The 57671-nt window shown below is 71.9% G+C and carries 49 protein-coding genes (2 of these 49 only partly in view); 16 read left to right on the plus strand and 33 right to left on the minus strand.

Annotation, left to right across the window (positions count from 1 at the left end; translation table 11 throughout):
• A protein-coding gene (locus ABZ842_RS02950; protein WP_361530566.1) for a 2-oxoacid:ferredoxin oxidoreductase subunit beta crosses the window boundary here: on the plus strand, positions 1-443 show its 3' end. 628 nt of this gene lie to the left of the window's left edge; only the last 443 of its 1071 coding nucleotides appear in the window; its start codon lies off the left edge, out of view; the stop codon is at positions 441-443.
• Between the two features lie 87 nt (positions 444-530).
• Here ABZ842_RS02950 and ABZ842_RS02955 read toward each other — a convergent pair whose 3' ends face one another.
• The 3 genes from ABZ842_RS02955 to ABZ842_RS02965 form a co-directional block, all read right to left on the minus strand.
• Positions 531-2846, minus strand: a complete 2316-nt coding sequence (locus ABZ842_RS02955) for a bifunctional serine/threonine-protein kinase/ABC transporter substrate-binding protein (protein ID WP_361530569.1) — start codon at positions 2844-2846, stop codon at positions 531-533.
• A 154-nt stretch (positions 2847-3000) separates the two neighbouring features.
• Positions 3001-5289 carry a bifunctional serine/threonine-protein kinase/ABC transporter substrate-binding protein gene (locus tag ABZ842_RS02960; protein WP_361530572.1) on the minus strand — a complete coding sequence of 763 codons (2289 nt, stop codon included), beginning with the start codon at positions 5287-5289 and terminating at the stop codon, positions 3001-3003.
• Between the two features lie 56 nt (positions 5290-5345).
• A complete protein-coding gene (locus tag ABZ842_RS02965) occupies positions 5346-6185 on the minus strand; it encodes a hypothetical protein (protein WP_361530575.1) in 840 nt (279 codons plus the stop codon).
• A gap of 292 nt (positions 6186-6477) precedes the next feature.
• Between ABZ842_RS02965 and rarD the strand changes: the two genes are divergently transcribed.
• Both rarD and ABZ842_RS02975 read left to right on the plus strand, forming a co-directional pair.
• On the plus strand, positions 6478-7464 hold the full coding sequence (gene rarD, locus ABZ842_RS02970) for an EamA family transporter RarD (protein WP_361530578.1): 987 nt from the start codon (positions 6478-6480) through the stop codon (positions 7462-7464).
• 240 nt (positions 7465-7704) lie between these two features.
• Positions 7705-8577: a hypothetical protein gene (locus tag ABZ842_RS02975; protein ID WP_361530581.1), complete on the plus strand. Its 873-nt coding sequence runs from the start codon at positions 7705-7707 to the stop codon at positions 8575-8577.
• Between the two features lie 117 nt (positions 8578-8694).
• On the opposite strand, the gene ABZ842_RS02980 is transcribed toward ABZ842_RS02975, so the two are convergent.
• Positions 8695-9312 (minus strand): ABATE domain-containing protein, encoded by a 618-nt coding sequence (locus tag ABZ842_RS02980; protein ID WP_361530584.1) that lies wholly within the window; start codon positions 9310-9312, stop codon positions 8695-8697.
• A gap of 21 nt (positions 9313-9333) precedes the next feature.
• Here ABZ842_RS02980 and ABZ842_RS02985 point away from each other — a divergent pair, with 21 nt between their 5' ends.
• Complete coding sequence (locus ABZ842_RS02985; RefSeq protein WP_361530587.1) at positions 9334-9783, plus strand: VOC family protein; 450 nt, start codon at positions 9334-9336, stop codon at positions 9781-9783.
• Positions 9784-10077: 294 nt separating this feature from the next.
• On the plus strand, positions 10078-11463 hold the full coding sequence (locus ABZ842_RS02990) for a M28 family metallopeptidase (RefSeq protein WP_361530590.1): 1386 nt from the start codon (positions 10078-10080) through the stop codon (positions 11461-11463).
• 141 nt (positions 11464-11604) lie between these two features.
• Here the strand turns inward: ABZ842_RS02990 and ABZ842_RS02995 are convergent, their stop codons facing one another.
• The 5 genes from ABZ842_RS02995 to ABZ842_RS03015 form a co-directional block, all read right to left on the minus strand.
• Positions 11605-12528 (minus strand): ABC transporter permease, encoded by a 924-nt coding sequence (locus tag ABZ842_RS02995; protein WP_361530593.1) that lies wholly within the window; start codon positions 12526-12528, stop codon positions 11605-11607.
• Positions 12515-13459: an ABC transporter ATP-binding protein gene (locus ABZ842_RS03000; protein WP_361530596.1), complete on the minus strand. Its 945-nt coding sequence runs from the start codon at positions 13457-13459 to the stop codon at positions 12515-12517. Before ABZ842_RS03000 ends, ABZ842_RS02995 begins: the two co-directional genes overlap by 14 nt.
• A gap of 143 nt (positions 13460-13602) precedes the next feature.
• Positions 13603-14958 carry a DUF2092 domain-containing protein gene (locus ABZ842_RS03005; RefSeq protein WP_361530599.1) on the minus strand — a complete coding sequence of 452 codons (1356 nt, stop codon included), beginning with the start codon at positions 14956-14958 and terminating at the stop codon, positions 13603-13605.
• Between the two features lie 209 nt (positions 14959-15167).
• Entirely contained in the window at positions 15168-16013 is an 846-nt protein-coding gene (locus ABZ842_RS03010; RefSeq protein WP_361530602.1) for a nucleotidyltransferase domain-containing protein, read from the minus strand.
• Positions 16014-16115: 102 nt separating this feature from the next.
• Positions 16116-17126 (minus strand): polyprenyl synthetase family protein, encoded by a 1011-nt coding sequence (locus tag ABZ842_RS03015; RefSeq protein ID WP_361530605.1) that lies wholly within the window; start codon positions 17124-17126, stop codon positions 16116-16118.
• 268 nt (positions 17127-17394) lie between these two features.
• Between ABZ842_RS03015 and ABZ842_RS03020 the strand changes: the two genes are divergently transcribed.
• The 3 genes from ABZ842_RS03020 to ABZ842_RS03030 all read left to right on the plus strand — a co-directional run bounded on the left by ABZ842_RS03020 (position 17395) and on the right by ABZ842_RS03030 (position 21626).
• The gene (locus ABZ842_RS03020) at positions 17395-19584 is read left to right on the plus strand and encodes a CocE/NonD family hydrolase (RefSeq protein ID WP_361530608.1); all 2190 of its coding nucleotides are present in this window, start codon (positions 17395-17397) and stop codon (positions 19582-19584) included.
• 83 nt (positions 19585-19667) lie between these two features.
• The gene (gene fahA / locus ABZ842_RS03025) at positions 19668-20894 is read left to right on the plus strand and encodes a fumarylacetoacetase (RefSeq protein WP_361530611.1); all 1227 of its coding nucleotides are present in this window, start codon (positions 19668-19670) and stop codon (positions 20892-20894) included.
• A gap of 123 nt (positions 20895-21017) precedes the next feature.
• Positions 21018-21626, plus strand: coding sequence for a Uma2 family endonuclease (locus ABZ842_RS03030; protein WP_361530614.1), 609 nt, complete (start codon positions 21018-21020; stop codon positions 21624-21626).
• Positions 21627-21698: 72 nt separating this feature from the next.
• On the opposite strand, the gene nuoN is transcribed toward ABZ842_RS03030, so the two are convergent.
• The 14 genes from nuoN to ABZ842_RS03100 form a co-directional block, all read right to left on the minus strand.
• A complete protein-coding gene (gene nuoN / locus ABZ842_RS03035) occupies positions 21699-23348 on the minus strand; it encodes an NADH-quinone oxidoreductase subunit NuoN (protein WP_361530617.1) in 1650 nt (549 codons plus the stop codon).
• On the minus strand, positions 23345-24913 hold the full coding sequence (locus tag ABZ842_RS03040) for an NADH-quinone oxidoreductase subunit M (protein WP_361530620.1): 1569 nt from the start codon (positions 24911-24913) through the stop codon (positions 23345-23347). Before ABZ842_RS03040 ends, nuoN begins: the two co-directional genes overlap by 4 nt.
• Positions 24914-24918: 5 nt before the next feature.
• On the minus strand, positions 24919-26814 hold the full coding sequence (nuoL, locus tag ABZ842_RS03045) for an NADH-quinone oxidoreductase subunit L (RefSeq protein ID WP_361530623.1): 1896 nt from the start codon (positions 26812-26814) through the stop codon (positions 24919-24921).
• Positions 26815-26825: 11 nt separating this feature from the next.
• A complete protein-coding gene (gene nuoK, locus ABZ842_RS03050; protein ID WP_093661653.1) occupies positions 26826-27125 on the minus strand; it encodes an NADH-quinone oxidoreductase subunit NuoK in 300 nt (99 codons plus the stop codon).
• Positions 27122-28006, minus strand: a complete 885-nt coding sequence (locus ABZ842_RS03055; RefSeq protein ID WP_361530626.1) for an NADH-quinone oxidoreductase subunit J — start codon at positions 28004-28006, stop codon at positions 27122-27124. The genes nuoK and ABZ842_RS03055 overlap by 4 nt, the downstream gene beginning before the upstream one ends.
• Entirely contained in the window at positions 28003-28644 is a 642-nt protein-coding gene (gene nuoI, locus ABZ842_RS03060; protein ID WP_361530629.1) for an NADH-quinone oxidoreductase subunit NuoI, read from the minus strand. Before nuoI ends, ABZ842_RS03055 begins: the two co-directional genes overlap by 4 nt.
• On the minus strand, positions 28637-30064 hold the full coding sequence (nuoH, locus tag ABZ842_RS03065) for an NADH-quinone oxidoreductase subunit NuoH (RefSeq protein ID WP_361530633.1): 1428 nt from the start codon (positions 30062-30064) through the stop codon (positions 28637-28639). The genes nuoI and nuoH overlap by 8 nt, the downstream gene beginning before the upstream one ends.
• Positions 30061-32583 carry an NADH-quinone oxidoreductase subunit G gene (locus ABZ842_RS03070; protein ID WP_361530636.1) on the minus strand — a complete coding sequence of 841 codons (2523 nt, stop codon included), beginning with the start codon at positions 32581-32583 and terminating at the stop codon, positions 30061-30063. The genes nuoH and ABZ842_RS03070 overlap by 4 nt, the downstream gene beginning before the upstream one ends.
• Positions 32580-33971, minus strand: a complete 1392-nt coding sequence (gene nuoF, locus ABZ842_RS03075; protein ID WP_361530639.1) for an NADH-quinone oxidoreductase subunit NuoF — start codon at positions 33969-33971, stop codon at positions 32580-32582. Before nuoF ends, ABZ842_RS03070 begins: the two co-directional genes overlap by 4 nt.
• Entirely contained in the window at positions 33971-34744 is a 774-nt protein-coding gene (nuoE, locus tag ABZ842_RS03080) for an NADH-quinone oxidoreductase subunit NuoE (protein ID WP_361530642.1), read from the minus strand. The genes nuoF and nuoE overlap by 1 nt, the downstream gene beginning before the upstream one ends.
• Complete coding sequence (locus tag ABZ842_RS03085; protein WP_361530645.1) at positions 34741-36063, minus strand: NADH-quinone oxidoreductase subunit D; 1323 nt, start codon at positions 36061-36063, stop codon at positions 34741-34743. The genes nuoE and ABZ842_RS03085 overlap by 4 nt, the downstream gene beginning before the upstream one ends.
• On the minus strand, positions 36060-36788 hold the full coding sequence (locus ABZ842_RS03090; protein WP_361530648.1) for an NADH-quinone oxidoreductase subunit C: 729 nt from the start codon (positions 36786-36788) through the stop codon (positions 36060-36062). The genes ABZ842_RS03085 and ABZ842_RS03090 overlap by 4 nt, the downstream gene beginning before the upstream one ends.
• A 94-nt stretch (positions 36789-36882) precedes the next feature.
• Complete coding sequence (locus tag ABZ842_RS03095; RefSeq protein ID WP_073792965.1) at positions 36883-37437, minus strand: NADH-quinone oxidoreductase subunit B; 555 nt, start codon at positions 37435-37437, stop codon at positions 36883-36885.
• A 39-nt stretch (positions 37438-37476) separates the two neighbouring features.
• On the minus strand, positions 37477-37836 hold the full coding sequence (locus tag ABZ842_RS03100) for an NADH-quinone oxidoreductase subunit A (protein ID WP_073792966.1): 360 nt from the start codon (positions 37834-37836) through the stop codon (positions 37477-37479).
• A gap of 831 nt (positions 37837-38667) precedes the next feature.
• On the opposite strand from ABZ842_RS03100, the gene ABZ842_RS03105 reads away from it, so the two are divergent.
• On the plus strand, positions 38668-39501 hold the full coding sequence (locus tag ABZ842_RS03105; protein WP_361530653.1) for an NlpC/P60 family protein: 834 nt from the start codon (positions 38668-38670) through the stop codon (positions 39499-39501).
• A gap of 168 nt (positions 39502-39669) precedes the next feature.
• Complete coding sequence (locus tag ABZ842_RS03110) at positions 39670-40125, plus strand: hypothetical protein (RefSeq protein WP_361530656.1); 456 nt, start codon at positions 39670-39672, stop codon at positions 40123-40125.
• A 60-nt stretch (positions 40126-40185) separates the two neighbouring features.
• On the opposite strand, the gene ABZ842_RS03115 is transcribed toward ABZ842_RS03110, so the two are convergent.
• Both ABZ842_RS03115 and ABZ842_RS03120 read right to left on the minus strand, forming a co-directional pair.
• Complete coding sequence (locus ABZ842_RS03115) at positions 40186-41001, minus strand: SDR family oxidoreductase (protein WP_361530659.1); 816 nt, start codon at positions 40999-41001, stop codon at positions 40186-40188.
• Positions 41002-41031: 30 nt separating this feature from the next.
• Positions 41032-41910, minus strand: a complete 879-nt coding sequence (locus tag ABZ842_RS03120) for an NAD(P)-binding domain-containing protein (RefSeq protein WP_361530662.1) — start codon at positions 41908-41910, stop codon at positions 41032-41034.
• Positions 41911-42104: 194 nt separating this feature from the next.
• On the opposite strand from ABZ842_RS03120, the gene ABZ842_RS03125 reads away from it, so the two are divergent.
• Together ABZ842_RS03125 and ABZ842_RS03130 are read left to right on the plus strand one after the other, a co-directional pair.
• The gene (locus ABZ842_RS03125) at positions 42105-42434 is read left to right on the plus strand and encodes a helix-turn-helix domain-containing protein (protein ID WP_361530665.1); all 330 of its coding nucleotides are present in this window, start codon (positions 42105-42107) and stop codon (positions 42432-42434) included.
• A gap of 217 nt (positions 42435-42651) precedes the next feature.
• Positions 42652-43155, plus strand: coding sequence for a hypothetical protein (locus ABZ842_RS03130; protein WP_361530668.1), 504 nt, complete (start codon positions 42652-42654; stop codon positions 43153-43155).
• 86 nt (positions 43156-43241) lie between these two features.
• Here ABZ842_RS03130 and ABZ842_RS03135 read toward each other — a convergent pair whose 3' ends face one another.
• Together ABZ842_RS03135 and ABZ842_RS03140 are read right to left on the minus strand one after the other, a co-directional pair.
• Positions 43242-44189 (minus strand): hypothetical protein, encoded by a 948-nt coding sequence (locus ABZ842_RS03135; RefSeq protein WP_361530972.1) that lies wholly within the window; start codon positions 44187-44189, stop codon positions 43242-43244.
• A 108-nt stretch (positions 44190-44297) separates the two neighbouring features.
• Positions 44298-45584: a geranylgeranyl reductase family protein gene (locus ABZ842_RS03140; RefSeq protein ID WP_361530671.1), complete on the minus strand. Its 1287-nt coding sequence runs from the start codon at positions 45582-45584 to the stop codon at positions 44298-44300.
• Between the two features lie 100 nt (positions 45585-45684).
• Between ABZ842_RS03140 and ABZ842_RS03145 the strand changes: the two genes are divergently transcribed.
• Positions 45685-46230, plus strand: a complete 546-nt coding sequence (locus tag ABZ842_RS03145; RefSeq protein ID WP_361530674.1) for a GNAT family N-acetyltransferase — start codon at positions 45685-45687, stop codon at positions 46228-46230.
• Positions 46231-46325: 95 nt separating this feature from the next.
• Here ABZ842_RS03145 and ABZ842_RS03150 read toward each other — a convergent pair whose 3' ends face one another.
• The 4 genes from ABZ842_RS03150 to ABZ842_RS03165 all read right to left on the minus strand — a co-directional run bounded on the left by ABZ842_RS03150 (position 46326) and on the right by ABZ842_RS03165 (position 50350).
• Complete coding sequence (locus tag ABZ842_RS03150; protein WP_361530677.1) at positions 46326-47018, minus strand: demethylmenaquinone methyltransferase; 693 nt, start codon at positions 47016-47018, stop codon at positions 46326-46328.
• A gap of 576 nt (positions 47019-47594) precedes the next feature.
• Complete coding sequence (locus tag ABZ842_RS03155; RefSeq protein WP_361530680.1) at positions 47595-48185, minus strand: hypothetical protein; 591 nt, start codon at positions 48183-48185, stop codon at positions 47595-47597.
• A gap of 10 nt (positions 48186-48195) precedes the next feature.
• The gene (gene mqnC, locus ABZ842_RS03160; RefSeq protein WP_361530683.1) at positions 48196-49395 is read right to left on the minus strand and encodes a cyclic dehypoxanthinyl futalosine synthase; all 1200 of its coding nucleotides are present in this window, start codon (positions 49393-49395) and stop codon (positions 48196-48198) included.
• A 139-nt stretch (positions 49396-49534) separates the two neighbouring features.
• Positions 49535-50350, minus strand: coding sequence for a menaquinone biosynthesis protein (locus tag ABZ842_RS03165; protein WP_361530975.1), 816 nt, complete (start codon positions 50348-50350; stop codon positions 49535-49537).
• Between the two features lie 490 nt (positions 50351-50840).
• Here ABZ842_RS03165 and ABZ842_RS03170 point away from each other — a divergent pair, with 490 nt between their 5' ends.
• Positions 50841-51044 (plus strand): cold-shock protein, encoded by a 204-nt coding sequence (locus tag ABZ842_RS03170; protein ID WP_008738468.1) that lies wholly within the window; start codon positions 50841-50843, stop codon positions 51042-51044.
• Positions 51045-51309: 265 nt separating this feature from the next.
• On the opposite strand, the gene ABZ842_RS03175 is transcribed toward ABZ842_RS03170, so the two are convergent.
• Both ABZ842_RS03175 and ABZ842_RS03180 read right to left on the minus strand, forming a co-directional pair.
• On the minus strand, positions 51310-52635 hold the full coding sequence (locus ABZ842_RS03175) for a M1 family metallopeptidase (RefSeq protein WP_361530686.1): 1326 nt from the start codon (positions 52633-52635) through the stop codon (positions 51310-51312).
• A 46-nt stretch (positions 52636-52681) separates the two neighbouring features.
• Positions 52682-56926: a Pls/PosA family non-ribosomal peptide synthetase gene (locus ABZ842_RS03180; RefSeq protein WP_361530689.1), complete on the minus strand. Its 4245-nt coding sequence runs from the start codon at positions 56924-56926 to the stop codon at positions 52682-52684.
• A gap of 219 nt (positions 56927-57145) precedes the next feature.
• Between ABZ842_RS03180 and ABZ842_RS03185 the strand changes: the two genes are divergently transcribed.
• On the plus strand, positions 57146-57385 hold the full coding sequence (locus tag ABZ842_RS03185) for a hypothetical protein (protein ID WP_361530692.1): 240 nt from the start codon (positions 57146-57148) through the stop codon (positions 57383-57385).
• A 57-nt stretch (positions 57386-57442) separates the two neighbouring features.
• Positions 57443-57671 carry the beginning of a MaoC/PaaZ C-terminal domain-containing protein gene (locus ABZ842_RS03190; RefSeq protein ID WP_361530695.1) on the plus strand. It continues 683 nt past the right edge of the window, so the window shows 229 of its 912 coding nt (coding positions 1-229); it begins with the start codon at positions 57443-57445; the stop codon falls past the right edge of the window.

Raw genomic sequence — 57671 nt, forward strand, 5'->3', positions numbered from 1 at the left:
CCGCGCTGGTGGAGATCTACCAGAACTGCAACATCTTCAACGACGGCGCCTTCGAAGCCCTCAAGGACAAGGAGCAGGCGCAGGAGGCCGTGATCCGGCTGGAGCACGGCGAGCCGATCCGTTTCGGCACCGACGGCGCCAAGGGAGTCGTTCGCGACCCGGCCACCGGAGACCTCGAAGTCGTCACGGTCACCCCGGAGAACGAGTCGCGGATCCTGGTCCACGACGCGCACAGCGCCTCCCCGACCACCGCGTTCGCGCTCTCCCGGCTCGCCGACCCGGACACCCTGCACCACACCCCGATCGGTGTGCTGCGCTCCGTCGAGCGTCCCGTGTACGACACGCTGATGGCGGACCAGCTCGACCAGGCCGTGGAGCGCAACGGCAAGGGCGACCTCGGCGCGCTGCTCGCGGGCAACGACACCTGGACCGTCGTCGGCTGAGGCCGAGGCCGGCCCCCGGGTCGATCGACTCGGCCGCCCCTCGCTCCGTCCGGAGCGGGGGGCGGCTCCCGTCCGGAGCGGGGGGTCTCACATCTGCTTCGTCACCTTCTTGTACGGGCCGAGGAAGCGGAGCTTGCCCCGCTCGATGCGGTAGGTGAAGAAGCCGTTCGCCGGTTCGAGCTTGTTGCCGCCCGAGGGGAAGGCGATGGTCTTGGCCACCCCCTCGTACCGCACACTGCCGAGCCGTCGTTCCAGCGCGCCCCGGTCGGCCGCGCGGGCGCCCAGTTGGCGAAGGCCCTCGGCGACGAAGTGGAGCGCGTCGTACGCCTCGACGGCGTGCGGGCCGATCTCCTGCGTGCGCCAGCGCTCCCGGAAGGCCGTGCGGAACTCCGCCGCCCGGGCGCTCGACATCTGGGTGGTGTCGACGTAGCCGGTGCCGATGACCCAACCGTCGGCGGCGGGGCCGGCCTCGGTGCGGAAGGCGGGGCCGGCGATCGGCTCGGTGGCGCCCCGCAGCCCGGTGTATCCGGCGGCGCGCAGCGCGAGGGCGCAACGGGCGGCGCGGGCCGGTGAGTCGCCCGCGTAGACGACTCCGTCGGGCCGGGTGGCCAGGGCGGCGCGCACGGCGGCGGTGAAGTCGTCGCCGTCGGCGTCGACCGGGAAGGAGGTCACCCGGGCCTTGTTCGGCGGTGCGTCGATCAGCTTCTTGACGATGTTCCAGGCGTAGGTGCCCGCCTTCCGGTCCTCGAAGACCGCGACCCGCCGCACGCCGTGGATCTCCAGGTACCGCTTGGCCGGAAAGATCAACTGGTTGTTGTCGGGCCGCAGTTCGAAGTAGGTCCGGCCGACGTCCACGTCGAACAGGGTGGAGCCGACGGTGACGCTCAGCAGCGGCAGCTCGGCCGAGTCGTACGCGTCGCCGACGGCGCGCACGATCTCGGTGGTCGCGGCGCCGAGCACGGCGACGACGGTCCGGTCCCCGATGAGGCGGATGGCGGCGGCGCGCGCCGCGGCGGCGTCCCCCCGGTCGTCCAGGACGGTGAGGTCCAGGTCGAAGGGGCGGTCCCGGCGGGAGTTGAACGTTTCGACGGCGAGCCGGGCGCCGCGTTCCTGAGCGCGGCCGAGGGCCTTCCGCGGGCCGCTGAGGTCGGTGGCGACGCCGATGCGGTGCCGCGGCGGGGAGCCTTGGGGGCCGTCTCCGGCGCGGTCGTCGTCCCCGTGGTCGTCCGGGCGGTTCGCCAGCCAGGCGGCGGCACCGGCGGTGGCCGCGGTGGCCGCCGCGGCGGCGGACCCCAGGGCCAGCAGCCGCCGGCGCGAAGGGCCCCGCTGCGGCCGGGGCGCCCGGTCCGGTGCGATCCGGGTGTCCAACGCGGCCCGGGCGACGGCGTCGACGGCAGGGGCGCCGACCTCGGTCGGCGTCGGGACGGGCAGGTCCAGCACCCGGGCGGAGCGCTGCGCGATCAGCGCCGGCAGCCCGTCGGGGAGCCAGTCGGGAAGCGGATCGGGAAGCGGATCGGAGAGCCCGTTGGGAGGCGGGTCGGCAAGCGGTTCGGGGGGCGGATCGGACGCGCGCTCGGCTGAGTTTCCGGCGGGTGGGTCCAGTGCCGTGCGCACCTCGGGGGCCGTCGGCCGGGCGGACGGGTCCTTCGCGAGGCAGGAGCGCACCAGCGCCAGCAGTCCGCCCCGTTCCGGTACGCCGTCGAGGTCCGCGTCCTCGTGGACGGTGCGATAGACGATCGCGGCGACGGCGCCCGTGCCGAAGGGGCGGCGGCCGGTGACCGCGTACGCCAGGACGCAGCCCAGCGCGAAGACGTCGCTCGGCGGGCCGACCTCGCCCGCCCCCTCCAACCGTGCCTGTTCGGGGGCGAGGAAGCCGGGCGAGCCGACCATGACGCCGCTCTCGGTCAGCGCGGTGGCGCCGGTCGGACGAGCGATGCCGAAGTCGATGAGGCGGGGTCCGTCGAGGGCCAGCAGTACGTTGCCCGGTTTGACGTCCCGGTGCACCAGGCCGCCGCGGTGGGCGGCGGCGAGCACCGCGGCGAGGCGTGCGCCGAGGAAGCGGACCGTGCGCTCGGGCAGCGGGCCGCGCTCGGCGACGGCCTCCCCGAGTGAGGGCCCGGGCACGAACTCGGTGGCGAGCCAGGGTTCGTCGGCCGACGCATCAGCGTCCAGGAGGCGTACGACCCAGGGGCCGGTGACCCGCCGGGCCACCGCGACCTCGCGCCGGAACCGGGCCCGGAAGCCGGGGTCGGCGGCGTGCTCGGCCCTGATCACCTTCAGCGCGGCGAGTTCGCCGGCGCCGGAGCGGGCGAGGTAGACGACGCCCATGCCGCCGGCCCCGAGGCGGCCGAGCAGCCGGTACCCGGCGATGGACGACGGGTCGACGGGCTTCAACGGGTCCACGACCACCGCCGTCCGCCGACCGCCGCGGGTACGGATGCCGCCGTGGGGACGAGTGCCGTCCCGGGTACGGATGCCGCGGGTGCGGATGCCTCCTCGGGCAGCCGAACCGCCTCGTGCCGGGGCCCGCGGGCCGTCCCCGGCGCGGCGCGCCCGCTCATCGCGGCTTCGGCGTCGCGACGCTGCTGGGCGCGGGGCCCAGATAGTCGCGGCGGCCGTTCTTGACCTGGAACAGATGCGTGCCGAGCAGGGCGAAGTCCCCGTTCTTCGCCTCGAACGCGTAGCTGCCCATGACGCCGACGTGCTGTGCCTTGCGCAGCGCCACGGCCAGTTCCGCCCGGCGCGGAGCGCGGCTGCCGCCGGTGCGCACCTCGTTCTCCAACGTCTTGATCATCAGGTTGACGCAGTCGAAGGACTCCCCCGCGTACGGGCCGGGCGGTGCGCCGTACCGCTTGGCGTAGGCCGTGTGGAAGGGCTCGGCCGTCGGCCGGGTGGCGGGGTCGGTCGTGGAGGCGCCGATCACCCAGCCCTCGGCGTCGGCACCGGCCAGCCGCAGGAACTCCGAGCCCAGCGCCGTCGACGTGGCGAGCTTCGCTCCCTCGAAGCCGGCGGCCCGCAGCGCGCGGGCCGCGCGCGCGGCTCCGACGGCCGAGCCGCAGTGGGCGTACGCGTCGACCCCGGCCGCCATCAGCCGTGCGACGACCGGACGGTAGTCCTCGACGGACTTGGGGACGACCCGCGGCACGACGCGCCCGCCCGCATCGCCCATCGCACCGCGCAGGGACGTGACGTACTCCCAGGAGTACTGGTCGTCGAAGCGGTCCTGCACGGCGGCGAGCACCTTGGCGCGGACCTGCTGGCCGACGTACAGCCCCAGTTGGAAGCCCATGAACCCGTGGTCGGGCGCGGCCCGCAGGAAGACGCGGTTCTTCTCGTTGATCGGGGAGACGATGCCGACGGAGTTCGCCATCAGGGCGAGCGACGCCTCTTCGTACACGGGCAGGGCCTCCACCGTCGTGTAGTCGCCGGTGGAGCCGAGTACGGCGAACACGGACGGCTCGTCGGCCAGCCGGCGGGCCGCCGCCGTGGCCCTGGTCGGGTCCCCGGCGTCGTCGGCGGTCCTGACGGCCAGGGCGAAGGGCTTGTCCTTGCTGGCGTTGAACTGCTCCACTGCCAGCCGGGCCCCGCGTTCTTGCTCGACGCCGATCTCCTTCCGCGGGCCCGACAGGTCGGCCTGCACGCCGATCGTCCACTTCGGGCCCTTTGGGCCGGCGGACGCGGATCCGGCCGGCCGCCGCGCTCCGTCGTCCCGCAGCGCCGCCCACAGCCCGACGCCCCCGGCCGCCAACGCGAGGGCCCCGCCCGCGCCCGCGTACAGGAACGTCCGTCTGCGCCCGACCGGGCCGGCCGGGCCGGTCGGTTCCGCCGGTTCCGCCGGTTCCGCCGGATCTGCAGCGGCGTCCGCCTGCGTCGGGTCGATGCCGGGCAGCGCGAGCATCGCGGCCGAACGCTCCGCGATGGTGCGCACGACCTCGGGCGGCAGCCACTCCGCGTCGATGGACAGAGGTTCAGGCAGGGGTACGGGCGCTGCTGCGGACGCGTCACCGTGGCCGGTCAGCCGCTCGGCGACCTCCGCCGCAGCCGGCCGCCGCCCCGGCTCCTTCTCCAGACACGCCGTGAGCAGCCCCAACAACCCGCCGCCGTCCCTGCCGTCACCGCCGTCTCCGATGCCGGCGAGGTCCGGGGCGTCGTGGACGGTCCGGTAGAGCAGTGCGTCGACCGCGCCGTGCCCGAACGGCGGCCGTCCGGTGAGCGCGTACGCCAGCAGGCAGCCCAACGCGAAGACGTCGCTCGCCGGACCGATCGCGGCGCCGCGCGCCTCCGCCTGCTCGGGCGCGAGGAAGCCGGGCGTGCCGACCACCACGGACGTGCCGGTGATCGCCGTGCCGTCCTCCGCGCCGTCCGCCGCCCGCGCGATCCCGAAGTCGATCAGGCGCGGCCCGTCCACCGCCAGCAGGACGTTCGCCGGCTTGACGTCCCGGTGCACCAGGCCGGCCGCGTGGACCGCGGCCAGCGCCCGCGCGATCGCCGCGCCCAGGGTCCGTACGCTGCGCTCCGGCAGCGGACCGTGCCGCGCCACCGCGTCGGCGAGCGAGGGCCCCGGTACGAAGGCGGTGGCCAGCCACGGCTTCGGCGCCTCCGGATCCGCCTGGGTGACGGCCGCGGCCCAGGGGCTGGCCACCCGGCGCGCCGCGGCGACCTCGCGCCGGAACCGGGCCCGGAAGTCGGGCCGGTCGGCGAGGTCCGCGAGCGTCACCTTGACCGCGGCCAGCTCGCCCGCGTCCGTACGCCCCAGGTAGACGACGCCCATGCCGCCCGTGCCCAGCCGGCCCAGCAGGCGGTACCCGCCGACGGTCGACGGGTCCGACGGCAGCAGCCGGGCCACGGCCCCACCCCCCGCCCCCTCTCCCTCTCGCGCCCCTTGTGCGTCTTCCCGCGGGCTCATCGGTCGACCTCCGCGCCCAACTGGGTCTCGACCCGTCCGAGCATCGCGATGAACGCCTCCAAGCGCGCCTTGTCGATGTCGTCGTCCGTGTGCCCCTTGGCGCCCTTGGACGTGACGGTGATGGTGACCGGGCCGTAGCGGGCCTGGTACCAGTTGTAGGTGTAGGCGCGGTCGAACTCGGCGTTGACGTAGTCACCGGTCTCGAAGACGGAGTCGTCGGCCAGGTCGTTGCCCGGGCCGTACGGCCTGCCCTGCGACCAGAGGCGCTGGACACGCTCGCCCTCGCGCAGGGTCTGTTTCGGGCAGCGCAGGGTCTCCTCCAGGGTCTCGGCCATGTCCCAGTCGGCGCCGTTCGCGTCGCGGTGGACGTTCACCGTGGCGGCAACGCGCACCGGCCCCTTGCCCGGGCCGGCGGGCAGCTCGCTGTGGGCGGTGAGGCTGTAGAGGACGCCGGCCGGGCGGGGCGCGCGCCGCCACGCGCACTGGTCGTCCAGTACGAGCCAGTGGCCCGGCGGGGTCAGATACGGGGTGCGCTTCACATAGCCGGGGCCCCAGGCGTCCGGCCCGGCGACCACCTTCTCCGCCAGGGCGCGGGCCTGCGCTTCGGTGCGCGGCACCCGGGCCGGGTCCGGAGTGATGGCCCGGTCCCCCGGGCGCTTCGACGGCTGCCCGGCGGAGGCAGACGCCGCACCCGTGGAGGCCGCGGCGGCGGAGCCCGTACCCTCACCGCCCCCATCGGCTCCACCGGATCCGTCGCCTCCGGAGCACCCCACCAGCAGCAGCGCCCCGACCGCTGCGCCGCAGCCGGCCCGCCGCGCCTTCCTTCCGTACGCCATTGCAGCCTGCCCCCTGCGTCGGCACGGTCCCCGCCCCGTCACGGTCATGTCCCCGCGCCGCCGATGGTACGACCCGCCACCGACAACGCACCGTCCTCACTGGGGAGTTGGACGCTCACTCCGGATCGCACGGTTCCGTCCGCCGCACTCCCGACCCCGCCGCCCCTGCCACCTCAGCCGCCCCGACCGCCCCACACCATGGTCATGACCGTATTCCGGTACGGACATGACAGCACGGTCCGGGGGCGCGTACCTTCGTCACGGCGAGGCGCACAGCACGGGAGGTCCAGCAGTGACATCGAACGGCGACCAGCGGACCGGACTGCTGTACGGGATCGGGGCCTACGGGATGTGGGGCCTGGTCCCGCTCTTCTGGCCGCTGCTGAAGCCGGCGGGGGCGACCGAGATCCTGGCGCACCGGATGACCTGGTCACTGGTGGTCGTCGCCCTCGCGCTGCTGGTGCTGAAGCGCTGGGCGTGGCTGCGCGAGCTGCTGCGCGACCCCCGCAAGCTGGGGCTGCTCGCGCTCGCGGCCGTGGTGATCTCCGTCAACTGGGGCGTGTACATCTGGTCCGTGAACACCGGCCGGGTCGTCGAGGCATCCCTCGGCTACTTCATCAACCCGCTGGTCACCATAGCCATCGGCGTGCTGCTGCTGAAGGAGCGGCTGCGCCCGGCGCAGTGGGCGGCGGTGGGGGTCGGCGCCGCGGCGGTGCTGGTGCTGGCGATCGGGTACGGGCAGCCGCCGTGGATCTCGCTGGTGCTGGCGTTCTCCTTCGCGACGTACGGGCTGGCGAAGAAGAAGGCGAACATCGGCGGGCTGGAGTCCCTGGCCGCGGAGACCGCGATCCTCTTCGTGCCCGCGCTGGCCTTCCTGGTGTGGCTGACGGCGCAGGGGGACGCCACGTTCGGGACGGAGGGCGCCGGGCACATGGCGCTGCTCGCGGCGACCGGCCTGGTCACCGCGGTGCCGCTGGTGTGCTTCGGGGCAGCGGCGATACGCGTGCCGCTGTCGACGCTGGGGCTGTTGCAGTACTTGGCGCCGGTCTTCCAGTTCCTCCTGGGGATCCTGTACTTCCACGAGGCCATGCCGGCGGAGCGGTGGGCCGGGTTCGGGCTGGTGTGGCTGGCGCTGGCGGTGCTGACGTGGGACGCGTTGCGCTCGGCACGACGTACGAGCAGGGAGGCGGAGGCACTGCGCGCGGCTGCGGTGGTGGTGACGGCGCGGGGCGAGGTGCAGCAGGCACCCGCGCCGGCGCCCGCCAAGCCCACGGCGTGAGCGCGAAACCCTCGGCACGAGCGCCAAGCCCTCGACGTGACCGCGAAGCCCTCGACGTGACCGCGAAGCCCTCGACGTAAGCGCCTCGACGTGACCGCGAAGCCCACCGCAGCAGCGTAATCCGCCACCCGATCGGCCCCCGCCCTCACCCGGGCGCGGGCCCCGCGCACCCACCGGTGTTACGACCGAGGTCCGGGTCCCGGGACCGCCGGGGCCGTCAGCGGACGGAGTGAGTGCGCCATGCCCCTGCCCCAGCACCTGGAGCCCCTCGGCCCGCCGGGGGCCGAGCCCCTCGCCCTCTCCGTCGACTTCGGCGCGGGCTTCTCACAGGCGTGGAACTCGGTCGCCGCGTTCATACCGAAGCTCATCGGCTTCCTCGTCGTCCTGCTCATAGGTTGGTTCATCGCCAAGCTGATAGCCAAGGTGGTCGACAAGTTGCTGCGCAAGGCGGGTTCGGAGAAGCTGGCCGAACGCAGCGGGGCCGCCCACGCCCTGCGGAACTCCTCGTACGACACCACCGGCATCATCACCAAGGTCATCTACTTCGGCCTGCTGCTGATCGTGCTGCAACTGGCCTTCGGGGTCTTCGGCCCCAACCCCATCAGCGTGATGATCCACGCCGTGGTCGCCTGGCTGCCGAAGCTGATCGTCGCCCTGGTCATCGTCGTGGTGGCGATGGCCATCGCGCGGGCCGTCCGCGACATCGTCCAGGACTCCCTCAGCGGCACCTCGTACGGCAAGGTCCTGGCCACCGTCGCCTGGGCGTTCATCGTGGCGCTCGGCGCGATCGCCGCGCTGGGGCAGGCGGGCATCGCGACCGCCATCACCGGTCCGCTGCTCCTCGCCGTCCTCGGTACGGTCGCGGGCGTCCTGATCGTCGGCGTCGGCGGCGGTCTCATCGGGCCGATGCGCTCGCGGTGGGAGCGCTGGCTGTCGAAGGCCGAGGAGGAGTCGTCGGGGGCGCGGGACCGGATCAGCGCGTACCAGCGCGGCCGGGCGGGCGCGGCGTCCGGCCAACCCACGCCCGGCACGCGGACGACGGGCGATCAGGGAGGTACGGGCGGTGGTCGCAGCGGGCGCCCGAACGACGAGGGCCCCTTCGACCCCATGTAGCCGGCGGGCGGAACTGCGCCAACAACCCGCCACCGGCCAGTGGAGACCAACGCTCCCTCAGGGAAACGGCGGCTACGTCCAAAGGCGCAGGAACGCGCGGGACTATGCGGACACGACCTAGCTCGGCTCTTCCGGGGTGGTCGTGGGGGCGTTGCGGGCGCGGTGGGCCCGCACCTTGTGGCGGTTGCCGCAGCGTTCCATGGAGCACCAGCGTCGGCGGCCCGGCCGCGAGGTGTCGACGAAGAGCAAATAGCAGTTGTCGGTGGCGCATTCGCGGATCCGGTGCGCGTACGGCCCGGTGAACAGCTCCACCGCGTCACGGGCCACCGCCGACAGCAGTTGCGTCCCGGTGGCTCCGGGCACCCAGCCCCGTACGCCCTCCGCGACGAAGCGCGGCACGGGCGGCGGCTCGGCCGCGGCCCGGTTCACCACGGCGAGGTCGTCCGCGGGCAGCTCCCGGCCGTGCGCCCGCGCGGCGGCCACCCGGTGCAGCGCGTCCCGCAGCGCTCGCGCCGCCTGCACCTCGTGCGGTGCGACCACCGGCGCCAGCCCGTCCGGCAACCGGCTCCACTCGGCCCAACGCACCAGGTCAGCGGGCTCGTAAAGGATCTCCCAGCGGGCCAGCCACCCCGGGCCGCCGGTGATGAGCAGATCGAGGCTGAGTGCTCCGGGGTCGAAGTGGAACGGGCGCCCGTTCGGCGGGTGGAGGACGAATTCCCTTGCGAGCTCGCTCATGTAACCACTATAAACGGTTTCATGGCACTGCACTGGAAAGTCACCATCGACTCCGAAGACCCGCACGCCCAAGCCGACTTCTGGGCCGCCGCGCTCGGTTACGAGGTGGAGGACCACAGCTCCCTGATCGGCTGGCTGCGCGAGGCCGGCCATCTGCCGGAGGGCTCGACGCTCCTGCGGTCGGGCCGCGACGTCTGGCGCGAATTCGCCGCCGTCCGGCATCCGGACGACCCGTACGACGAAGCGAAGGGCGTCGGGCTCGGCCGTCGACTGCTGTTCCAGCGCGTTCCCGAGGCCAAGTCCACCAAGAACCGCCTCCACCTCGACGTCCACGTGGGCACGGAGCGGATGGCGGACGAGGTCTCCCGACTCCAGGGGCTCGGGGCGACGGTGCTGTACCGACGGGAGCAGCACGGCGGGGCGTGGACGACCATGGCGGACCCGGAGGGGAACGAGTTCTGCGTGGAGTGACCGCCACGCCGCCGCTTCGCACGGCACCACCCCGCCACGCCGCACCGCCCACGGCACCCCGCACCGCGTCCCGCCGCGCAATCCGTTCGGAGTTGTCCGTTCCGGGTACGTGGAATGTCCGCTGGGCGAACACAACTGACCGGTTTCCGCCCTTGACGGTCCTGTCAACTCTCGCTGAACTCTGAGCACGTACCACGCGTCACGCACCATCAGCTCCAGCGCCCTGGAACTCGCGGCTCCAGGGCGTCTCGCACGTTCCGTCCTGTCCCCGTACGGAATCCACGGAGCCCCCACATGAAGCTCTCCGTCCCCCTGCCACGCGGCCCTCGGATTTCCCACCGACCCAGACGCCTGCTCGTGACCGCGGCCACGGCCCTGGCCGGGCTGCTCGCCGCGGCGTCCCCCGCGGCCACGGCGGCAGCGGCGCCGGCCGCCCCCGCGTCGGCGCCCGCGGCCTCGACCGCCACGGCCGCCGTCGCCGCCGCACCGGACATACCGCTCGCCAACGTCAAGGCGCACCTGAGCCAGTTCCAGTCGATAGCCCAGGCGAACGGCGGCAACCGCGCCCACGGCCGGCCCGGTTACCGCGCCTCGCTCGACTACGTGAAGGCCAAGCTGGACGCCGCCGGGTACACCACCTCCATCCAGCAGTTCACCTCGGGCGGCACCACCGGCTACAACCTGATAGCCGACTGGCCGGGCGGCGACCCGAACCAGGTCCTGATGGCCGGCGCCCACCTCGACTCCGTCACCTCCGGCGCCGGCATCAACGACAACGGCTCGGGCTCGGCCGCCGTCCTGGAGACCGCCCTCGCCGTCTCCCGCGCCCAGCTCAACCCCACCAAGCACCTGCGCTTCGGCTGGTGGGGCGCGGAGGAGCTGGGCCTGGTCGGATCGCGGTACTACGTCAACAACCTCCCGGCCGCCGAGCGCTCGAAGATCTCCTCGTACCTCAACTTCGACATGATCGGCTCGCCGAACCCCGGCTACTTCGTCTACGACGACGACGTGGAGTTGGAGAAGGTCTTCAAGGACCACTTCGCCGGGCTCGGCGTCGCGACCGAGATCGAGACCGAGGGCGACGGCCGCTCGGACCACGCCTCCTTCAAGAACGTCGGCATACGCGTCGGCGGCCTGTTCACCGGGGCCGGCCGGACGAAGACGGCGGCGCAGGCCCAGAAGTGGGGCGGCACGGCGGGCCAGGCGTTCGACCGCTGCTACCACTCGTCGTGCGACACCACCTCGAACATCAACGACACCGCGCTGGACCGCAACAGCGACGCCATCGCCCACGCCGTGTGGACGCTCGGCACCGGGGTGGGCGTCCCGCCCGGCGACAGCTACGAGAACGCCGCGGACGTCGCCATCCCGGACAACGGCGCGGCCGTGACCTCCACCGTCACCGTCTCCGGACGCACCGGGAACGCCCCGCCCACCCTCTCCGTCGGCGTGGACATCCGACACACCTGGCGCGGTGACCTCGTGGTGGACCTGCTGGCCCCCGACGGCACCGCCTACCGGCTGAAGAACTCCAGCGGCAACGACTCGGCTGACAACGTCATCGCCACCTACACCGTCAACGCCTCCAGCGAGCCCGCCAACGGCGACTGGAAGCTACGCGTCCAGGACGTCGGCCCGCAGGACACCGGCCACATCAACAGCTGGAAGCTCACCTTCTGACCCCCACGCCCACCACCACCCCCGGCAGGCTTTCCCCGGAGCCGCCACCCCCCACAGGCTGCATGCGTGTGCACCCACCGCACACGCATGCAGCCATGTCCGGCCCCGCACCATCGGCCCGGGGGACCCTCGTGGGGCGCGTCAGGCAGTGACGTCCTTCGTGGTGAACCGCGCCCACGCCGCCGAGCCGAACACCGCCACATACAGCGCCTGGAGTCCGAGGTTCTTCTGCACCTCGTCCCAGAAGACCGGCTCCCGCAGCAGGTCCGAGAACGACAGCCAGTAGTGCGGGAAGAGATAGGGGTGGATCTCGTCCAACTGCGGGATGGTGTCCAGGATCTGCACCGTGATCAGTAGTCCGACCGTGGCCGCCATCGCCGCGATGCCGCTGCCCGCCAGCGTCGAGACGAACAGCCCGACCGCCGCGAACCCCGCCAACGACGCCGCCACGACGACGGCGACCAGCCCGGCCCGCACCAGCCCGTCGGTGAAGGAGATCGTCGTCCCGGAGATGGTGGTGACGTCCCCGAGGGGGAACAGCAGAGCCCCGACGGCGAGCGCCGACGCCGCCACGGCCAAGGTCGCCACCAGGCAGAAGGCCAGGGCCGTGACGTACTTCGCGAGCAGCAGCCGGGTCCGCCCCGCGGGGGCCACCAGCAGATACCGCAGGGTGCCGGCGGACGCCTCGCCCGCGATCGCATCACCCGCGACGACGCCGACCGCCATCGGCAAGAAGACCGGCAGCGTGGCGGCGAGCGCGGCGAAGACCAGGAACAGGCCGTTGTTCGTGACCTGGGAGATGAAGGCGGGGCCTCCTTCGCCGCCGCCGGGAGGGCCGCCGCCATCGCCGCCGGTCTCGATCTTCACGGCGATGCCGATGAGCACGGGCACCGCCGCGAGCACCCCGAGCAGCGCGAGCGTCCGCCAGCGGCGCAGGGTGGTGACCAACTCGGAGCGGAACAGCCCGAGGGTACGCAACGGGCGGCCCCGTTCCTTCACCACCGGCCCGGGCCCGGATCCCGGCTCCGCCGCCGCGGCCCCGTCCTGCACGTCAGCCCGCGACATCGAAGCCCTCCCCCGTCAGCTCCACGAACGCGTCCTCCAAGGACGCCCGCTCCACCCCGAAGCCGCGCACCCGCACGCCGGCTTCCACCAGCGCCGCGCTCAAATCGGCCAGCTCCGCCTCGGGGCCGGGCGGATCGCCGCTGACGCGGTCGGCTTCGGCTTCGACCGCCACACCCGTCACCCCACGCTCCTTGAGGACGCGGGCGGCGTCGTCAGCGTCCGGGGTGAGGACGGTCAGCCGGCCGCGGGCGCGGGCCGCCAACTCGGCGACGGGCCCCTGCACCAGCAGCCGCCCCTGCGCCATGACGGCCGCATGCGTGCAGACCTGCTCGATCTCGTCCAGCAGATGGGAGGAGAGGAAGACGGTGGTGCCGTCGGCGGCGAGCTCCCGGACCAGGGCGCGGATCTCCCGCATGCCCTGGGGGTCCAGGCCGTTCGTCGGCTCGTCGAGGACGAGGAGCCGACGCGGACTCAGCAGCGCCGCGGCCAGCCCCAGCCGCTGCTTCATCCCCAGGGAGTACGCCCGGGCCTTCTTCCCCGCGGCCTGGGTCAGCCCCACCCGGTCCAGGGCGGCGGCGACGCGGGCGCTGCGGGTGCGCGGGTCGGCGGTCGGGTCGGCGGAGTCGTAGCGCAGGAGATTGTCCCGCCCGTTCAGGAACCCGTAGAGCGCCGGCCCCTCGATCAAGGCGCCCACCTGCGGCAGCACGGTGCGGGCGGCCTTCGGCATCGCACCGCCGAGCACCGTCGCGCTGCCGGCCGTCGGGTCGATGAGGCCCATCAGCATCCGGATGGTCGTCGTCTTGCCGGAGCCGTTGGGGCCGAGGAAGCCGAAGACGCTGCCCGCCGGCACGGTGAGGTCGAGCCGGTCGACGGCCAGTTGACCGCCTCGGTAACGCTTGGTGAGCCCGCGCGTCTCGATCACCGATGTCATTCCGCTCCCCGTCCTCTCGGGCGCGCGGTCGCCCCACCGCGGCGCCGTCCGCCCCACCGTACGGCCTGCGGGGCGGGACGAACGGCAACCGCTGCCTCTGCCTGTCGGGCCCGCGGCGGTGACCGCGGGCCGCCGGGCCGCGGCTACTTGTCGGCGTTCGCCGCCTTCACCAGCGCTTCCTTGGTGACGGCGCCCACGTACACCGTGCCGTCGTCCGTCATCAGGGCGTTCACCAAGCGGGTCTTGAAGACCGTGCCCGAGCCGAACTCCCCGCTGACGGGGTCGCCGAAGGAGTTCAGGAAGCCCTCGGCCGCGGGCGGCAGCTCGCCCTTCTTCGGCGGGGCGAAGCCCTCACCGGTGGGGGACGCGATCTTCCCGATCGTGGTCCACCCCTCGCCGATCACCTGCGGACCGGCGAAGTCCTCAAGACCCTTCAGGTCTTCCAGTTCCTTCAGGTCCTCGCCGTCCTTCAGGCTGCCCTTCAGCTCCTCCTCGATCTCCTTGGGCAGCTTCGGCAGCTCGCCCTCCAGCTCCGGCGCTCCGAAATCCTCGGACGACTGCTTCGCGAGCTCGTCCGCCTCCGTCACCTTCGCGCCCTTGGGCGGGGCGAAGTCGAAGGTGGACGCGGCGGGCCGGTCGAAGTCGACCTTGGTGAAGCCGACGTCGATCGCTGCCTTGCCGCCGCTGGACGGCACGAGCGTGAACTTCAGCGGCGTCCCCGTCTTGGAGTCCACGGCGACCTTGATCGAGCCGATCGTCGAGCCGCTCTGCTTGGGCTTGATGACGAGCTGGTACGCGGAGCGGCCGGCGACCTTGGCGGTGCCGTCGACCGTCACCGACGTCGTCTTGTCGGCCGCCTCCAGCGCCTTGGCGGCGAGCTCCTTCGGCGTGGTCGGCAGGTCCTCGGGGCCGGTGAAGCCCTTCTCCTCGCCCTTCTTGCCGCCCTTGCCCGGGCCTTCACCCTTGTGGTGGACGACCTCATTGGACTTGCTGTCGTACGCCCACACCTCGGCGCCGTTGCGGATCAGGCTGTACTCCGCGGAGTCCTCCAGGATGGAGAGCTTCTGGCGCTCGGGGCCGTCGACGGCGACCCGGAGGGTGTGCGAGCCGGACGCCAGCTCCATCAGCTTGGCGTCGGGAGAGGCCGACGAACCGCCTTCGCCCTCGCCGCCTTCCCCGCCCGGACCAGCCTCGCCAATGCCGGAGAGGAAGGAGTCCGCCAGGCCGCCGAAGTCCGGAAGGCCCAGGTCCGTGCTGACCTTGATCGTGCCGGAGAGCTGCTGGGTCTCGGACGAGGCCATCTTCTCGATCAGCTCCTGGGCGCTGATCTTCGGCAGGTCGGGGTCGCCGGAGGCCGCGAGCGCGGGGACCAGGCCGATGGTCGCCGCCGCCACCCCCGCCACCGCGACCGGGAGGGCGTAGCGAGCCGCCTTTCGCCGACGCACCCGGTTGCCGGCCCCCGTCTCTTCGGTGGTCTGTGCGCTGTCGTTCGGTGCCATGGTGTGCCCTATCCTCCGTGATCGGTCACGAGCGGTCGTGCGGACTGGAGCAGTGGTTCGGTTGATTCGACTGGTTCGAGCAGTGGTTCAATCTGACCAAATCGATGCCGCTCGGGCGTCAGTCCCCGGGAGCAAGTTGGCGTACTGCTCAGGGATGAGTGATCCATCGACCACCTCCCCCAACCGATAGGGAACGGCCCTAGGGGTTATCAACCTTCGTCGTACGCATCGACGATCCACTGCGCCTGCGGGCGTAGGAACGCCAGCGTCAGTTGTGCCCTACGGTCCAACCACTCCGGCGACGAGGACGGCGGCGACGACGACAGCGCCGTTGCCGCAGGCTCGGCCTCCGACCCGGGCCCAGGCCCGGCCCCGCCCCCGTACCGCCGTTTCCTGATGTCCGCCACGACCTCGGCGGGCGCGCCGAGCCTGGCCAGCACGCCGAAAGCCTCGGCCTTGGTGATCAGCGTGCCGTCCCGCAGCGTCACCAGGGCGCGCGCCAGCGCCAGCATCCCGTAGTCGACCCATTCGTCCGCCCGGAACAGGTCCTCCTTGTCCAGAACGGGCAGCACGTACTCGCGCGTATTCCGAACGATGTACTCCTTGAGTTGACCGTCGGTCACCTCCGGGAGGAGCCCTGCGACCGGCCGCCCGTACAGCACACGCCCGAAACGGTGCAGTTCGACCCGGGTCACCGGGGACACGGGGCGCCGGAAGAGCTCCCGCATGGCCCACGTGAGGTGGTCCCGCTCCGGCTCGTCCAACTCCTGGAGCGCGACGTAGCTGCAATGCAGCTTCTCCGCGACCGCAGCGATCGGAGACGCCCGCTCCAGCCCCTCGTGGAGCGAGGCCAGTTCCTTCTCCTCGGCATCCGTACAGGGCCGCTCCACGACCGCGATCAGATCGAGGTCGCTGCGGCCCGGCCGGTAGTCCGTCCCGGCGGCGATGGAGCCGTGGACCCAGACCGAGACCAGCGGCACCAGCGGGCGGACCCCGTCGATGAAACGTTCAAGCAGCTCGTTGGTGGCGGCATCATCCGTCGTCGCGAGAACCATGGAGACAGTCTGACCATCAGTTCCCGTTCGCGGCAGACCGCATCGGCCCCTCCGGCAGGGACCACCAGCCCTACGACACGAACCGCCGCCCCCCTGACGCGCTCAGCCCGCGCGGTGCACCACCGCGTCGCACAACTCCTCCAGCGCCGCCCGCGCGTAGCACTCCGGCAGCGGGGCGAGCATCGCCCGCGCCTCCTCCGCGTACCGCACCGTGTCCCGGCGGGCCTGCTCCAACGCGGGGTGGGCGCGCAGCCGTCGAAGCGCCTCGGCGTGCCGGGCGTCGTCGGCGAGGTCGCCGTCGAGGAGTGCGACCAGCTCCAGGTCCTCCGGCAGGCCCTGCGCCGCGGCGCGGGCGCGCAGGTGCAGCACCGGCAGCGTCGGGATGCCCTCGCGCAGGTCCGTGCCCGGCGTCTTGCCGGACTCGTGGGAGTCACTGGCGATGTCGAGGACGTCGTCGGCGAGCTGGAAGGCGACCCCGAGCCGCTCCCCGTACTGGGTGAGGATGTCCGTGACGCCCTCGTCGGCGCCGGACATCATCGCGCCGAAGCGGCCGGAGACCGCGATTAGCGAGCCGGTCTTGCCGCCGATGACGTCCAGGTAGTGCGCCACGGGGTCGCGACCGTCCCGCGGCCCGGCGGTCTCCAGGATCTGCCCGGTCACCAGCCGCTCGAACGCCTCGGCCTGGATGCGGACCGCCTCCGGGCCCAGGTCGGCCAGTATGTGCGAGGCGCGGGCGAAGAGGAAGTCGCCGGTCAGGACGGCGACGGAGTTGCCCCAGCGGGCGTTGGCGCTGGACACCCCGCGGCGCACGTCCGCCTCGTCCATCACGTCGTCGTGGTACAGGGTGGCGAGGTGGGTAAGCTCGACGACGACGGCGGAGGGCACCACGCCCGGTGCGTGCGGGTCGCCGAACTGCGCCGCCAGCATCACCAGCAGCGGCCGGAAGCGCTTGCCACCGGCGCGCACGAGGTGCTGGGCGGCCTCCGTGATGAAGGGCACCTCGCTCTTGGTGGCTTCGAGCAGACCCGCCTCGACGGCGGACAGTCCGTTCTGGACATCGGCCTCAAGAGCCTGGTCCCGCACGCTCAGCCCGAACGGCCCGACGACGGTCACGAGGGAGTCTCCTGTCTGCTGATAATCACACGGATTGTCGATCTGTCGCTGCATTCACTCAAGTCAGCGTATCCGGTCGTCTTTCGATCACCGTGAGCGCCTTCCCGCCTCCGCCGGTATGTTCGTGATCAGCACATACGCCCAGGGGTGAGCCTTTTCACCGGGATCCGGATCACGCCCCGATCACGGCCGCAGCCAGGGCCGCGGACGGGCCGGGAACGGACCCGTTCGACGGGCCCGCCCCGCACCCCGTGCACCGAGGCACGCCATGAGCCACGCCCGTCCTCCCGCACCATCCGTACCCTCTGCAACACCCCCAACGCCACCCCCTCTCCCGCCCCCGGGGGCCCCGGTCCGCCACGACGACGTACGGATCCCCCTGCACGACGGCACCCTCCTCCACGCGCGCGTCTGGCGCCCGCCCGCCGACGACCCTGCCCCCGTCCTGCTGGAGTACGCACCGGACCGGCTCACCGACGCCACCGCGGCCCGGGACTCCCAGCGCCACCCCTGGTACGCGGCGCACGGGTACGCCTCGGTACGCGTCGACGCCCGCGGCCACGGCAACAGCACCGGCTCCCCGGCCCCCGCCGCCGACCCGACCGCCACCGCCGCCGACGCCGCCGAGGTCGTCGACTGGCTGGCCGCCCAGCCCTGGAGCACCGGCCGGATCGGCGCCTTCGGGCTGGGCGCGGGGGCCGACGTCGCCCTGCGCCTCGCCGCGCTCGCGCCGGGCCCCCTGGCGGCCGTGGTCGCGGTAGGCGCCACCGACGCCCCGTACGACAACGGCGGCGCCTACCTCGGCGGCTCGGTCGCGGCCGACTCCCTGCACTCCGGCGCGACCGCGCTGCTGGCCGAGGCGTGCCGACCGCCCGACCCCGCGTACGCGGGCGGCGCCTGGCGCGAGCTGTGGGCGGCCCGGCTGGAGACCGTGACGCCGCCCCTGCACGCCCTCCTGTCACACCAGCTCCGCGACGACTTCTGGGACGACCGCGCCGTGGGAGGCGGCGCCGGACTCGCCTCCGTACGGGTGCCCGTCCTCGCCGTCGGCGGATGGCGCGACCCGTACCGCGACACCGTCCTGCGACTGCTGGCGGCGCTGCCGGCGAACCGGGTGCGCGGCCTGGTCGGGCCGTGGTCCCACCAGTACCCGGACCGTGGACGCCCCGGTCCGGCCATCGGCTTCCTGCACGAGACGCTGCGGTGGTGGGAGCCGCACCTACGGGGCGTGGACGGCCCGTCCGCCGAAGAACCCCTACTGAGGGTCTGGCTCGCGACGCCCGGAGCGCCCGGAGCGCACAACGACCCCGACGGCCCGGGGCACTGGATCGCCGAGGACGCCTGGCCGTCCCCCCGCGTACGGACCGTTCCGTACCCCCTCACCGGCCCTCCCCGGCTCGTCGCCACGCCCCAGCACACCGGTGTGGACGCGGGGCGCTGGCTGTCGACGACCGGTCGTACGTCCGACCGCGCCCCCGATCAGCGCAGCGAGGACGCGCGCTCCGCGTGCTTCGAATTCCCCGTCGAGGGTGACGCAGAAGAGGAGGGAGAGGACGTCGCGGGGAGCGGTGCGGGCGGCGGCGTCGCCGTCCTTGGCAACCCGCGCGTGACGCTGCGGCTGCGGATGGACGTGCCGCACGGCCAAGTCGTCGTACGGCTGTGCGACGTCGCACCCGACGGCTCGTCCGCGCTCGTCACCCGCGGCGTGCTGAACCTGGCGGCGCGGCACGGCCGGGAGCGTGCGCACGCCTGGACGCCGGGCGAAACGGAGGACGTGGCCCTCGAACTCCACTCCATCGGGTACGTCTTCCCGCCCGGACACCGCATCCGGTTGGCGGTTTCGTCGGCGTACTGGCCGTGGGTGTGGCCGCAGACGGGCTCGACCGGGTTCGTCCTCGTCCCGGGGGGCTCCCGGCTGGACCTGCCGGTCCGGTCCGGCGCGAACCGGCCCGCCGACCGGCCGCCCCGGGCCGAACCGGAACGGTCCGAGCCGCTCGGCATCAGCTCGGCCGCTCCGCTCGCCGCACCCGGCGAGGAGCCGGTGGAACGCCGCGTGATCAGGGACGTCGACACCGGGGAGTGGCGGGTGGAGACCGACCCTCGACCCCGGGACGCCCAGCGCGAACGCCGTTATCCGGACGGGCTCGAACTCTTCGAGGACGCCGTCGAGATCCGGACGATCCAGGAGGACGACCCGCTCAGCGCCCGCGCCGAGACGAAGTGGACGGTCCGCTTCCATCGCCCGGAGGACCCCCGCGACTCCGTCTCCGACGCGGACGGCGCACCACAGCAGCCCGGAACCGGCACTGGCACCTGGACGGCCACGGTCGAAGTCCGCTCCTCCCTGGCCTGCGACGCGGCGGACTTCGTCGCCGAGGACGAAGTGATCTGCCGGGCCGGCCGGGAGGCGGTGTTCCACCGCACCTGGAAGAAACGATTCCCTCGGATCGCCGGGTGATCGCGCCCTGCCGGACCCGTGCGCCCCCCACGTAACGTGGACCCCACAGCGTGGATCCACCGCGGAAAGCGAGGCAGGCACCGATGTCCGAGCAGAGCCCGCTCGACCTGGCCGAGGGCGACCCCTTCGGGCCGCACAACCTCCCGTACGGCGTCTTCACCACCGCCGCCGAACCCGACCGGCGCAGGCTCGGCGTCCGCATCGGCCGTTACGTCCTCGACGCGGGGGCGGCGGCGCGCGCCCTCGGCTCCCCCTACACCGCACTCCTGGACCAGCCGTCGCTCAACCGCCTGCTCGCCGCCGGCCGCACCAGCTGGCACGACGTGCGCCGCGCGCTCACCGCGTGGGTCACCGTCCCCGCGCACCGCGCCGACGTCGAGCCCCTGCTGCACCCGCTCGACGCCGTCACCATGCACCTGCCGTACGACGTCGCCGACTACGTCGACTTCTACGCGAGCGAGCACCACGCCGCCAACGTCGGCCAGATGTTCCGCCCCGGCGGCGAAGCCCTGACCCCGAACTGGAAGCACCTCCCGATCGGTTACCACGGCCGCTCCGGGACCATCGTCGTCTCGGGCACGGACGTCGTGCGCCCGCAGGGGCAGCGCAAGGCCCCCGCGGACCCGGCGCCCGTCTTCGGCCCCTCCGTCAAGCTCGACATCGAAGCGGAGGTCGGCTTCCTCGTCGGCGCGCCGTCGACGCCCGGCCACCCGGTCCCCCTCGCGGACTTCCGCGACCACGTCTTCGGGCTCTTCCTCCTCAACGACTGGTCCGCGCGCGACATCCAGGCGTGGGAGTACGTGCCGCTCGGCCCCTTCCTCGGCAAGTCGTTCGCCACCTCCGTCTCGGCCTGGGTGACCCCGCTGGAGGCCCTGGACGCGGCGCGCACCGACCCGCCCGCGCGGGACGTCCCCGTACTGCCGTACCTGGACGACTCGACGGACGAGGAGAAGGGCGGCTTCGACCTGCGGATCACCGTCGCCATCAACGGCCACGTCGTCGCCGAGCCCCCCTTCGCGACCATGTACTGGACGGCGGCGCAGCAACTCGCCCACATGACGGTGAACGGCGCCTCCCTCCGCACGGGCGACGTCTTCGCCTCCGGCACGGTCAGCGGCCCCGAGGTCCACCAGCGCGGCTCCCTGCTGGAGCTGACCTGGAACGGCCGGGACCCCCTCGAACTCCCCGAGGGCAAGCGGACGTTCCTGGAGGACGGCGACGTGGTGACGATGACGGCCTGGTCCCCGGGCCCGGACGGCGTACGCGTCGGCCTCGGCGAGGTCACCGGCCGCATCGTCCCGACGCCCTGACGCCCTGACGGGAGCGGGCCGCGTCAACACCGCGCGCCCGTTCACCCGTTCCAACGACCCTTCTCCGTTCCCGCGCCCGACAACCTGACCGCACCGACGAGACTCCGTCGCATGGGAGCACAGATGAGCGTCGAACCCGAGCCCCCTCGGCCCGGGTCGACGTGGCCGGTTCCGCCTGCGGGCGGCTGGATCGCTGACGATCTGGACACGCTTCCGGACCTGCCTCCGCACACGGAGCTGATCGACGGGAGCCTCGTCTTCGCGAGTCCGCAGACTCTGTTCCATGCACGGGCGGTCAGCCTCTTCGGGCGCCAGCTGCACCTGCTCGCCCCCGAGGAATACGAAGTCTCCGTGAGGTTCACCATCGACGTCGACCAGCACAACCGGCCGGAGCCCGATGTCGTGGTGGTGCGGGCGGACGTGGTCGAGGACGCGGACCAGACCCGGTTTCCCGCCTCCTCCGTACTCCTCGCCGTCGAGGTCGTCTCGCCGGAATCCGTGGGACGGGACCGCGAGACCAAACCCCTCAAGTACGCGCGGGCCGGGATCACCCACTACTGGCGGGTGGAGAACGACAGGGGACGGGCCGTCGTGTACGTCTTCGAACGGGAGCCCGCCACGGGCCAGTACGTGGCCACCGGCATCTTCCACGACCGGATGAAGGTCTCGGTCCCCTTCCCGGTGGACCTGGACCTCGCCGAGATCGCCCCCAAGCGGTCGCGCAACACCTGACGCCGTACGTGTGAGGGCCCGGCCCCCTCCCCGAGTCGGGAGCGGGCCGGGCCCTCGTGCGTGCAGCGACGATCAGCGCACGAACACGCCCGCCTGGCTCGCCAGGTCCAGGAAGTACTGCGGGGCGACGCCCAGCACCAGGGTGACCACCACGCCCAGGCCGATCGCCGTCATCGTCATCGCCGACGGGACCGCGACCGTCGGGCCGTCCGCCTTCGGCTCGCTGAAGAACATCAGCACGATGACCCGGATGTAGAAGAACGCGGCGATCGCGGAGGAGATCACGCCGATCACCACCAGCGCGCCCGCGCCGCCCTCCGCCGCCGCCTTGAAGACGGCGAACTTCCCGGAGAAGCCGGACGTCAGCGGGATGCCGGCGAAGGCCAGCAGGAAGACCGCGAAGACCGCGGCCACCAGCGGCGAACGTCGGCCGAGCCCCGCCCACTTGGACAGGTGCGTCGCCTCGCCGCCCGCGTCGCGTACCAGGGTGACCACCGCGAACGCGCCGATCGTGACGAACGAGTACGCCCCCAGGTAGAAGAGGACGGAGGAGATGCCCTCCGGCGTCACCGCGATCACACCGGCCAGGATGAACCCGGCGTGCGCGATCGAGGAGTACGCCAGCAGGCGCTTGATGTCCGTCTGGGTGATCGCGATGATCGCGCCCGCCAGCATCGTGACGATCGCGACGCCCCACATCACCGGCCGCCAGTCCCACCGCAGCCCGGGCAGCACCACGTACAGCAGCCGCAGCAGCGCGCCGAAGGCCGCCACCTTGGTCGCCGCCGCCATGAAGCCGGTGACGGGGGTGGGCGCGCCCTGGTAGACGTCCGGGGTCCACATGTGGAACGGGACCGCGCCGACCTTGAAGAGCAGGCCCATCAGGACCATCGCCGAGCCGACGAGCAGCAGGGCGTCATTGCCCATGGTGTCGGCGAGCGCCGGGTCCACGGTGCGGACGGTGCCGTCGACGACGTCGGCGATCCGGGCGTACGAGACGGAGCCCGCGTACCCGTACAGCAGGGCGATGCCGAACAGCAGGAACGCCGACGAGAAGGCGCCCAGCAGGAAGTACTTCACCGCGGCCTCCTGCGACATCAGCCGCTTGCGGCGGGCCAGCGCGCACAGCAGGTACAGCGGGAGGGAGAACACCTCCAGCGCGATGAAGAGCGTCAACAGGTCGTTCGCCGCGGGGAAGACCAGCATGCCGGCGATCGCGAACAGCGCCAGCGGATACACCTCGGTGGTGGTGAAACCGGCCTTGACCGCGGCCTTCTCGCTGTCGCTGCCGGGCACCGCCGCGGCCTGCGCCACGAAGGAGTCCACGCTCTGGCCGTGCGCCTCCGGATCGAGCTTGCGCTCGGCGAAGGTGAAGACCGCGACCAACGACACCAACAGGATGGTGCCCTGGAGGAAGAGCGTCGGCCCGTCGATGGCGATCGCGCCCATCGCGGCGATGTTCACCTTGGACGTGCCGTACCCCGCCTCGGCGAGGCCGATGATCGCGGCGAACGCGGCGATCAGTGCGAACGAGGTGAGCACGATCTGCGCGTGGTAGCGCATCCTGCGCGGCAGGAACGCCTCCAGGAGCAGACCGACGACCGCCGCGCCCACCACGATCAGGACCGGCGCCAACTGGCCGTACTCGATGTCGGGCGCATTGATCTTGCCGACCGGATCGGCCGCCGTCGTCCACAGGTTGTGGACAGCTGTCGGGCTCACTTGGCCTCCACCTCCGGCCGGGGGTCCTGCTTCTGTACGTCGGACAGCGTGTGTTCCACCGCCGGGTTGACGATCTCCGTCACCGGCTTCGGGTACACGCCGAGGAAGAGCAGCAGCGCGATCAGCGGCGCCACCACCGCCAGCTCGCGCGGCCTGAGGTCCGGCATCTTGCGCACTTCTTCCTTGACCGGGCCCGTCATCGTCCGCTGGTAGAGGACCAGGGTGTAGAGCGCGGCCAGCACGATGCCGGACGTGGCGATGATGCCGGCGACCGGATAGCGCGAGAAGGTGCCCACCAGGACCAGGAACTCGCTGACGAACGGCGCGAGCCCGGGCAGCGACAGCGTCGCCAGACCGCCGACGAGGAAGGTGCCCGCGAGGACGGGCGCCACCTTCTGCACTCCGCCGTAGTCCGCGATGAGCCGCGAGCCGCGCCGGGAGATCAGGAACCCGGCCACCAGCATCAGCGCCGCGGTCGAGATCCCGTGGTTGACCATGTAGAGCGTCGCGCCCGACTGCCCCTGCGACGTCATCGCGAAGATGCCGAGGACGATGAAGCCGAAGTGCGAGATGGAGGCGTACGCGATCAGCCGCTTGATGTCGCGCTGGCCGACCGCGAGCAGCGCCCCGTACACGATGCTGATCAGCGCCAGCACCACGATCACCGGGGTCGCCCACTCGGAGGCGTTGGGGAAGAGCTGGAGGCAGAACCGGAGCATCGCGAAGGTGCCGACCTTGTCGACCACCGCGGTGATCAGGACGGCGACCGGAGCGGTGGCCTCCCCCATCGCGTTCGGCAGCCAGGTGTGCAGCGGCCACAGCGGCGCCTTGATCGCGAAGGCGAAGAAGAAGCCGAGGAAGAGCAGCCGTTCGGTGTTGGTCGCCATGTCCAGCGAGCCGCTGGCCCGCGCGTCGGCGATCTCGGAGAGCGAGAAGCTGCCGGCGACCACGTACAGCCCGATGACCGCGGCGAGCATGATGAGCCCGCCGACCAGGTTGTAGAGGAGGAACTTCACGGCCGCGTACGAGCGCTGCGCCGCCGCGTTGGCGTCCGTGCCCTGGTGGGCCCGGTCCCCGAAGCCGCCGATGAGGAAGTACATCGGGATGAGCATGGCTTCGAAGAGGATGTAGAAGAGGAAGACGTCGGTGGCCTCGAAGGAGAGCACCACCATCGCCTCGACCATCAGGATCAGGGCGAAGAAGCCCTGGGTGGGGCGCCAGCGGGAGCTGCCGGTCTCCTGGGCGTCGGCGTCGTTCCAGCCGGCCAGGATGACGAACGGGACCAGCAGCGCGGTCAGCGCGACCATCACGGCCCCGATGCCGTCCACACCCAGTTCGTAGCGCACGCCGAATTCGGCGATCCAGGAGTGGGACTCGGTGAGTTGGTAGCGCGCGCCGTCCGGGTCGAACCGGACCAGGACGACCACCGCCAGCACCAGCGTGACCAGCGAGAACAGCAGGGCCAGCCATTTGGCCGCCGTCCTGCGCGCGGCGGGCACCGCAGCGGTGACGATCGCCCCGACTGCCGGGACCACCGCCGTCGCCGTAAGGAGCGGGAAGGACATCGCAGTTACACCGCCCTCATCAGCAGGGTCGCGGCGATCAGCACCGCCGTACCTCCGAACATCGAGACGGCGTACGAGCGGACGTAGCCGTTCTGCAGCTTGCGCATCCGGCCGGAGAGTCCGCCGACGGACGCTGCCGTGCCGTTGACGACGCCGTCCACCAGCTTGTGGTCGACGTAGACCAGGGAGCGGGTCAGGTGCTCGCCGCCGCGGACCAGGACCACGTGGTTGAAGTCGTCCTGGAGCAGGTCGCGGCGGGCGGCCCGGGTGAGCGCCGAACCGCGCGGGGCGGTGACCGGCACCGGCCGGCGGCCGTACATCCCGTACGCGATGCCGACGCCGATCAGCAGCACCACGACCGTGGAGGTGGTCACCGCGCCGGCGCTGATCGGCGGATTGCCGTGGGACTCGCCGGTGACGGGCGCCAGCCAGTGCAGGAAGCGGTCGCCGATGGCGAAGAAGCCGCCCGCGAAGACCGAGCCGAAGGCCAGGATGACCATGGGGATCGTCATGGACTTCGGGGACTCGTGCGGATGCGGCAACTCGCCCTTGTCGTCCGGCTGCCAGCGCTTCTCGCCGAAGAAGGTCAGCAGCATCACGCGCGTCATGTAGAACGCGGTGATCGCGGCGCCCAGCAGGGTCACCCCGCCGAGGATCCAGCCCTCGGTGCCGCCCTTGGCGAATGCGGCCTCGATGATCAGGTCCTTGGAGAAGAAGCCGGACAGGCCCGGGAAGCCGATGATGGCGAGGTAGCCGAGGCCGAAGGTGACGAAGGTGACCGGCATGTACTTCCGCAGGCCGCCGTACTTGCGCATGTCGACCTCGTCGTTCATCCCGTGCATCACGGAACCCGCGCCGAGGAACAGCCCGGCCTTGAAGAAGCCGTGCGTCACCAGGTGCATGATGGCGAAGACGTAGCCGATCGGGCCGAGGCCGGCCGCCAGGATCATGTACCCGATCTGGGACATCGTGGATCCGGCGAGCGCCTTCTTGATGTCGTCCTTCGCGCAACCGACGATCGCACCGAAGAGCAGCGTGACCGCGCCGACGATGACGACGACGAGTTGGGCGTCCGGCGCCGCGTTGAAGATCGCGCCGGAGCGGACGATCAGATAGACGCCGGCGGTCACCATCGTGGCCGCGTGGATCAGGGCCGAGACCGGGGTCGGGCCCTCCATGGCGTCCCCCAGCCAGGACTGCAGCGGCACCTGTGCCGACTTGCCGCAGGCCGCGAGGAGCAGCATCAGGCCAATGGCGGTCAGCTTGCCCTCGCTGGCCTCCCCAGTGGAGGAGAGGACCGGGCCGAAGGCGAACGTCCCGAACGTGGTGAACATCAGCATGATCGCGATCGACAGGCCGATGTCGCCGACGCGGTTGACCAGGAACGCCTTCTTCGCGGCCGTCGCCGCGCTGGGCTTGTGCTGCCAGAAGCCGATGAGCAGGTACGACGCGAGGCCGACGCCCTCCCAGCCGAAGTACAGCAGCAGGTAGTTGTCGGCGATGACGAGCAGCAGCATCGCCGCGAGGAAGAGGTTCAGATAGCCGAAGAAGCGCCGACGGCGCTCGTCGTGCTCCATGTACCCGATCGAGTACACGTGGATCAGGGTGCCCACGCCGGTGATCAGCAGCACGAACGTCATCGAGAGCTGGTCGAGCTGGAAGGCGATGTCCGCCTGGAAGCCCTCCACGGGGATCCAGCTGAACAGCTTCTGGTGCATGGCGCGGTCGTCGGCGGACTTGCCGAGCATGTCCACGAAGAGGACCGCGCCGATGACGAACGACGCGGCGGCGAGCGCGGTGCCGAGCCAGTGGCCCGTGCGATCGAGGCGCCGCCCGCCGCACAGCAGCACCGCCGCTCCGAGCAGGGGCGCCGCGATGAGCAGCGCAATCAGGTTTTCCACGGGTCAGCCCCTCACAGCTTCATCAGGCTGGCGTCGTCGACCGAGGCCGAATGGCGCGAACGGAACAGCGACACGATGATCGCCAGGCCGACGACGACTTCGGCGGCGGCGACGACCATCGTGAAGAAGGCGATGATCTGGCCGTCGAGGTTGCCGTGCATCCGGGAGAAGGCGACCAGGGCGAGGTTGCAGGCGTTGAGCATCAGCTCGATGCACATGAACACCACGATGGCGTTCCGCCGGATCAGGACCCCTGCCGCGCCGATGGTGAACAACAGGGCGGCGAGGTAGAGGTAGTTGACCGGATTCACCGTGTGGCCTCCTCTTCGTCCCGGTCGCGGTCGCCGTCACGGCCGGTCGCGTCCGCGCCCTCGTCCCGCCCCAACCGCTCCTCGGAGCGCTGCTCCAGGGCCTTGAGGTCCTCCAGGGCCTCGCTGGACACGTCGCGGATCTGACCGCGCTCGCGCAGGGTGCGGCTGACGGACAGCTCCGCCGGGGTGCCGTCGGGCAACAGGGCGGGAACGTCGACGGCGTTGTGCCGGGCGTAGACGCCGGGGGCGGGCAGCGGCGGGAGCTGCTTGCCCTCGCGCACCCGCTCCTCCGCCAGCTCGCGCTGGGTCTTGGCGCGCTCGGTGCGCTCCCGGTGCGTGAGCACCATCGCGCCGACGGCCGCCGTGATCAGCAGGGCGCCGGTGATCTCGAAGGCGAAGACGTACTTGGTGAAGATCAGGGCGGCCAGGCCCTCGACGTTGCCCCCGTGGGCGGAGTTGGCGGCGCCGAGGCCGTTGAACGTCTCCAAGGAGGCGTTCCCGATGCCGGCGATCAGCAGGACGCCGAAGCCGAGCCCGCAGGCCGCGGCCCACCAGCGCTGCCCCTTCAACGTCTCCTTGAGCGAGTCGGCCGCGGTGACGCCGACCAGCATGACGACGAAGAGGAACAGCATCATGATCGCGCCGGTGTAGACGACGATCTGGACGATGCCGAGGAAGTACGCGCCGTTGGCGAGGTAGAAGACCGCCAGGATGATCATGGTCCCGGCGAGGCAGAGCGCGCTGTGGACGGCGCGCTTCATCAGGATCGTGCACAGCGCGCCGATCACCGCGACCGTGCCGAGCACCCAGAACTGGAACGCCTCGCCCGTGGACGTGGTGCTGGCGGCCAGGGTCTGCCAGGTGGCGGCGGTGCCGCTCATGCGTCCACCTCCTCGCCCTTCTCCCCCTTGGACGTGGCGACCTGCTGGACCGTGCCGGGCGCGGCTTCGGTGACCAGCCCCCGGTAGTAGTCCTGTTCGTCCATGCCGGGGAAGATCGCGTGCGGGCTGTCGACCATGCCCTCGTCGAGGCCGGCGAGGAGCTGCTCCTTGGTGAAGATCAGGTTCGCCCGGGAGGTGTCGGCCAGCTCGAACTCGTTCGTCATCGTCAGCGCGCGGGTGGGGCACGCCTCGATGCACAGGCCGCAGAAGATGCAGCGGGCGTAATTGATCTGGTACACCCTGCCGTAGCGCTCGCCCGGGGAGTACCGCTCCTCTTCGGTGTTGTCGGCGCCCTCGACGTAGATCGCGTCGGCCGGACAGGCCCAGGCGCACAGCTCGCAGCCGACGCACTTCTCCAGGCCGTCCGGATGGCGGTTCAGCTGGTGGCGGCCGTGGAAGCGCGGCGCCGTGACCTTCTGCTGCTCCGGATACTGCTCGGTCAGCCGCTTCTTGAACATGGCCTTGAAGGTCACGCCGAAGCCGGCGACCGGATTCAGGAACTTCTCCCCCGACGTCGGGGAACCCTGCTCGGCCCGGGGATCTTGGGACCCCTGCGGCCCCTCTGCTCGCTCAGACACCGTCAGCCTCCTTTCCGTCACGAGAACGCCGGTCTTCGGGACCGTCACTCACAGTATTGACTCCGCCACTGACAATGAGCTCCCGATCGTGGCGCGGACGCCTGCGCGGTACGGGCGGCAGGGTCTGCCCGGGCAGCGGCGGCACCGGGTACCCGCCCGCCATCGGGTCGAACGCCGGCGGCGGTTCCTGCGCGGCCTCGGCCTCCGCACGCTTGTCCCGACTGCCGCGGAACAGGTCGGCGACGAAGGTGAGCAACAGGACGGCGATGATCGCGCCGGCCACGTAGAGCAGGATCTGTTGGAAGTCGTAGCCCTCGTTCCGCAGCGCGCGGACGGTGGCGACCAGCATCAGCCAGACCACCGACACCGGGATGAGGACCTTCCAACCGAGCTTCATCAACTGGTCGTAGCGGACGCGCGGCAGCGTGCCGCGCAGCCAGATGAAGAAGAACAGCAGCAGTTGGACCTTGAGGACGAACCAGAGCATCGGCCACCAGCCCTGGTTCGCGCCCTCCCAGAAGGTGGAGATCGGGTACGGAGCGCGCCAGCCGCCGAGGAAGAGGGTGACCGAGACCGCGGAGACGGTGACCATGTTGACGTACTCCGCCAGCATGAACATCGCGAACTTGATCGAGCTGTACTCGGTGTTGAAGCCGCCGACCAGGTCGCCCTCGGACTCCGGCATGTCGAAGGGGGCGCGGTTGACCTCGCCGACCATCGTGACGACGTAGATGATGAACGACACCGGTAGCAGGATCACGAACCACCGGTCCGCCTGCGCATCCACGATCGCGGACGTCGACATCGACCCCGAGTAGAGGAAGACGGAGGCGAAGGCCGCGCCCATCGCGATCTCGTACGAGATCATCTGCGCGCACGAGCGGAGCCCGCCGAGCAGCGGGTAGGTCGAGCCGGACGACCAGCCCGCGAGCACGATGCCGTAGATCCCGACGGAGGCGATCGCGAGCACGTACAGCATCGCGATCGGCAGGTCGGTCAGTTGCATCGTGGTGCGCTGGCCGAAGATGGAGACCTGGTTGTCCGCGGGGCCGAAGGGGATCACCGCGATCGCCATGAACGCCGGGATCGCCGCGACGATCGGCGCGAGGACGTAGATCACCTTGTCCGCGCGCTTGACGATCACGTCCTCCTTCAGCATCAGCTTGATGCCGTCGGCGAGCGACTGGAGCAGCCCCCAGGGACCGTGCCGGTTGGGCCCGATGCGCAGCTGCATCCAGGCCACGACCTTGCGCTCCCACACGATGGAGAACAACACCGTCACCATCAGGAACGCGAAGCAGAACACCGCCTTGATGACGACGAGCCACCAGGGGTCGCGTCCGAACATCGACAGGTCCTCGGCGGCGAGGACGTTCAGCGGGGCCTGCGCGACCCCGGTGGCCAAGGTCTGGCCGGTCATGAGCGCACCTCCGGCGCTTCCGTCGCCGCCCCGGACCGCGCGGGAGCGATGCGAACCAGTCGTCCGGGCAGCGCCCCCGTGTCCGAAGCGACGCCGCCGCCGGTGGAGTTCAGCGGCAGCCACACCACCCGGTCGGGCATCTCGGTCACCGCCAGGGGCAGCGTCACCGAACCGGTCGGCCCCGTGACGGTCAGTTCGTCGCCGTCCTTGACGCCGGTCTCGGCGGCGGTGGCGGCGGAGAGCCGGGCGACGGCGGCGTGGCGGGTGCCCGCCAGCGCGGCGTCGCCCTCCTGGAGCCGGCCCTGGTCCAGCAGCAGTCGGTGGCCTGCGAGTACGGCCTCGCCCTCGCCCGCGCGGGGCAGCGGCTGCCCGGACTCCATCGGCTCGGTCGCCCGCGGCCCGCGCCACCCGCCGAGCCGGTCCAGCTCGGCGCGGGCGGCCCGTACGTCCGGCAGGCCGAGCGGTACGTCCATCTCGTCGGCGAGCATGTGCAGCACGCGTCCGTCGGTCGGCGGCAGCGGGCGGGTCATCTGGTCCGGCTTGAGCGCCGCCTCGAACATCCGGGCCCGGCCCTCCCAGTTGAGGAAGGTGCCGGACTTCTCGGCGACGGCGGCGACCGGAAGGACCACGTCCGCCCGCTCGGTGACCTCGCCGGGTCGCAGCTCCAGGCTGACCACGAAGCCGACGGCGTCCAGCGCCGCGCGTGCCCGCGCCGGGTCGGGCAGGTCCGCCAGCTCCACGCCGGCCACCAGCAGTGCGCCGAGTTCGCCGTTCGCGGCGGCCTCCACGATCTGCCCGGTGTCCCGGCCGTAGCGGTGCGGCAGTTCGCGTACGCGCCAGACGTCGGCGGTCTCCTCGCGGGCCCGCGGGTCGGTCGCCGGCCGGCCGCCGGGCAGCAGGGACGGGACGGCGCCCGCCTCCACCGCGCCGCGCTCGCCGGCCCGCCGCGGGATCCACACGAGCTGCGCGCCGGTGGCGGTGGCGGTGCGCACGGCCGCGGTCAGTCCGCCGGGTACGCCCGCGAGGCGTTCGCCGACGACGATGACCGCGCCGTCCTTGCGCAGGTCCTCGGCGGCCCGCGCGCCGTCGGCGCCCTCGGTGCCTTCGGATAGGCCGACGCTGCCGCTGAGCGCGTCCAGCCACTCGGTCTCGGTGCCGGGCGCGGCCGGCAGCAGGGTGCCGCCGGCCTTCGTCAGGCCGCGGGTGGCGTGGGTGGCGAGCGCGTAGGTGCGCTGGCCGTGCTTGCGGTTGGCCTTGCGCAGCCGCAGGAAGACGCCGGGGGCCTCCTCCTCGGACTCGAACCCGACGAGCAGCACGGCCGGCGCCTTCTCCAGCTGGCTGTACGTCAGCCCGCTGCGGTCCAGGTCACGGCCGCGCCCCGCGACGCGCGCGGCGAGGAAGTCGGCCTCTTCGGCGGAGTGCACCCGGGCCCGGAAGTCGACGTCGTTGGTGTCGAGGGCGACCCGGGCGAACTTGGCGTAGGCGTACGCGTCCTCGACGGTGAGCCGGCCGCCGGCGAGGACCGCGGCGCGACCGCGGGCGGCGAAGAGCCCGGCCGCGGCGGCAGCCAGCGCCTCGGGCCAGCTCGCGGGCTGGAGCACGCCGTCCGCGTCACGCACCAGCGGGGTGGTCAGCCGGTCGGGGCGCTGGGCGTAGCGGAACGCGAACCGCCCCTTGTCGCACACCCACTCCTCGTTGACCTCGGGGTCGTCGGCGGCGAGCCGACGCATCACCTTGCCGCGGCGGTGGTCGGTGCGGGTGGCGCAACCGCCGGCGCAGTGCTCGCACACGCTCGGCGACGACACCAGGTCGAAGGGGCGGGAGCGGAAGCGGTAAGCGGCCGAGGTGAGCGCGCCGACCGGGCAGATCTGGATGGTGTTCCCGGAGAAGTACGACTCGAAGGGGTCGCCCTCGCCGGTGCCGACCTGCTGGAGGGCGCCGCGTTCGATGAGTTCGATCATCGGGTCGCCGGCGACCTGGTTGGAGAAGCGGGTGCAGCGGGCGCACAGGACGCACCGCTCGCGGTCGAGCAGCACCTGCGAGGAGATCGCCACGGGCTTCTCGTACGTCCGCTTCTTGCCGTCGAAGCGTGAGTCGGGGTCGCCGTGGGAGACGGCCTGGTTCTGCAGCGGGCACTCGCCGCCCTTGTCGCAGACCGGGCAGTCCAGCGGATGGTTGATCAGCAGCAGCTCCATCACGCCCTTCTGCGCCTTCTCGGCGACGGGCGAGGTGAGCTGCGTCTTGACGACCATCCCGTCGGTGCAGGTGATGGTGCAGGACGCCATCGGCTTGCGCTGGCCCTCGACCTCGACGATGCACTGGCGACAGGCGCCGGCGGGGTCGAGGAGGGGGTGGTCGCAGAACCGGGGGATCTCGATGCCGAGCAGTTCGGCGGCGCGGATGACGAGCGTGCCCTTGGGGACGCTGATCTCCGCTCCGTCGATCGTCAGCGACACCAGGTCCTCGGGCGGGACCGGGGCCTGACCGCCCCCGGAGGGAGCGCTGGTGGTCACTGTCATGCGGTCACCTCCGTGGTGGTGTTCCGGTCGGCCCAGAGGGTGGACTTGCGGGGGTCGAACGGGCAGCCGTGGCCGGTCAGGTGCTGCTCGTACTCCTCCCGGAAGTACTGGAGCGAGGAGAAGATGGGGGCAGCCGCGCCGTCGCCGAGGGCGCAGAACGACTTGCCGTTGATGTTGTCCGCGATGTCGTTGAGCTTGTCGAGGTCGGAGGGGACGCCCCGGCCTTCCTCGATGTCGCGGAGCAGTTGGACGAGCCAGTAGGTGCCCTCGCGGCAGGGGGTGCACTTGCCGCAGGACTCGTGCGCGTAGAACTCGGTCCAGCGGGTGACGGCCCGTACGACGCAGGTCGTCTCGTCGAAGCACTGGAGCGCCTTGGTACCGAGCATGGAGCCGGCGGCGCCGACGCCCTCGTAGTCCAGGGGGACGTCGAGGTGGGCGTCGGTGAGCATCGGGGTGGACGAGCCGCCGGGGGTCCAGAACTTCAGCCGGTGGCCGGGGCGCATGCCGCCGCTCATGTCGAGCAGTTGCCGCAGCGTGATGCCGAGCGGGGCTTCGTACTGGCCGGGGTTGGCGACGTGGCCGGAGAGCGAGTACAGCGTGAAGCCCGCGGACTTCTCGCTGCCCATCGAACGGAACCAGTCCTTGCCGCGGTTCAGGATCGCGGGAACCGATGCGATCGATTCGACGTTGTTCACCACAGTGGGGCACGCGTACAGACCGGCGACCGCGGGGAAGGGGGGTCGCAGCCGGGGCTGGCCGCGCCGCCCTTCCAAGGAGTCCAGCAGCGCGGTCTCTTCACCGCAGATGTACGCGCCGGCGCCCGCGTGCACCGTGATGTCGAGGTCGAGTCCGCTGCCGAGGACGTCCTTGCCGAGGTATCCCGCCGCGTACGCCTCCCGTACCGCCTCGTGGAGACGGCGCAGGACGGGCACGACCTCGCCCCGGAGATAGATGAAGGCGTGGTTCGAACGGATCGCGTAGCAAGCGATGATCATCCCCTCGATGAGGGAATGCGGGTTCGCGAAGAGGAGCGGGATGTCCTTGCAGGTCCCCGGCTCCGATTCGTCGGCGTTGACAACGAGATAGTGGGGCTTTCCGTCTCCCTGCGGGATGAACTGCCACTTCATTCCGGTGGGGAAGCCGGCGCCGCCCCGGCCGCGCAGGCCGGAGTCCTTGACGTAGGCGATGAGGTCGTCGGGCGACATCGCCAGCGCCTTGCGCAGTCCTTCGTAGCCGTCGTGGCGGCGGTAGGTCTCCAGGGTCCAGGAGTCGGGGGCGTCCCAGAAGGAGGAGAGGACGGGGGCGAGCAGCTTCTCGGGGTTCACCTCTCCCCCGGGGCCGCCGGCTCCGGATCCGGTCGCGTCGCCGTGTTGGGTGGACAAGGTCATCACTCCCCCTCCTCGGTGGCCGGTCGGGACGCGCGCGGGGAGACCACCTTCGGGGGCAGGGACTCGCCCTTGGCGAGCCGCAGCCCGACCAGGGACGCGGGACCGGCGCCGCCGGTCGCCTCGACCGCGCCGGGGCGTTCGTCGGGGAAGCCGGCGAGGATCCGCGCGGTCTCCTTGAAGGTGCACAGGGGCGCGCCGCGGGTGGGGGTGACCTCGCGTCCGGCGCGCAGGTCGTCAACGAGCCGCTTGGCGGACTCGGGCGTCTGGTTGTCGAAGAACTCCCAGTTCACCATCATCACGGGGGCGAAGTCGCAGGCCGCGTTGCACTCGATGTGCTCCAGCGTGATGGCGCCGTCGTCGGTGGTCTCGTCGTTGCCGACGTCGAGGTGCTCCTTGAGGGCCTCGAAGATGGCGTCGCCGCCCATGACCGCGCAGAGCGTGTTGGTGCAGACCCCGACCTGGTAGTCGCCGGAGGGCTTGCGCCGGTACATGGTGTAGAAGGTGGCGACGGCGGTGACCTCCGCGGTGGTGAGGTCGAGCACGTCCGCGCAGAACTGCATCCCGGTGCGGGTGACGTGGCCCTCTTCGGACTGCACCAGGTGGAGCAGGGGCAACAGCGCGGAGCGGGACTCGGGGTAGCGCGCGATGACCTCCTTGGCGTCCCGCTCCAGCCGGGCGCGGACCTCGGCCGGGTAGTCGGGCGCGGGGAGCTGGGGCATCCCGAGCTGCACTCCCGGGTTGGACGCTCCCGGGTTCGACGACTGGGCCGTCATCGGTCGACGCCTCCCATCACGGGGTCGATGGACGCGACGGCGACGATGACGTCAGCGACCTGGCCGCCCTCGCACATCGCCGCCATGGCCTGAAGGTTGGTGAAGGACGGGTCCCGGAAGTGGACCCGGTAGGGGCGGGTGCCGCCGTCGGAGACGACGTGTGCGCCGAGTTCGCCCTTGGGGGACTCCACGGCCGCGTAGGTCTGTCCGGCCGGTACGCGGAAGCCCTCGGTCACCAGCTTGAAGTGGTGGATCAGGGCCTCCATGGAGGTGCCCATGATCTTCTTGATGTGGTCGAGGGAGTTGCCGAGTCCGTCCGGGCCAAGCGCGAGCTGCGCGGGCCAGGCGATCTTCTTGTCGGCGACCATGACCGGGCCGGGTTCGAGGCGGTCGATGCACTGCTCGACGATCCGCAGCGACTGGCGCATCTCCTCCAGCCGGATCAGGAAGCGGCCGTAGGAGTCGCAGGTGTCCGCGGTCGGCACGTCGAACTCGTAGTTCTCGTAACCGCAGTACGGGTCGGTCTTGCGCAGGTCGTGCGGGAGGCCGGCGGAGCGCAGGATCGGGCCGGTGGCGCCGAGGGCCATGCAGCCGGCGAGGTCGAGGTAGCCGACGTCCTGCATGCGGGCCTTGAAGATGGGGTTGCCGGTGGCGAGCGCGTCGTACTGCGGCAGGTTCTTCTTCATGGTCTTCACGAACTCGCGCAGTCGGTCCACGGTGCCCGGCGGCAGGTCCTGGGCGAGGCCGCCGGGGCGGACGTAGGCGTGGTTCATCCGCAGACCGGTGATCAGCTCGAACAGGTCGAGGACGAGTTCGCGGTCCCGGAAGCCGTAGATCATGATCGTGGTGGCGCCGAGTTCCATGCCTCCGGTGGCGATGCACACCAGGTGGGAGGAGATCCGGTTCAGCTCCATCAGGAGCACCCGGATGACGTTGGCCCGGTCCGGGATCTGGTCCTCGATGCCGAGGAGCTTCTCCACGCCCAGGCAGTACGCCGTCTCGTTGAAGAACGGCGTCAGGTAGTCCATGCGCGTGACGAAGGTGGTGCCCTGCGTCCAGGTGCGGAATTCGAGGTTCTTCTCGATGCCGGTGTGGAGGTAGCCGATGCCGCAGCGGGCTTCGGTGACGGTTTCGCCGTCGATCTCCAGGATCAGCCGGAGCACTCCGTGGGTGGAGGGGTGTTGGGGCCCCATGTTGACCACGATGCGCTCGTCGTCCGCCTTGGCCGCGGTCTGGACGACCTCGTCCCAGTCGCCGCCGGTGACGGTGTAGACGGGACCTTCGGTGGTCTCGCGTGCCGATGCTGAGGGTGTGCTCACGAGTACGACCTCCGCTGGTCGGGAGCCGGGATCTGCGCGCCCTTGTACTCGACGGCGATGCCGCCGAGGGGGTAGTCCTTGCGCTGCGGGTACCCCTGCCAGTCGTCCGGCATCATGATCCGGGCGAGCGCCGGGTGGTCGTCGAAGACCAGTCCGAAGAAGTCGTAGGTCTCGCGCTCGTGCCAGTCGTTCGTCGGGTAGACGGCGACCAGGGACGGGATGTGCGGGTCGGCGTCGGGGGCGGTGACCTCCAGCCGGATCAGCCGGCCGTGGGTGAGCGAGCGCAGGTGGTAGACGGCGTGCAGCTCGCGGCCCTTGTCCTCGGGGTAGTGCACCCCGCTGACTCCGGTGCACAGTTCGAAGCGGAGGGCCGGGTCGTCCCGCAGGGTGCGGGCGACCTGCGGTAGGTGCTCGCGGGCGATGTGGAAGGTCAGCTCGCCGCGGTCGACGACGGTCTTCTCGATCGCGTTCTCCGGCAGGAGGCCCTCTTCTTCGAGGGCGCCTTCGAGTTCGTCGGCGACCTCGTCGAAGTAGCCGCCGTAGGGGCGGGTGGCGGCGCCGGGGAGCCGTACGGAGCGTACGAGTCCGCCGTAGCCGGAGGTGTCGCCGCCGTTGTTGGCGCCGAACATGCCGCGCTGTACGCGGATCTCCTCGCCGTGCTCACCGCGCTGACCGGGAAGGTTCTGCTCGCTGAGCTCCTTCTCCGGGTTGGGTTCGTCTGTCACCGTGCTGCCCCTTTGTGAGCGTGTGCACCTGCGCTGGCCGCTGCGGGCCGGGGGTGGCCGTGCGCGCCCCCGGCGGGGCCGCGGGGTCGGTCGGTCATCGCAGCAGCCCCTTCATCTCGATCGTCGGAAGCGCCTTCAGCGCCGCTTCCTCCGCCTCGCGGGCCGCTTCCTCCGCGTTCACGCCGAGCTTGGAGCTCTGGATCTTCTGGTGCAGCTTGAGGATCGCGTCCAGCAGCATCTCGGGGCGCGGCGGACAGCCGGGCAGGTAGATGTCGACCGGGACGACGTGGTCGACGCCCTGCACGATGGCGTAGTTGTTGAACATGCCGCCCGACGAGGCGCACACGCCCATGGAGATGACCCACTTGGGGTTGGGCATCTGGTCGTACACCTGCCGCAGCACGGGCGCCATCTTCTGGCTGACCCGGCCCGCGACGATCATCAGATCGGCCTGGCGCGGCGAGCCGCGGAAGACCTCCATGCCGAAGCGGGCGAGGTCGTAGCGGCCGGCTCCGGTGGTCATCATCTCGATGGCGCAGCAGGCCAGTCCGAACGTCGCAGGGAAGACGGATGCCTTGCGCACCCAGCCCGCGGCCTGCTCGACCGTGGTCAGCAGGAAACCGCTCGGAAGCTTCTCTTCGAGTCCCATGGGTGCTCCTCAGCCCAGACGGGATTTGTCAGACACGGCCTAGTCCCATTCCAGGCCGCCGCGCCGCCACACGTACGCGTAGGCGACGAAGACGGTGAGCACGAAGAGCAGCATCTCCACGAGCCCGAAAAGACCCAGGGCGTCGAAGCTGACCGCCCAGGGGTAGAGGAAGACGATCTCGATGTCGAAGATGATGAAGAGCATCGCCGTCAGGTAGTACTTGATGGGGAATCGACCACCACCGGCCGGAGTCGGCGTCGGTTCGATGCCGCACTCATACGCTTCGAGCTTCGCCCTGTTGTAGCGCTTTGGGCCGATCAGCGTGGCCATGACCACGGAGAAGATCGCAAACCCTGCCCCGAGGGCGCCGAGTACAAGGATGGGCGCGTAGGCATTCACCCTCCTCGCTCCTTCCAGTCGTCGCTGACCGTGGACCGCACCGGGCCTTTCGGCTCGCCGCCTCGAAGATCGCTTACATGTGAGGCAGTTCACAAGCCCGATGGCCCGCATCCTATGCCCGCCGGTCTGTGATCTGCGACACGGGGTCGACCATCGCCTTTGTGATCTCCACCACCCGCAGGACGATCATGGGCTCAAAACAGGAGTGATCTTCGTACGCGAAGCGCTCACGGCGTCACATCGCGTAACATCCCAGGGAGTTATCCCTGGTCGGAGGCGTGATCCACTATCAGGGGCCGGTCCATTCGGGCAAATTGGCGATCGACCGCTTCGGGTGATAAAAGGCGCCTCCCCGACATCGCCTCACTCACGCGGAGGTTCGGGCGGACGGGAGTGGACGAGGAGGGAGCCGGGGGCGCGCGAAGAGCGGACGGCGAGACTCCGGCGCGCGCCGCCACCCCTCACCGCGACGGGAGGATCACTCCCGGTACCCGTGGGGTCGATGCGTGCACGCGTTCACGAACTCCCGTCGGCAAGGCGCACCAAAGGAACAGGACTTCGTGACATCCCCGTGACCCTGTGACCTGCGCCACATGACACCGAGGGCCGGGAAAGCGGGGCTTGGCCAACGGGGCGTCGAGGTGCTAGGTGAAGGGCAATTCGGACCTTTTATTGAAACCACATGCTCACGAGCATGATCATGAATGTCCGCATTGCCCGTTACGGCGTCAATAAAGCTCGAACAGAAGCGGATTGACTAATTCCGGTCGCAACTGTGGCGCACCCCACGTTTCTTGATGGCATCTATGTACGGCTGATAACGGTGTACTCATGTCCCACACCGCTCACATACCCAGCCACCGGAAGCCCCGCCAGCGCAGCGCCTCTGCCATCGCGCTGCGCGCCGGAGTTGCCGGTGGCGTCCTCAGCACCATCGCCGTGGCCGGTGCGGCGGCGCCGGCGAGCGCCGACCCCGTGACCGAGACCGTCGAGATGCCCGCGTTCGACGTGGCGTCCTCCATCTCCCACGTCGTCCAGCAGTCCGCGGCGAACTCGCAGCAGACGGCGCTGGAGCAGGAATTGCAGCTCGCCGAGGACACGGCGGCGAGCAAGGCTTCCGAGACGGCGAAGAAGACCAAGGCCGAGGCCGTCCGCAAGGCGGAGGCCGAGAAGGCCGAGGCGAAGAAGCGCGCCGCCGAGCAGGAGCGCGCCTCCCGCACCGCCGAACGCACCTCGCTCTCCAACGCCACCACCGCCTCCGCTTCCGCCTCCACCGGCAGCAGCAGCAACTCGTCCTCCACGGCCGCCTCCGGCTCCGTCGGGAAGGTCATCTCCTTCCTGAAGGCCCAGGTCGGCGACGCCTACGTGTTGGGCGCCACCGGCCCCAACTCCTGGGACTGCTCCAGCCTGGTGCAGGCCGCGTTCCGCCAGATCAACATCGACCTGCCGCGGGTCTCCCAGGACCAGTCCACCGCCGGCCGCCAGGTGGGCACCAGCAACCTCAAGGTCGGCGACATCCTCTACTGGGGTGCCGCGGGCAGCGCGTACCACACCGGCGTGTACATCGGCGACGGCAAGTACCTCGACGCCGCCAACCCCCGTAAGGGCGTGGTCATCCAGGACCTGTCGGGCTACCCGGCGACCGGCGCGGTCCGGGTGCTCTGACCCGTACCGCCCACCCACACGCGCACCACAGGGCCGCGGCTCCCCCGCTCGGGGGCGGAGCCGCGGCCCTGTCGCGTCTCCGTCCGGGCCGGTGATCACTAAAGGAACGAGCAGTTCCGCAAAAGCTGGGTTAGTGTCCGGCTCGTGATCACCATACGAAGAGCTGTGATGACCATTGCCGCGACCGGCACCGTGCTCGCCGGCACGGTGTTGCCCGCCGCCGCCCAGCCCGCCACCGTGGGGACCCCGTCGGCGCCCCAGGTGAAGGTGCTCTCGGCCACCGCCGACCCGAACACCTTCCACGTCGCCTACCGTTGCGCCCCCGGCTCCGGCGTGGCCGCGATCGAGCTGCACGCCTCGCAGTCCGGCGCGGGCCACCAGCACTACGTGCGCACCACCATCCACAAGTGGGACGCCCCCCACCCCGACCCCGGCAGCCCGGCGCCCGCCGTCCCGCTGTGCGACGGCACCTGGCAGATCGCCAACGAGGTGGTCACCGGCTTCCTTCCGGACACCACCCCCTTCCACGCCGGTGACGTCACCACCGTGCAGTGGACGGCGTACAACGAGTCGATGAACGTCGTCCTGGGCGAGGGCCAACAGTCCGGCGTCGTCTTCGAGTAGCCCGACCCGCTCCGTACGCGCCGCTGCTCCCCCACCCGAAGGCAGGGGAGCAGTCGGCACTCAGTGCACGGACAACCCGCCGTCCACGAAGATCGCCTGACCGGTGACGTACGCGGACGCCGCCGACGCCAGGAAGACGGCCGCGCCGGCGAAGTCGTCCACCAGGCCGTTGCGCCCGGTCATCGTGCGGGCCGCGAGGGCGGCGACCTTCGCCGGGTCGCTGGAGAGCCGGGCGTTGAGCGGCGTCATCACGAAGCCGGGCACCAGCGTGTTGACGGTGACGCCGTGGCGGGACCACGCCTCCGCCTGCGAGCGGGCGAGCGATTCGAGCCCGCCCTTGGAGACGCCGTACGCACCGCTGTCGACGAAGGCGCGGTGCGCCTGCTGGGACGTGACGTGCACGATGCGGCCGTGGCCGCGGGCCGCCATGGCCGGACCGAAGCGCTGACCGAGGAGGTGCGGGGCGGTCAGGTTCACCGCCATCGTGGTGTCCCACTCCGCCTCGGTGAGTTCGCCCAGCGGCGGGCGGATGTTGACGCCGGCGGCGTTCACCAGGACGTCCGGCTCGCCGAAGGCGGCCACCGCCTCCTCGGCTGCGGTGCGCACCGCGGCGCGGTCGGCGAGGTCGGCGCTGACCCAGGCGGCGCGACAGCCGGCCGCGGTCAGCTCGTCGACGGTGGCGACGAGTTCGGCCTCGCGGCGGGCGAGGACGACGACGGAGGCGCCCGCGCGGGCGAGCGCGCCGGCGATGGCCCGGCCGATGCCGGAGCTGCCCCCGGTCACCAGGGCCGTACGCCCCTCCAGGGAGAACAGTTCGGCGAGGTACGGCTGGGGCGCGGGCCGCGGCGCGGCGTTCGTCGGGGGCGTCTGCGTCATCGGATCACCCTATCGACGTGCCGCTCCGCTTCACTTTCCGCGCAGGATCTCGATCAGGGCGGAGACGCTCTGATCCGCGCGGCCCTCCGCGACCGCGCGCCGGATCAGGTCGTGCAGCGGCTCCAGCCAGGTCGTGTCCAGGCCGGCCAGTTCGGCCGCTCGGCTCTCGCTGGCCAGTCCGTCGTGGAAGACGTTGACGGACGAGAAGGGGCGCGAGTAGTCGCCGGAGTCGATCTCCTCGGCGTACGCGGGGAGGACCGAGGCGATCATCTGCATCCACTTGACGCTCATCGGCACCATCGAGCTGGCCGGCAGTCCGCGGGCGGTGACCAGTGCGGCGCCGTGGAGGAAGCCGACGAACGCGGGCAGCAGCGTGGCGCCGACGGCCGACTCGTAGAAGACGGCGAGGTCGGGTTCGGTGCCGAGGTGGACGGTGTCGCCGCCGAGGACCCGCAGGACCGGCTCGTACGCGTCGAAGACGGACCGGTCGCCGGCGAAGAGGAGTTGGGTGTCGGGCAGGCCGACGGCCTGGGGGACGTTCTTGACCACTCCGCCGAGGAAGTCCGCGCCGTTCGCCGCCGCCCACTCGGCGGTCTCCAGCGCGCCCTGTGACGAGCCGCTGTTGAGGGTGACCAGGGTGCGGTCGCGCAGCGCGGCGGCGGCCGGGGCGAGTGCGCCGAGGGTGGCGTCGTACGTGGAGAAGCAGGTGACCACCAACGGGCCGGCGGCGACCGCGGCTTCGACGGACGGTGCGTGGACCGCCCCGCGGGCGGCCAGCGCCGCCGCCTTCGCGGGGGTGCGGTTCCAGACCGTGGTGGGGTGGCCGGCGGCGAGGAAGGCAGCGGCGAGTGCGCTGCCCATGGAGCCGAGCCCCAGGACGGTCACGGGGGTGGCAGCGGGCGTGGACATGCGGATCACTCCTGTTCGAAGGCGCGCCGAATAGCGCAAAGCCGTGAAGACATGGCGGAAGTAAGGAAGCGGCCGGAAGGAGAAGCGCGATCGGCGCGCCTTCCGCCATGCTGGAACGCCACCGAAAAATGATCAAGTACCTACAATTCTGTTGGGTACTCACACTTTTGTCAGGGCGGAGCTGGGCGAGAACAATGAAGCAGCGGAAATTCACGTGCGGACTGGACGCGGCCGTCACCGTCATGGGCGGCAAGTGGAAAGGGCTGATCCTCTTCTACCTGGCCGACGGGCCCCTGCGCTTCGGCCAACTGCGGCGCGCGGTCGAGGGGATCAGCGAGCGGATGCTGATCCTGCAGCTGAAGGAGATGGAGCACAGCGGGCTGATCCACCGCGAGGAATTCCCCCAGGTGCCGCCGAAGGTGGAGTACTCCCTCACCGAGTTCGGGCGTTCCCTCAATGACGCGCTCGCACCCCTCGGCGCCTGGGGAGAGGAGCACATGGAGCGCATCACGGAAATTCCGTGAGCCGGTACGCACGGCACGTTCCCGCCACCCCGTCGGCGCCCCGCGGGCATTCCGCGCGCTCCCCACTTCGGGTGGTTCGGAGGGTACGTCCGGTGTGTCGTCCAAGGCGCGGGTAGACCAGCGGTCCGAGCACCGGACGCCCGGCCCGAGCACCGGGGGCCGCCGGCGGTCGGGACGAGGGACCGTGAGCGCAGCCGACAGCCGAGAGGTGACCGCCGTGTCCGACCAACCCAGCTTTCTGAAGATCAACGAGGATCTGGCCGCGGCCTGGTGTCACACCCCGTGGTCGGCCACCGACATGAGCTTCGACGGCGTCGCCTACCACGGGGTGTTCGACGTGGACCTGACGGCGGACGTCAGCGAGAGCGCGCCGTACAGACCCGTGCTGCACGGCTCGATCCTGGCGCAGATCGTGTCGTACCACACGCTGGCCTCGATGCTGTACGCGTACACCAACGACCACATCCCGGCCTTCGCCACGCTCCCGCGCGTGGGGCTGCCCGAGGCCCGCAAGCGGATCCTCGTCACCTCGCTGAAGCTGTCGCTGCACCGCCAGGTCGCCGAGACGCGGGTGCCGGTGCGGCTGACGATCGACCGCGTCACGGACAAGTGGGACAGCCACCGGATGGCGTTCGCCGCGGTGTCCGTGGACGTCGCGGGCGGCCGGCACACCGCCGAGTTGGAGGGCTGCATCAACTTCCGCGACCGCATCGAGCCGTGACGGCGAGCGGCGAGCAGGCCGTGGCCAGGGCGTACGGACTCCCCCGCCCGCGCGGCCCACCACCTGCCCCGCCGTCCCCGGGACGGTCAGTCCAGCGCCGCCTCCAGCGCCTTCCGCAGCTGCTCGTACCCCGGCGCCAGCCGCGCCAGACCGGCCCTGAGGCCGTCGTCGTCGCCGGTGACCAGCGGTTCCTGGAGGGAGCCGAGGGTTCGGGCCTGGCCCGTCGCCACCCGGGCCGCGTCCGTGAGGCCGAGGTGCGCGAGGCAGTCGGCGGCGTCGGAGAGGCGACGGGTGCCGACCCGGATCACGAAGTCCGCCATCAGCTGACGCAGCTCCGGGTCGAGCCCCCGCGCGACCATCTCGGCGAAGCCCTCGACCGCGGCGGCGCCGCCGAGGGTGCCGGCCGGCATGGGCAGGTCGTCCCGCCCGGCCAGCCACGCCACCGCGCCCGGCAGCGAAGCGCGCAGCGCCTCCTCGGCCGTGACCTCCCGCTCCGAGACGAAGTCCGAGCGCATCACGAACTCCTCGTCGATGTACGTGACCTTCTCTCCCCGCCACGCCTCGACGAACGCGGCGCCGGACGTCGTCGCGTACGGGTGTCCCTGCGGGTCGTGCAGCAGCACCTTCGCCGACCCGTCGGCGGGTCCGTCGACGGAGAGCACCACCACGTAGTGGTCGCCGAAGCCGGGGTCCGGGGTGCCCGGGCGGTACAGCAGCAGCCCCATGTCCAACGGCCCCACCAGCACCGGGCCGCGGGCCGCGGCCTCCCGCAGCCGGGCCAGCGCCTCCTCCGGGCTACCGCCGGAGGTGCGCAGGCAGGACAGCCCGAGGTGGTCGACCGCCTGGTTCAGACCGAGCTCCGGGTCCCAGCCGTAGGGGTCGAACATCGGCAGCGTGCCGCCGATCAGTTGGACCCCGAAGGGGGAGCCGGTCAGGGTCTCCAGGACGGTGGGCGAGGGCATCCGCTCCACGCCCACGGTCATGGCGAGGGAGTGGTTGTAGCAGTACGGTCCGGAGCCGGCGTACGACCTGATCATGCGAGGGGCCTCCTTGTGCTTCCCCGTGCCCACGAGCGGCACGGGCTCGGGCCCCACTGCACGCCTTCACACGGTGACAAGGTCAAGCCGCGGCCTGCGCTCCGGTCACGCCTTGGGCGCCACCTTCGACAGGCCGTTGATGATGCGGTCCATCGCGTCACCGCCCGTCGGGTCGGTGAGGTTGGCCAGCATCTTCAGCGTGAAGCGCATCAGCATCGGGTGGGTGAGCCCGCGCTGGGTGGCGATCTTCATGACCTTCGGGTTGCCGATCAGCTTCACGAAGGCGCGGCCCAGCGAGTAGTACCCGCCGTAGGTGTCCTTGAGGACCTTCGGGTAGCGCTGAAGGGCGAGTTCGCGCTGTGCGGCGGTGGCGCGGGCGCTGGCCTGCACGATGACGTCGGCCGCGAGCTGGCCGGACTCCATGGCGTACGCGATGCCCTCGCCGTTGAAGGGGTTGACCAGGCCGCCGGCGTCGCCGACGAGCAGCAGCCCGCGGGTGTAGTGCGGCTGGCGGTTGAAGGCCATGGGCAGGGCGGCGCCGCGGATCTGGCCCTGCATGTTCTCCTCGACGAAGCCCCACTCCTCGGGCATCGAGGCGCACCACGTCTTCAGCACCTCGCGCCAGTCCAACTCCTTGAAGGAGGCGGAGGTGTTGAGGACGCCGAGGCCGACGTTGGAGGTGCCGTCGCCCATGCCGAAGACCCAGCCGTAGCCGGGCAGCAGCCGGTCCGGGCCGGGGCCGCGCCGGTCCCACAGCTCCAACCACGACTCCAGGTAGTCGTCGTCGTGGCGCGGGGAGGTGAAGTACGTGCGGACGGCGACGCCCATGGGGCGGTCCTCGCGCCGGTGCAGCCCCATCGCCAGCGAGAGCCGGGTGGAGTTGCCGTCGGCGGCGACGACGAGCGGGGCGTGGAAGGTGACCGGGGTCTTCTCCTCGCCGAGCTTGGCGCTGACGCCGGTGATGCGGCGGGTGCGGTCGTCGACGATCGGGGCGGTGACGTTGCACCGCTCGTACAGCCGGGCGCCGGCCTTCTGCGCCTGCCGGGCGAGTTGCTCGTCGAAGTCGTCGCGCTTGCGCACCAGTCCGTAGTTCGGGTACGAGGCGAGTTCCGGCCAGTCGAGCTGGAGGCGCATGCCGCCGCCGATGATCCGCAGGCCCTTGTTGCGCAGCCAGCCGGCTTCTTCGGAGATGTCGATGCCCATGGCGACGAGTTGCTTCGTGGCGCGCGGCGTGAGGCCGTCGCCGCAGACCTTCTCGCGCGGGAACGCCGTCTTCTCCAGCAGCAGGACGTCGAGTCCGGCCTTGGCGAGGTGGTACGCGGTCGTGGAGCCCGCCGGGCCCGCGCCGACGACGATCACATCCGCGGTGTGTTCCGTTGGTGGCTCGGTCACGGCTGAATCTCCCGAAAACTCGGAATTGGGCGTGCTGAACGGCACGGGACATGGGCAGTCTATGTGGACCTACCGATCAACCGACTGAAGGGCTCCCCTCATGAGCAGGCCCCTCCCCGCCGCACGACTGCGCGTGCCCACCGACGAGGACGCCGTGGTGTGGCACCGGATCTTCGACGACCCCGAGGTCATGAGGTTCCACGGCGGGCGGAGCGCGGCGCTCTTCGAGTACGAGGAGCTGACGGCGCGGCAGCGGCGGCACGACGCCGAGTTGGGCTTCTGCCTGTGGACGGTCCTGGACGAAGAGGGCGCTGCGGTCGGCTTCACGGGCGCCCAGCCGTGGCCGCGCGAGGACTTCGGCCCGTACGGGGAGATAGAGATCGGGTGGCGGCTGACCAGGAGCGCGTGGGGGCGGGGGCTGGCGACGGCGGCGGCGCTGACGACCCTGGAGCGGGTGCGGGCGGCGGGCGTGGAGCGCGTGGTGGCGATGGTCGACGGGCGCAACGAGCGGTCGATCGCGGTGACGCGGCGGCTGGGGATGCAGAAGGCGGAGGAGTACGAGGTGCCGGGCAGCGACCCGGTGCGGCGCGGGTACTGCTTCCGGCTGGAGCTGGCGCAGGGGGCGGAGGCCGGGGCGGCGGCGTGAGCCCGGGCCCGGGCCCGTTCACCGCGTGATCGGTCCCGGGGCCCCGCAGTCCCGGGCTTGGTGCGCTACGGCTTCGTGCGCTAAGGCTTGGTGCGCTACGGCTTGGTGCCGCGGTGCAGCGCCACGATGCCGCCGGTGAGGTTGCGCCAGGCCACCTTGGACCAGCCGGCCTTCTGGAGCATGGCCGCCAGCTCCGCCTGCTCCGGCCAGGACTCGATGGACTCGGCGAGGTATTCGTACGCCTCCGGGTTCGAGCACACCTGGCGCGCCAGCGGCGGCAGCGCGCGCATCAGGTACTCCTCGTACACCGTGCGGAACGGAGCCGACGTGGGGTGCGAGAACTCGCAGATCAGCACCCGGCCGCCGGGCTTGGTGACCCGGTTCAGCTCGCGCAGGGCGCGGTCGGTGTCCTGGACGTTGCGCAGCCCGAAGGAGATCGTCACCGCGTCGAACACGCCGTCGCGGAAGGGCAGCGCGGTGGCGTCGCCGGCGGTGAGCGGCAGCCACGGGTGGCGCTTCTTGCCCTCCTGGAGCATGCCGAGCGAGAAGTCGCACGGCACGACGAAGGCGCCGGCCTGCGCGAACGGCAGCGAGGACGTGCCGGTGCCGGCGGCGAGGTCGAGCACCTTCTCGCCGGGGCGGGCGTCGAGGGCGCGAGCGACCTGCTTGCGCCATCTGCGGTCCTGGCCGAGCGAGATCACGTCGTTGGTGAGGTCGTAGTTCTTCGCGACCTTGTCGAACATGGACGCGACTTCTCGGGGCTGCTTGTCCAGCGAGGCACGGTTCACGCCCCCATTCTGCGCGCTCGCCTCCCGCGGGGTGAAGCGGGGTGCGCGCGACCCGCCCCCATCGAGCAGGCTCGACCTCAGGTACTCAGGCGCGGCTACGTATCGGCCGCCCTCTACCGAGCAGGCTCGACGCCAGGTACCCAGGGGCGCTGGGGGTCCCCCAGGCCCCTAGGCACACTCGCCATAACGCCACAGGAAGACTGGCCTCTACCTGCCGCTGGTGGGCTGAGCGCGCAGTTCCCCGCGCCCCTGTTTCGCTCACCTTGTCGTCCACCTGCGGGACAGAGGGTTTAGGGGCGCTGGGGGTCCCCCCACGCCCTCTGGGCGTAGGGGGCGGAACTGCGCGAACAACCATCCACCGGCCGGTAGAGACCAACGCTCCCGCGGGAAACGGCGGGCACGTCAGGGGCGCGGGGAACTGCGCGACAAGCCCACCACCGGCCGGTGGAGAGCAACGCTCCTGGGACAGCGGGGATGTCAGGGGCGCACCAGCGCCGTTGTCGTTTACGTGGTGTCGGCGACTACAGACCGTCTGTGGCTGGTCGCGCAGTTCCCCGCGCCCCCAACAGCGCACGCTCAGGCACGGCGGAAGACGAGGCGGCCCGACAGAGTCGTTGCCTGGCGGGTCGTGGGGGTGGAGATCGTGAAGTTCGCGTGGGCGCCGGGGGTGAGGGGGGCGGCGTACGCGGCGGGAGGGGGGCGTAGGGACGGGGCTTCGGGGGGCGACGGGCGCGGGCCCGGCAGCACCGTGAGGCCCGCGCGGGCGACCGCGTCCGCCGCGGGGGCGCGCCGCAGCGGGCCCACGAGCGCGGTCACCCCGTGCGCCAGCAACCTCTGCACCCCGCGCCGCGCACTCGCGCCCCAGCGGGCGTCGTCCATCCCCAGCGCCACCAGCGCCGCACCCGTCAGCGGCTCGGTGCCGAGTTCTTCGGCCTCGCGCGGGTCCGGGTGGTACGCGTGCTCCAGCAGCCACGCCCCGTGCGGGTGGACCAGGCCGGGGGTGAGGGTGCCCGACCAGCGGCGCACCCGGGCCTGCGGGTGGGCCGCCACGACCTCCTCGTACGGTCCGATCGCGACGATCTCGCGGCCGGAGACCGCCAGCGCCCCGCCGGGGACCGCGGGCCCGGCCCCGGGCACCAGCAGGTCCGCCGCGTGGATGGTCAGCACGCCGGGGCCGTCAGGTGGCGTTGAGGAGCTTCAGCTCCGGGTGGGCCGTGCCGCCCTCGATCGCGGTCGAGGAGATGTGGGAGACCACGCGGTCGTCGACCGGGTCGTTCGCCGGGTCGTCGTGCACGACGAGGTGTTCGTACGTCGTCGCCCGCTGCGCCGGCACCCGGCCCGCCTTGCGGATCAGGTCGATGATCTCCAGCCGGTTGGAGCGGTGCTTGGCGCCGGCCGACGAGACGACGTTCTCCTCCAGCATGATCGAGCCGAGGTCGTCCGCGCCGTAGTGCAGCGAGAGCTGGCCGATCTCCTTGCCGGTGGTCAGCCAGGAGCCCTGGATGTGGGCGACGTTGTCCAAGAAGAGCCGGGCGACCGCGATGATCCGCAGGTACTCGAAGATCGTCGCCTGTGTACGGCCCTTCAGGCGGTTGTTCTCGGGCTGGTACGTGTACGGGATGAAGGCCCGGAAGCCGCCCGTCCGGTCCTGTACGTCGCGGATCATCCGCAGGTGCTCGATGCGTTCGGCGTTCGTCTCGCCGGTGCCCATGAGCATGGTGGAGGTGGACTCCACGCCCAGCCGGTGCGCGGTCTCCATGATCTCCAGCCAGCGCTCGCCGGACTCCTTGAGCGGGGCGATCGCCTTGCGGGGGCGCTCGGGCAGCAGCTCGGCGCCGGCGCCGGCGAAGGAGTCGAGGCCGGCGGCGTGGATGCGGCGGATGGCGTCCTCGACGGAGACGCCGGAGATCCGGGCCATGTGCTCGACCTCGGACGCGCCGAGGGAGTGGATCACCAGCTCGGGGTGGGCGGCCTTGATGGCGGAGAAGTGCTCTTCGTAGTACTCGACGCCGAAGTCCGGGTGGTGGCCGCCCTGGAACATGATCTGGGTGCCGCCGAGTTCGACGGTCTCGGCGCAGCGGCGCAGGATGTCGTCGAGGTCGCGGGTCCAGCCCTTGTCGGTGTCCTTGGGCGCCGCGTAGAAGGCGCAGAACTTGCAGGCCGTGACGCAGACGTTGGTGTAGTTGATGTTCCGCTCGATGATGTACGTCGCGATGTGCTCCGTACCGGCGTAGCGGCGGCGGCGCACGGCGTCGGCGGCGCGCCCCAGGGCGTGCAACGGCGCGTGGCGGTAGAGGTCGAGCGCTTCCTCGGGGGTGATGCGCCCGCCGTCGGCGGCACGGTCCAGCACGGACTGGAGGTCGGCCTTCTCGGTCACCGGCTGTCACCTTTCGGCGGTTGTCCTGCGTTTCCTGGGGCTCGTACGGATCGCGTACGGGCCTGCTGGGGGCCGCTCCAGCCTACGGCAGCCGGCCGAGGGCCCAGGTTGAGGGCCCGGGCCGACGCAGGCGACGGCGTCAGCGGGGCGACAGCAGGTCGACGGCCACCTCGGCGGGGAACCCGGTCGTCGGGCCGGTGCGGCGGGCGAACTCCCGTACGCCGGCGAGCTGGTCGGCACCGAAGCGGAAGTCCAGCGTCCGGAAGTACCGCTCCAACAGCTCCGCGTCGAACGTCTCCCAGCGCGCGACCTGCTCGGAGACCTTGGTGACCTCTTCGAGCGACAGGTCGCGGGAGGCGAGGAACGCCTGGTGCACCTCGTGGACGACCTCGGGTTCACGGGCCAGGTAGTCCTTGCGCGCCGCCCAGACCGCGAAGACGAAGGGGAGCCCGGTCCACTGCTTCCACATCTGCCCCAGGTCGTGGACCTGGAGGCCGAGCCGGGGCGCCTCGTGCAGGGCGGCCCGCAGCGCCGCGTCGCCGATGAGGACGGCCGCGTCCGCCTCCTGCATCATCAGACCGAGGTCCGGCGGGCACGTGTAGTAGTCGGGGGCGACGCCGTACTGCTCGGCCAGCAGCAGCTGGGCCAGGCGCACGGAGGTGCGCGAGGTGGAGCCCAGGGCCACGCGCGCGCCGTCCAACTGCTCCAGGTCCACCTGGGAGACGATCACGCAGGACATCACCGGGCCGTCGCAGCCGACGGCGATGTCCGGGAAGGCCACGAGCCGGTCGGAGTGGCGCAGGAACTCCACGAGGGTGATGGGCGCGATGTCGAGTTCGCCGCGCACCAGCTGCTCGCTGAGCTTCTCGGGGGTGTCCTTCGTCAGCTCGAAGTCGACGAGGGTGCCGGTGCGGGCCAGCCCCCAGTACAGGGGCACGCAGTTCAGGAACTGGATGTGACCGACGCGGGGCCGGGCGGGCCGACGGTCGACGGCGCGGTCGCGGTCGCGGCCGGCGCCGGAGGCGAGGCCGGAATCAGGGGCGGAGTCGGCAGCGGCGGCGGCGTCGGCGGGGCCTTCACGGTCATTTCGAGGACTGTCCACATCGCGAGGCTAGCTCCGGGAGCCACGGGCCAGGGCGTCGGGGCGCGTGCGGGTCGCCCGTCACGGGAGCGCGAGGGACCGCCGCACGCCCCGTCTGACCAGGCACTCCCGCCCCGCCCGAGCAGGGAATCGTCAGCAAAAGGGCGATTGCCTCAGGCGTCCGAGTGAAGTGATCTTTCCCTCTACCGCTGGGAAGTCCCTGCGTGCTACGCTCAACGCAAGTTGCAGTTTGGTTTCCCTTGCAGTACAGAGCCTGCGGAGCATGTGACCCGCAGGCTTTTGTAGTTTTCAGACTTGTTTGCAGGTTCTGGAGCAGGGCAACCCTTTGGCCCAAGGAGGGCTTATGGCTACCGGAACCGTCAAGTGGTTCAACGCTGAAAAGGGCTTCGGCTTCATCGCCCAGGACGGCGGCGGCCCGGATGTCTTCGTCCACTACTCCGCGATCAACGCGTCTGGTTTCCGCTCCCTGGAGGAGAACCAGCTCGTGAACTTCGACGTCACGCAGGGCCCGAAGGGCCCGCAGGCGGAGAACGTCACCCCGGCCTAGTGCCAGGGGTCGACGATCGCGTCGGCTAAGCAGTACCCAAGGAGCCCCGTCCGCGAGGAACGGGGCTCCTGCCTTTCCCGGACCTCGACACCGGGAGCAACCGGACTCATGCCATCCGGACTCGCGCCATCCGGACCCGTGCATCCGAGCGCGCGCCATGTCGCGTCCATGGCGACCATCGGGGAACTCCGGGGGAACGCAGCCCCTTCCCCCCTCCGGAAGAATTAATCCTCCATCGTGAATTCCTGATGAATTCCTTGCCCGTTCAAATATCTGGAGGCGGACGTTCCGGAAGGCCGGGGAGTTCCGGAAGTGCCGTCTCGTACAACCACGCCCCGAAAAGTCCGTCCAGGGGGCGGGACGCATGGAGCGCGGCCAGCGCGATGAAGCCCTCCGTGGTGACCACCCCGTGGCGGTGGCGCTGCGCCCACTCCCGCAGCAGCTCCGTGAAGGCGATCGTCCCCAGCTCGCACCGGAGCGCGTGCAGCGTCAGCGCGCCCCGCTCGTAGACCCGGTCGTCGAACATCCGGTCGGCTCCCGGGTCGCCGATCCGCAGGTCCTGCGGCAGCAGCGCGAGCCGGGCCCGGGAGCGGGCGGCCAGCGCCGCGGCGGAGGGGCCGCCGCGCTCCTGGGACCACAGCCACTCGGCGTACTTGGCGAAGCCCTCGTTCAGCCAGATGTGCCGCCAGTCGGCCACGGTCAGGCTGTTGCCGAACCACTGGTGCGCGAGTTCGTGGGCCACCAGCCGTTCGCTGCCGCGCCGCCCGTCGACGTGGTTGGCGCCGAAGACGGACAGCCCCTGCGCCTCCACGGGAACGTCCAGTTCCTCGTCCACCACCACGACCGCGTACCGGTCGAAGGGGTACGGGCCGAACAGGTCCGTGAACAGGTCCATCATCAGCGGCTGGCGCGCGAAGTCGTGGGCGAAGCGGCCGAGCAGCGCGGGCGGCACCGCGGCGGTCTGCGGCACGGGCCCCGCGTGCGCGAGCTCCACTCGCTCGTACGGGCCGATCTGCACCGTCGCCAGGTACGTGGCCATCGGCGCGGCCTCCTCGTACACCCAGGTCGTGGTGGACGCGCCCGTGGTGCGGGAGGTCAGGGTGCCGTTGGCGACGACGGCGTACGGGGTGGGCGCGGTGACCGCGATCCGGTAGACGGCCTTGTCGTCCGGCCGGTCGTTGCAGGGGAACCAGGAGGGGGCGCCGTGCGGCTGGGAGGCCACCAGCGCGCCCTCGTCCAGCTGCTCCCATCCCAACTCGCCCCACTCCCGGGTGCGTACGGGCCGCGGTACGCCCTGGTAGCGCACCTCCACGGTGAAGAACGTGCCGGCGGGCACCGAGCGGGCGGGGGTGATCTGGAGCTTGTCGCCGCGGTGGCTCCAGCGGGCCGGGCGCCGGCCGTCGATCAGCACCTTGTTCAGCCGGAACCGTCCGAGGTCGAGCTTCACCGAGATCAGTTCGCGGCGGGCGACGGCGTGGACGGTGGCGCGGCCGGCGAGGCGACCGGTGTGCGGGACGTAGGCCAGCTCCAGGTCGTAGGCGGCGACTTGGTAGCCGTCGTCGCCGTGGAGCGGGAAGTACGAATCGCTCACCGGGGTCCCTTCCGTCGACCGGTCCTTCGCTCGTCCCCCGGGACCCCTAGGGCCAGGCCGCGATCGGGTTGCCCAGCCAGCGGGTGTCCGCCGGCACCCGTTCGCCGCGCATCACCAGCGACGCGGGGCCCACCACGACCCGGTCGCCGAGCACCGTGCCCGGCAGGGCGATGCCGTGCGGGCCCAGCGTCGCACCGGCCCCGACGACGACGCGGTCCAGCCGCATGATCCGGTCGTGGAAGAGGTGCGTCTGCAGGACGCAGCCGCGGTTGACGCTCGCGCCCGCTCCGACGCTCACCAGGTCGGCCTCCGGCAGCCAGTGCGTCTCGCACCAGACGCCGCGGCCGACGCGGGCTCCGATCGCCCGCAGCCACAGGCCCGTCAGCGGGGTGCCGGCGGTCGGGCCGACCAGCCAGGGCACGGCCAGCACCTCCACGAAGGTGTCGGCGAGTTCGCCGCGCCACACGAAGGCCGACCACAGCGGGTGCCGTGCGCCGCCGTGGCGGCCGGCGACGAGCCACTTCGCCGCGGCGGCCAGCAGACAGGCGACCAGCCCGGCGGCGAGCAGCAGCGCTCCGCCGAGCCCGGCCGCGGCCACCGTGCCGTACCGCTCGGCGAGCGCGGCGAACGCCAGCACGCCGAACACGGCGAGGCCGACGGCGCAGACCACCGGGACCAGCCGGCACAGCTCCACGGCGGCGCGCGCCCAGGCCAGGCCGCGCGTCGGTGCGTACGTACGGCTGGCGTCGCCCTCCTCCGCCGCCCGCGGCAGCCTGATCGGCGGCATGCCGAGCCACGAGCTGCCCGCCTTCGCCCGCTTCGGGGCCGCGGACAGCACGCCGACGAGCCCGCGCTTGGGGACCCGGCGGCCGGCCGCGGCCATGCCCGAGTTGCCGAGGAAGGCGCGTTTGCCGACCCGGGCGGCGGCGAGCCGCAGCCGTCCGCCGCCCAGTTCGTACGGCGCGACCATGGTGTCGTCGGCGAGGAAGGCGCCGTCCCCGACCGTCGTCATCGCCGGCAGCGCCAGCACGGTCGACGCCTCCACGCCCCGCCCGACCTTCATGCCGAGCGCCCGCAGCCAGCCGGGCGTGGCGAGGCTGGCGTACAGCGGGAAGAGGTGCACCCGGGCCATGTCCATCAGCCGCTCCACGGCCCACGCCCGGAAGGCGACCGCGCCGTGCACCGGGTGGCTGCCCTCGCGCAGCCCGGCGCCCAGTGCCCGTACGCCCACCAGCACCAGCAGGGCGTACGTCACGAGCCCGGTGACGGCGGCCAGCGGCACGGCCGTCAGCGGGCCCGGGCCCAGCCGCAGCACCAGCAGCGCCGGCAGGGCGGCGAGGGCCGGCAGCAGGCCCAGCAGCAGGGACGTCACGGCGTACGCGAACGTCCAGCGGGCCCGGCGCGGCGGCCGGTCGGCGCGCCGGGCCGCCTTGCCCGCCCGGCCGACCCGGGTGGCCGGCACGCCCGACCAGCGCTCCCCCGCGGGCACCGTCCCGCGCACGCATGATCCGGGCGCGACCTCGGCCCGCTTGCCGATCCGCGCGCCGGGGAAGAGGGTGCTGCGTGCGCCGACGACGGCGTCCGCGCCGATCCGCAGGGACCCGACGTGCAGCCGGTCGCCCTCCAGCCAGTGCCCGGCGAGGTCCACCTCCGGCTCCACGGCCGCGCCCCGGCCCAGCCGCAGCAGGCCGGTGACGGGCGGCAGTGCGTGCAGGTCGACGCCGTCGCCGATGCGGACGCCGAGGGCGCGGGCGTAGTACGTCAGCCAGGCGCCGGCGAGGTTGGTCGCGCCGCTGGCGTCGGCGAGCCGTTCCGCGGTCCACAGCCGCAGGTGGACGGCGCCGCCGCGGGGGTACGTGCCAGGGCGCACCCCGCGCAGCAGCAGCCGGGCGCCGCCGGCGGCGAGCACGATCCGGCCCGGTGGGCTGGCAACCAGCAGCCAGCCGAGGACGATGCCCCACCAGGAGAAGCCGGGGCCGACGCCGATGACGTTGGCCGCGGCGGCGGCCGGCACGCTCCAGCGCAGCCCGGCGACGGTGAACAGCGGCAGCATCAGTACGAGTTGTACGGCCTGGGCGGTCCGGGGCACCGGCCGGACCGCGGTCCGCGGCGGGGCGGGGGCGGTGCCCGGGGCGTCCGCGCGGGCGTCCAGGGCGGCGGCGAGCGCGCCGAGCGTCGGGTGCTGATAGACGTCGCCGACGGACCCGGTGCCGTACTGCTCCCGGATCCGGGACACGAGCTGCGCGGCGGCGAGGCTGCCGCCGCCGTGCGCGAAGAAGTCCGCGTCGGGTTCGGTGACGGCGACTCCGAGGAGGTCGTTCCACTGGCGGGCCAGCCACGCCTCGGTGGCGGTGCGGGCGGGGTCGGGGGCGTCCTGCCGGGGCGGCGGCCAGGGCAGTGCGTCCCGGTCGACCTTTCCGGAGGTACGGGTGGGCAGCGCGTCGACCACGACGAGCAGCGGCACGAGCGCGGCCGGCAGCCGCTCGCGCAGCGCGGCGAGGGCCCGGGCGCGGTCGAACGCCAGCACGTCGCCGGCCGGCGGTGCGCTGGCCGGGCCGGCGGCCAGCGGGTCTGCGGGGACCGGCCCCGCGTCGGCCTGGTACTCGGCCGGCCCGTCCGCATCCGTAGCGTCAGCGGGAGCCTGCGTCCCGGCACGGGACGCGGGCCCGTCCGGCACGTCCGGCACGTCCGGCACCTCCGGCACCTCCGGCGCGGAAGTGCCCGGGTCGGTCGAAACGGCCGGGATGGTCACCCCGTCAGCCGGGGCCGCGCCGGACGCAGTCCGGCACCCCGACCCGGCCGAGGGCACGGACCGGTCCGGCGCGAAGGCGCTCAGGGCGGTGCCTGCCCCCGGCGGCAGGGGCGTACGGGAGTCGGCAGCGGCATCGGCCGGCGCGGGCGTCTCGGGGAGTACGTAGCCCACCAGCACCCGGGTGCCCGCCGGGGTCGTACGGACGGCCGACGCGCCCGCCGCGACGCCGGGGAGGGCGCACAGCGCCGCGTCCACCTCGCCCAGTTCCACCCGGCGTCCGCCCAGTTTGACCTGGTCGTCGGCGCGGCCCAGGAAGACGAGGCCGGCGCGCTCCGCGCGCACCAGGTCGCCGGTGCGGTACGCGCGGTGCCAGCCGGTCGAGGGCAGCGGGGCGTACCGCTGCGCGTCCTTGGCCGGGTCCAGGTAGCGCGCCAGGCCCACGCCGCCGATCACCAGCTCGCCGGTGGACCCCGTGGGCACCACCTCGCCGCGGGCGTCCACGACCGCCAGCTCCCAGCCGTCGAGCGGGAGCCCGATGCGTACGGGCCCGTCCGCGGTCAGCGGGGCGGCGCAGGCGACCACCGTCGCCTCGGTGGGGCCGTAGGTGTTCCACACCTCGCGGCCGGGCACCGCCACCCGAGCGGCGAGCTCCGCCGGGCACGCCTCGCCGCCGAAGACCAGCAGGCGCACGCCGTCCAGCGCCCGGTCGGGCCAGAGCGCGGCGAGCGTGGGCACGGTCGACACCACCGTGACGCGTCGGCGCGCCAGCCACGGCCCCAGCTCCGGCCCGGAGCGCACCAGCGCCCGCGGGGCGGGCACCAGGCAGGCGCCGTGCCGCCAGGCCAGCCACATCTCTTCGCAGGAGGCGTCGAAGGCGACGGAGAGGCCGGCCAGCACCCGGTCGCCGGGCCCGAGCGGGGCGTCCTGGAGGAAGAGCCGGGCTTCGGCGTCGACGAACGCCGCGGCGCTGCGGTGGGTGACGGCCACGCCCTTGGGCCGCCCGGTGGAGCCGGAGGTGAAGATCACCCAGGCGTCGTCGTCGGGGGTGGGCGAGCCCTGGGCGACGGGGACGGCGGGCGGGCCGTGCGGGGCGGGCGGGGGCGTGCGGCGGGGCGCGTAGGCCCGGCCCGCGCCGAGCACTCCCGCCACCCCGGCCTCGTCGAACACCTCCCGGGCCCGGACGTCGGGGTCGTCGGCGTCGACGGGGACGTACGCGGCGCCGGCGGCGAGGGCCGCGAGGACGCAGACGTACAGGTCGGCCGTGCCGGAGGGGACGCGGACGCCGACCCGGCTGCCGCGGGCGACGCAGTGGCCCGCGAGGACCGCGCGCAGCGCTTCGACCTCCTCCAGGAGTGCGCCGTACGTGAGCGGGCGTGCGCCGTCGTCGACGGCGAGGGCGTCCGGGTGGCGCTGGGCCGTACGGGTGAGGACGTCGACGAGCGTGCGGGCGGGGGCGGCGGGGCCGGCCGCGTAGTGCGCGCGGGTGCCGGACGGCGTCGGACCGCCGGGGAGCAGGGCCGGCTGCGGGGCGAGCGTCACGGTGCGCTCCCTTCGCCGTGGGCCCGCAGGCGGTCGTCGTCCATGTCTCGCTCCCCGTCCCTCGGCGTCATCGGGTGCCGTGCACACGGCAAACGAGGAGTTTATTCGTGTTAGTTACTCATCGCCTGTTATGTCCATCGGCTATGACCACGGTCGGTCCGGTCCCGGGCCGTACGATGAGCGCGATCACCAGAACGAAGAGCAGGGGCGCGGGGCACGATGAGTTGGCAGCGCACGGCACCCTCCCCCGCCCGTCGCATGGTGCTCTCCCTGCTCGTCTGGTGGGCCGGGTTCACCGCGGTCCTGTGGCTGCTGGGGCTGTTCCTCGACGGGCCGTCCAGCCTTGTGGCCTGCGCCGCGTCCGCCGCGCTGCTGCTGACGCTGGGGGAGCTCGGGTACCGGCTGAACCGCCGCTTCTCGCGCGGCCCGCGCGGGCGGGGCCGCTCGACCCGGCGCTGACATCCGCGTAACCTTACCGGCCAGTCAGCGAGCCCCCACCCTCCGGGAGTCAGGCCCATGGCCCTCGCACGCACCTTGGTACGCGGCGCACTGAGCTCTCCCTTCAAGCGCCCCGGACGTCCCGGGCGGCCGGGGCCCGCGCTGCCCGAACGCCGCGCCACGGCGGGCGCGGTGCGCGTCGACGCCGCACGACTGGCCGCGTACGCGAAGCTCTGCGGCTTCCCGGCCTCGCCGACCGGCGTCCTGCCGCTGCCCTACCCGCACGTCCTGGGCCTTCCTCTGGCGC

It is taken from the genome of Streptomyces sp. NPDC047315 (genome assembly GCF_040643215.1).
Lineage (GTDB): Bacteria > Actinomycetota > Actinomycetes > Streptomycetales > Streptomycetaceae > Streptomyces.

Excerpts from the sequence above, each read along its gene's own strand:
- ABZ842_RS02965 (WP_361530575.1), bottom strand. The coding sequence starts at position 6,185 with ATGGCGTACGGAAGGAAGGCGCGGCGGGCCGGCTGCGGCGCAGCGGTC.
- ABZ842_RS02975 (WP_361530581.1), top strand. The coding sequence starts at position 7,705 with ATGCCCCTGCCCCAGCACCTGGAGCCCCTCGGCCCGCCGGGGGCCGAG.
- ABZ842_RS02980 (WP_361530584.1), bottom strand. The coding sequence starts at position 9,312 with ATGAGCGAGCTCGCAAGGGAATTCGTCCTCCACCCGCCGAACGGGCGC.
- ABZ842_RS02985 (WP_361530587.1), top strand. The coding sequence starts at position 9,334 with ATGGCACTGCACTGGAAAGTCACCATCGACTCCGAAGACCCGCACGCC.
- ABZ842_RS02990 (WP_361530590.1), top strand. The coding sequence starts at position 10,078 with ATGAAGCTCTCCGTCCCCCTGCCACGCGGCCCTCGGATTTCCCACCGA.
- ABZ842_RS02995 (WP_361530593.1), bottom strand. The coding sequence starts at position 12,528 with ATGTCGCGGGCTGACGTGCAGGACGGGGCCGCGGCGGCGGAGCCGGGA.
- ABZ842_RS03000 (WP_361530596.1), bottom strand. The coding sequence starts at position 13,459 with ATGACATCGGTGATCGAGACGCGCGGGCTCACCAAGCGTTACCGAGGC.
- ABZ842_RS03005 (WP_361530599.1), bottom strand. The coding sequence starts at position 14,958 with ATGGCACCGAACGACAGCGCACAGACCACCGAAGAGACGGGGGCCGGC.
- ABZ842_RS03010 (WP_361530602.1), bottom strand. The coding sequence starts at position 16,013 with ATGGTTCTCGCGACGACGGATGATGCCGCCACCAACGAGCTGCTTGAA.
- ABZ842_RS03020 (WP_361530608.1), top strand. The coding sequence starts at position 17,395 with ATGAGCCACGCCCGTCCTCCCGCACCATCCGTACCCTCTGCAACACCC.
- fahA (WP_361530611.1), top strand. The coding sequence starts at position 19,668 with ATGTCCGAGCAGAGCCCGCTCGACCTGGCCGAGGGCGACCCCTTCGGG.
- ABZ842_RS03030 (WP_361530614.1), top strand. The coding sequence starts at position 21,018 with ATGAGCGTCGAACCCGAGCCCCCTCGGCCCGGGTCGACGTGGCCGGTT.
- ABZ842_RS03040 (WP_361530620.1), bottom strand. The coding sequence starts at position 24,913 with ATGTCCTTCCCGCTCCTTACGGCGACGGCGGTGGTCCCGGCAGTCGGG.
- ABZ842_RS03055 (WP_361530626.1), bottom strand. The coding sequence starts at position 28,006 with ATGAGCGGCACCGCCGCCACCTGGCAGACCCTGGCCGCCAGCACCACG.
- nuoH (WP_361530633.1), bottom strand. The coding sequence starts at position 30,064 with ATGACCGGCCAGACCTTGGCCACCGGGGTCGCGCAGGCCCCGCTGAAC.
- ABZ842_RS03070 (WP_361530636.1), bottom strand. The coding sequence starts at position 32,583 with ATGACAGTGACCACCAGCGCTCCCTCCGGGGGCGGTCAGGCCCCGGTC.
- nuoF (WP_361530639.1), bottom strand. The coding sequence starts at position 33,971 with ATGACCTTGTCCACCCAACACGGCGACGCGACCGGATCCGGAGCCGGC.
- nuoE (WP_361530642.1), bottom strand. The coding sequence starts at position 34,744 with ATGACGGCCCAGTCGTCGAACCCGGGAGCGTCCAACCCGGGAGTGCAG.
- ABZ842_RS03095 (WP_073792965.1), bottom strand. The coding sequence starts at position 37,437 with ATGGGACTCGAAGAGAAGCTTCCGAGCGGTTTCCTGCTGACCACGGTC.
- ABZ842_RS03105 (WP_361530653.1), top strand. The coding sequence starts at position 38,668 with ATGTCCCACACCGCTCACATACCCAGCCACCGGAAGCCCCGCCAGCGC.
- ABZ842_RS03110 (WP_361530656.1), top strand. The coding sequence starts at position 39,670 with ATGACCATTGCCGCGACCGGCACCGTGCTCGCCGGCACGGTGTTGCCC.
- ABZ842_RS03115 (WP_361530659.1), bottom strand. The coding sequence starts at position 41,001 with ATGACGCAGACGCCCCCGACGAACGCCGCGCCGCGGCCCGCGCCCCAG.
- ABZ842_RS03120 (WP_361530662.1), bottom strand. The coding sequence starts at position 41,910 with ATGTCCACGCCCGCTGCCACCCCCGTGACCGTCCTGGGGCTCGGCTCC.
- ABZ842_RS03125 (WP_361530665.1), top strand. The coding sequence starts at position 42,105 with ATGAAGCAGCGGAAATTCACGTGCGGACTGGACGCGGCCGTCACCGTC.
- ABZ842_RS03145 (WP_361530674.1), top strand. The coding sequence starts at position 45,685 with ATGAGCAGGCCCCTCCCCGCCGCACGACTGCGCGTGCCCACCGACGAG.
- ABZ842_RS03170 (WP_008738468.1), top strand. The coding sequence starts at position 50,841 with ATGGCTACCGGAACCGTCAAGTGGTTCAACGCTGAAAAGGGCTTCGGC.
- ABZ842_RS03185 (WP_361530692.1), top strand. The coding sequence starts at position 57,146 with ATGAGTTGGCAGCGCACGGCACCCTCCCCCGCCCGTCGCATGGTGCTC.